Origin of the sequence: Dissulfurirhabdus thermomarina (assembly GCF_012979235.1) — a bacterium.
Lineage (GTDB): Bacteria > Desulfobacterota > Dissulfuribacteria > Dissulfuribacterales > Dissulfurirhabdaceae > Dissulfurirhabdus > Dissulfurirhabdus thermomarina.
Genome location: NZ_JAATWC010000012.1, coordinates 1 through 54,071, shown reverse-complemented (window position 1 = coordinate 54,071; position 54,071 = coordinate 1). Strand labels below are relative to the sequence as shown.

Annotated in this window: 61 protein-coding genes, 1 tRNA gene and 1 pseudogene (1 of these 63 running past the window's edge); 35 read left to right on the top strand and 28 right to left on the bottom strand. The window is 72.5% G+C overall.

Features of this window, described 5'->3' with window-relative positions:
- The 8 genes in view from HCU62_RS11220 to cbiD are tightly spaced (at most 23 nt apart) and all read right to left on the bottom strand, a layout consistent with a single transcriptional unit that may run on beyond the window.
- A protein-coding gene (locus HCU62_RS11220) for a hypothetical protein (protein WP_181448071.1) crosses the window boundary here: on the bottom strand, positions 1 to 88 show its start. The gene continues 458 nt to the left of window position 1, outside the view; the window shows 88 of its 546 coding nt (coding positions 1-88); its start codon is at positions 86 to 88; its stop codon lies off the left edge, out of view.
- Entirely contained in the window at positions 88 to 696 is a 609-nt protein-coding gene (rdgC, locus tag HCU62_RS11215; protein WP_163299395.1) for a recombination-associated protein RdgC, read from the bottom strand. The genes HCU62_RS11220 and rdgC overlap by 1 nt, the downstream gene beginning before the upstream one ends.
- Positions 697 to 701: 5 nt before the next feature.
- Positions 702 to 1,745, bottom strand: a complete 1,044-nt coding sequence (locus HCU62_RS11210; protein WP_163299394.1) for a M42 family metallopeptidase — start codon at positions 1,743 to 1,745, stop codon at positions 702 to 704.
- 23 nt (positions 1,746 to 1,768) lie between these two features.
- On the bottom strand, positions 1,769 to 2,860 hold the full coding sequence (gene lpxK / locus HCU62_RS11205) for a tetraacyldisaccharide 4'-kinase (protein ID WP_169755641.1): 1,092 nt from the start codon (positions 2,858 to 2,860) through the stop codon (positions 1,769 to 1,771).
- Positions 2,861 to 2,863: 3 nt separating this feature from the next.
- Complete coding sequence (locus HCU62_RS11200) at positions 2,864 to 4,195, bottom strand: 3-deoxy-D-manno-octulosonic acid transferase (RefSeq protein WP_163299392.1); 1,332 nt, start codon at positions 4,193 to 4,195, stop codon at positions 2,864 to 2,866.
- Positions 4,192 to 5,454: a precorrin-6y C5,15-methyltransferase (decarboxylating) subunit CbiE gene (gene cbiE / locus HCU62_RS11195; RefSeq protein WP_169755639.1), complete on the bottom strand. Its 1,263-nt coding sequence runs from the start codon at positions 5,452 to 5,454 to the stop codon at positions 4,192 to 4,194. The genes HCU62_RS11200 and cbiE overlap by 4 nt, the downstream gene beginning before the upstream one ends.
- Entirely contained in the window at positions 5,451 to 5,669 is a 219-nt protein-coding gene (locus HCU62_RS11190) for a uracil-DNA glycosylase (RefSeq protein ID WP_343066736.1), read from the bottom strand. Before HCU62_RS11190 ends, cbiE begins: the two co-directional genes overlap by 4 nt.
- 1 nt (position 5,670) lies before the next feature.
- A complete protein-coding gene (gene cbiD / locus HCU62_RS11185; RefSeq protein ID WP_163299813.1) occupies positions 5,671 to 6,753 on the bottom strand; it encodes a cobalt-precorrin-5B (C(1))-methyltransferase CbiD in 1,083 nt (360 codons plus the stop codon).
- A gap of 447 nt (positions 6,754 to 7,200) precedes the next feature.
- Between cbiD and HCU62_RS11180 the strand changes: the two genes are divergently transcribed.
- Entirely contained in the window at positions 7,201 to 7,944 is a 744-nt protein-coding gene (locus HCU62_RS11180; protein WP_163299812.1) for a pseudouridine synthase, read from the top strand.
- On the opposite strand, the gene HCU62_RS11175 is transcribed toward HCU62_RS11180, so the two are convergent.
- From HCU62_RS11175 to HCU62_RS11160, 4 genes are all read right to left on the bottom strand, one after another.
- On the bottom strand, positions 7,941 to 10,283 hold the full coding sequence (locus HCU62_RS11175; RefSeq protein ID WP_169755637.1) for a hybrid sensor histidine kinase/response regulator: 2,343 nt from the start codon (positions 10,281 to 10,283) through the stop codon (positions 7,941 to 7,943). The genes HCU62_RS11180 and HCU62_RS11175 overlap by 4 nt on opposite strands.
- A 195-nt stretch (positions 10,284 to 10,478) precedes the next feature.
- On the bottom strand, positions 10,479 to 11,255 hold the full coding sequence (locus HCU62_RS11170) for a prepilin peptidase (protein ID WP_163298731.1): 777 nt from the start codon (positions 11,253 to 11,255) through the stop codon (positions 10,479 to 10,481).
- A 56-nt stretch (positions 11,256 to 11,311) separates the two neighbouring features.
- Positions 11,312 to 11,515: a hypothetical protein gene (locus tag HCU62_RS11165; protein WP_163298730.1), complete on the bottom strand. Its 204-nt coding sequence runs from the start codon at positions 11,513 to 11,515 to the stop codon at positions 11,312 to 11,314.
- A gap of 62 nt (positions 11,516 to 11,577) precedes the next feature.
- Positions 11,578 to 11,991 carry a PilZ domain-containing protein gene (locus HCU62_RS11160; protein ID WP_163298729.1) on the bottom strand — a complete coding sequence of 138 codons (414 nt, stop codon included), beginning with the start codon at positions 11,989 to 11,991 and terminating at the stop codon, positions 11,578 to 11,580.
- Positions 11,992 to 12,459: 468 nt separating this feature from the next.
- Here HCU62_RS11160 and HCU62_RS11155 point away from each other — a divergent pair, with 468 nt between their 5' ends.
- Positions 12,460 to 15,129: a valine--tRNA ligase gene (locus HCU62_RS11155; RefSeq protein ID WP_163298728.1), complete on the top strand. Its 2,670-nt coding sequence runs from the start codon at positions 12,460 to 12,462 to the stop codon at positions 15,127 to 15,129.
- A 4-nt stretch (positions 15,130 to 15,133) separates the two neighbouring features.
- Positions 15,134 to 16,042: a carboxylating nicotinate-nucleotide diphosphorylase gene (gene nadC, locus HCU62_RS11150; RefSeq protein ID WP_374001941.1), complete on the top strand. Its 909-nt coding sequence runs from the start codon at positions 15,134 to 15,136 to the stop codon at positions 16,040 to 16,042.
- On the opposite strand, the gene HCU62_RS11145 is transcribed toward nadC, so the two are convergent.
- The 8 genes from HCU62_RS11145 to rplS form a co-directional block, all read right to left on the bottom strand.
- A complete protein-coding gene (locus HCU62_RS11145) occupies positions 16,039 to 16,881 on the bottom strand; it encodes a DivIVA domain-containing protein (RefSeq protein ID WP_163298727.1) in 843 nt (280 codons plus the stop codon). The genes nadC and HCU62_RS11145 overlap by 4 nt on opposite strands.
- A gap of 10 nt (positions 16,882 to 16,891) precedes the next feature.
- Positions 16,892 to 17,191 carry a YggT family protein gene (locus tag HCU62_RS11140; RefSeq protein WP_163298726.1) on the bottom strand — a complete coding sequence of 100 codons (300 nt, stop codon included), beginning with the start codon at positions 17,189 to 17,191 and terminating at the stop codon, positions 16,892 to 16,894.
- Positions 17,192 to 17,286: 95 nt separating this feature from the next.
- Positions 17,287 to 18,318 carry a molybdopterin-binding protein gene (locus HCU62_RS11135; RefSeq protein WP_163298725.1) on the bottom strand — a complete coding sequence of 344 codons (1,032 nt, stop codon included), beginning with the start codon at positions 18,316 to 18,318 and terminating at the stop codon, positions 17,287 to 17,289.
- Positions 18,319 to 18,360: 42 nt separating this feature from the next.
- Positions 18,361 to 18,969, bottom strand: a complete 609-nt coding sequence (locus HCU62_RS11130; protein WP_163298724.1) for an FmdE family protein — start codon at positions 18,967 to 18,969, stop codon at positions 18,361 to 18,363.
- A gap of 11 nt (positions 18,970 to 18,980) precedes the next feature.
- The gene (locus tag HCU62_RS11125; RefSeq protein WP_163298723.1) at positions 18,981 to 19,454 is read right to left on the bottom strand and encodes a CBS domain-containing protein; all 474 of its coding nucleotides are present in this window, start codon (positions 19,452 to 19,454) and stop codon (positions 18,981 to 18,983) included.
- A 22-nt stretch (positions 19,455 to 19,476) separates the two neighbouring features.
- Complete coding sequence (locus HCU62_RS11120; RefSeq protein ID WP_309474802.1) at positions 19,477 to 19,860, bottom strand: YraN family protein; 384 nt, start codon at positions 19,858 to 19,860, stop codon at positions 19,477 to 19,479.
- Positions 19,857 to 20,513: a ribonuclease HII gene (locus HCU62_RS12325; protein ID WP_163298721.1), complete on the bottom strand. Its 657-nt coding sequence runs from the start codon at positions 20,511 to 20,513 to the stop codon at positions 19,857 to 19,859. The genes HCU62_RS11120 and HCU62_RS12325 overlap by 4 nt, the downstream gene beginning before the upstream one ends.
- 8 nt (positions 20,514 to 20,521) lie before the next feature.
- Positions 20,522 to 20,875: a 50S ribosomal protein L19 gene (rplS, locus tag HCU62_RS11115; RefSeq protein ID WP_163298720.1), complete on the bottom strand. Its 354-nt coding sequence runs from the start codon at positions 20,873 to 20,875 to the stop codon at positions 20,522 to 20,524.
- Positions 20,876 to 21,062: 187 nt separating this feature from the next.
- Here rplS and HCU62_RS11110 point away from each other — a divergent pair, with 187 nt between their 5' ends.
- Positions 21,063 to 21,518 carry a hypothetical protein gene (locus HCU62_RS11110; RefSeq protein WP_169755635.1) on the top strand — a complete coding sequence of 152 codons (456 nt, stop codon included), beginning with the start codon at positions 21,063 to 21,065 and terminating at the stop codon, positions 21,516 to 21,518.
- Positions 21,519 to 21,604: 86 nt separating this feature from the next.
- Here the strand turns inward: HCU62_RS11110 and HCU62_RS11105 are convergent, their stop codons facing one another.
- On the bottom strand, positions 21,605 to 22,126 hold the full coding sequence (locus tag HCU62_RS11105; protein ID WP_181448082.1) for a hypothetical protein: 522 nt from the start codon (positions 22,124 to 22,126) through the stop codon (positions 21,605 to 21,607).
- A gap of 25 nt (positions 22,127 to 22,151) precedes the next feature.
- A complete protein-coding gene (gene sfsA, locus HCU62_RS11680) occupies positions 22,152 to 22,892 on the bottom strand; it encodes a DNA/RNA nuclease SfsA (RefSeq protein ID WP_163299757.1) in 741 nt (246 codons plus the stop codon).
- Between the two features lie 113 nt (positions 22,893 to 23,005).
- On the opposite strand from sfsA, the gene rfaE2 reads away from it, so the two are divergent.
- The 17 genes from rfaE2 to HCU62_RS11015 all read left to right on the top strand — a co-directional run bounded on the left by rfaE2 (position 23,006) and on the right by HCU62_RS11015 (position 37,281).
- On the top strand, positions 23,006 to 24,313 hold the full coding sequence (gene rfaE2 / locus HCU62_RS11645; protein ID WP_246325476.1) for a D-glycero-beta-D-manno-heptose 1-phosphate adenylyltransferase: 1,308 nt from the start codon (positions 23,006 to 23,008) through the stop codon (positions 24,311 to 24,313).
- 203 nt (positions 24,314 to 24,516) lie between these two features.
- Positions 24,517 to 25,038, top strand: coding sequence for a flagellar basal body-associated FliL family protein (locus HCU62_RS11090; RefSeq protein ID WP_163298849.1), 522 nt, complete (start codon positions 24,517 to 24,519; stop codon positions 25,036 to 25,038).
- Positions 25,039 to 25,055: 17 nt separating this feature from the next.
- Entirely contained in the window at positions 25,056 to 26,036 is a 981-nt protein-coding gene (gene fliM, locus HCU62_RS11085) for a flagellar motor switch protein FliM (RefSeq protein ID WP_163298848.1), read from the top strand.
- Between the two features lie 70 nt (positions 26,037 to 26,106).
- A complete protein-coding gene (gene fliN, locus HCU62_RS11080; protein ID WP_163298847.1) occupies positions 26,107 to 26,700 on the top strand; it encodes a flagellar motor switch protein FliN in 594 nt (197 codons plus the stop codon).
- 5 nt (positions 26,701 to 26,705) lie between these two features.
- A complete protein-coding gene (gene fliO, locus HCU62_RS11075; protein ID WP_163298846.1) occupies positions 26,706 to 27,008 on the top strand; it encodes a flagellar biosynthetic protein FliO in 303 nt (100 codons plus the stop codon).
- A complete protein-coding gene (gene fliP / locus HCU62_RS11070; protein WP_163298845.1) occupies positions 27,005 to 27,769 on the top strand; it encodes a flagellar type III secretion system pore protein FliP in 765 nt (254 codons plus the stop codon). The genes fliO and fliP overlap by 4 nt, the downstream gene beginning before the upstream one ends.
- A 17-nt stretch (positions 27,770 to 27,786) precedes the next feature.
- Positions 27,787 to 28,056, top strand: coding sequence for a flagellar biosynthesis protein FliQ (gene fliQ, locus HCU62_RS11065; protein WP_163298844.1), 270 nt, complete (start codon positions 27,787 to 27,789; stop codon positions 28,054 to 28,056).
- A 5-nt stretch (positions 28,057 to 28,061) separates the two neighbouring features.
- On the top strand, positions 28,062 to 28,850 hold the full coding sequence (fliR, locus tag HCU62_RS11060; RefSeq protein ID WP_163298843.1) for a flagellar biosynthetic protein FliR: 789 nt from the start codon (positions 28,062 to 28,064) through the stop codon (positions 28,848 to 28,850).
- A gap of 34 nt (positions 28,851 to 28,884) precedes the next feature.
- Positions 28,885 to 29,967, top strand: a complete 1,083-nt coding sequence (gene flhB / locus HCU62_RS11055; RefSeq protein ID WP_163298842.1) for a flagellar biosynthesis protein FlhB — start codon at positions 28,885 to 28,887, stop codon at positions 29,965 to 29,967.
- Between the two features lie 33 nt (positions 29,968 to 30,000).
- A complete protein-coding gene (flhA, locus tag HCU62_RS11050; RefSeq protein WP_163298850.1) occupies positions 30,001 to 32,094 on the top strand; it encodes a flagellar biosynthesis protein FlhA in 2,094 nt (697 codons plus the stop codon).
- A 27-nt stretch (positions 32,095 to 32,121) separates the two neighbouring features.
- The gene (flhF, locus tag HCU62_RS11045; RefSeq protein ID WP_163298841.1) at positions 32,122 to 33,339 is read left to right on the top strand and encodes a flagellar biosynthesis GTPase FlhF; all 1,218 of its coding nucleotides are present in this window, start codon (positions 32,122 to 32,124) and stop codon (positions 33,337 to 33,339) included.
- Positions 33,336 to 34,241 carry a MinD/ParA family protein gene (locus HCU62_RS11040; protein WP_163298840.1) on the top strand — a complete coding sequence of 302 codons (906 nt, stop codon included), beginning with the start codon at positions 33,336 to 33,338 and terminating at the stop codon, positions 34,239 to 34,241. Before flhF ends, HCU62_RS11040 begins: the two co-directional genes overlap by 4 nt.
- Before the next feature lie 4 nt (positions 34,242 to 34,245).
- Complete coding sequence (locus HCU62_RS11035; protein WP_163298839.1) at positions 34,246 to 35,049, top strand: FliA/WhiG family RNA polymerase sigma factor; 804 nt, start codon at positions 34,246 to 34,248, stop codon at positions 35,047 to 35,049.
- A gap of 165 nt (positions 35,050 to 35,214) precedes the next feature.
- Positions 35,215 to 35,592 carry a chemotaxis response regulator CheY gene (locus HCU62_RS11030; RefSeq protein ID WP_163298838.1) on the top strand — a complete coding sequence of 126 codons (378 nt, stop codon included), beginning with the start codon at positions 35,215 to 35,217 and terminating at the stop codon, positions 35,590 to 35,592.
- A 40-nt stretch (positions 35,593 to 35,632) separates the two neighbouring features.
- Positions 35,633 to 36,595 (top strand): hypothetical protein, encoded by a 963-nt coding sequence (locus HCU62_RS11025; RefSeq protein WP_169755633.1) that lies wholly within the window; start codon positions 35,633 to 35,635, stop codon positions 36,593 to 36,595.
- 34 nt (positions 36,596 to 36,629) lie between these two features.
- On the top strand, positions 36,630 to 36,869 hold the full coding sequence (locus tag HCU62_RS11020; protein WP_163299219.1) for a hypothetical protein: 240 nt from the start codon (positions 36,630 to 36,632) through the stop codon (positions 36,867 to 36,869).
- 4 nt (positions 36,870 to 36,873) lie between these two features.
- On the top strand, positions 36,874 to 37,281 hold the full coding sequence (locus HCU62_RS11015; protein WP_163299220.1) for a hypothetical protein: 408 nt from the start codon (positions 36,874 to 36,876) through the stop codon (positions 37,279 to 37,281).
- Between the two features lie 20 nt (positions 37,282 to 37,301).
- Here HCU62_RS11015 and HCU62_RS11010 read toward each other — a convergent pair whose 3' ends face one another.
- The gene (locus HCU62_RS11010; RefSeq protein WP_163299221.1) at positions 37,302 to 37,550 is read right to left on the bottom strand and encodes an Lrp/AsnC family transcriptional regulator; all 249 of its coding nucleotides are present in this window, start codon (positions 37,548 to 37,550) and stop codon (positions 37,302 to 37,304) included.
- Between the two features lie 197 nt (positions 37,551 to 37,747).
- On the opposite strand from HCU62_RS11010, the gene HCU62_RS11005 reads away from it, so the two are divergent.
- Together HCU62_RS11005 and HCU62_RS11000 are read left to right on the top strand one after the other, a co-directional pair.
- Positions 37,748 to 38,596, top strand: coding sequence for a purine-nucleoside phosphorylase (locus HCU62_RS11005; RefSeq protein ID WP_163299222.1), 849 nt, complete (start codon positions 37,748 to 37,750; stop codon positions 38,594 to 38,596).
- On the top strand, positions 38,593 to 39,915 hold the full coding sequence (locus tag HCU62_RS11000) for an amidohydrolase (RefSeq protein WP_163299223.1): 1,323 nt from the start codon (positions 38,593 to 38,595) through the stop codon (positions 39,913 to 39,915). The genes HCU62_RS11005 and HCU62_RS11000 overlap by 4 nt, the downstream gene beginning before the upstream one ends.
- Positions 39,916 to 39,948: 33 nt before the next feature.
- Here HCU62_RS11000 and HCU62_RS10995 read toward each other — a convergent pair whose 3' ends face one another.
- From HCU62_RS10995 to HCU62_RS10980, 4 genes are all read right to left on the bottom strand, one after another.
- Entirely contained in the window at positions 39,949 to 40,410 is a 462-nt protein-coding gene (locus tag HCU62_RS10995) for a TIGR00725 family protein (RefSeq protein WP_163299224.1), read from the bottom strand.
- 69 nt (positions 40,411 to 40,479) lie between these two features.
- Positions 40,480 to 41,106, bottom strand: a complete 627-nt coding sequence (locus tag HCU62_RS10990; protein ID WP_163299225.1) for a YqaA family protein — start codon at positions 41,104 to 41,106, stop codon at positions 40,480 to 40,482.
- On the bottom strand, positions 41,094 to 41,765 hold the full coding sequence (locus HCU62_RS10985; protein ID WP_163299226.1) for a protein-L-isoaspartate(D-aspartate) O-methyltransferase: 672 nt from the start codon (positions 41,763 to 41,765) through the stop codon (positions 41,094 to 41,096). The genes HCU62_RS10990 and HCU62_RS10985 overlap by 13 nt, the downstream gene beginning before the upstream one ends.
- Positions 41,749 to 42,087: a hypothetical protein gene (locus tag HCU62_RS10980; protein WP_163299227.1), complete on the bottom strand. Its 339-nt coding sequence runs from the start codon at positions 42,085 to 42,087 to the stop codon at positions 41,749 to 41,751. Before HCU62_RS10980 ends, HCU62_RS10985 begins: the two co-directional genes overlap by 17 nt.
- A 100-nt stretch (positions 42,088 to 42,187) precedes the next feature.
- Here HCU62_RS10980 and HCU62_RS10975 point away from each other — a divergent pair, with 100 nt between their 5' ends.
- The 12 genes from HCU62_RS10975 to HCU62_RS10920 all read left to right on the top strand — a co-directional run bounded on the left by HCU62_RS10975 (position 42,188) and on the right by HCU62_RS10920 (position 53,399).
- Positions 42,188 to 42,601: a hypothetical protein gene (locus HCU62_RS10975; protein ID WP_163299228.1), complete on the top strand. Its 414-nt coding sequence runs from the start codon at positions 42,188 to 42,190 to the stop codon at positions 42,599 to 42,601.
- Positions 42,602 to 42,826: 225 nt separating this feature from the next.
- Positions 42,827 to 42,903: transfer RNA gene (locus HCU62_RS10970), tRNA-Pro, on the top strand.
- Between the two features lie 174 nt (positions 42,904 to 43,077).
- Positions 43,078 to 43,521, top strand: a complete 444-nt coding sequence (gene speD / locus HCU62_RS10965) for an adenosylmethionine decarboxylase (RefSeq protein WP_163299229.1) — start codon at positions 43,078 to 43,080, stop codon at positions 43,519 to 43,521.
- Positions 43,518 to 44,384 carry a polyamine aminopropyltransferase gene (speE, locus tag HCU62_RS10960; protein ID WP_163299230.1) on the top strand — a complete coding sequence of 289 codons (867 nt, stop codon included), beginning with the start codon at positions 43,518 to 43,520 and terminating at the stop codon, positions 44,382 to 44,384. The genes speD and speE overlap by 4 nt, the downstream gene beginning before the upstream one ends.
- Positions 44,385 to 44,387: 3 nt before the next feature.
- The gene (locus HCU62_RS10955; protein ID WP_343066735.1) at positions 44,388 to 45,182 is read left to right on the top strand and encodes an SAM hydrolase/SAM-dependent halogenase family protein; all 795 of its coding nucleotides are present in this window, start codon (positions 44,388 to 44,390) and stop codon (positions 45,180 to 45,182) included.
- A 60-nt stretch (positions 45,183 to 45,242) separates the two neighbouring features.
- Entirely contained in the window at positions 45,243 to 46,778 is a 1,536-nt protein-coding gene (locus HCU62_RS10950; RefSeq protein WP_169755631.1) for an Rne/Rng family ribonuclease, read from the top strand.
- A 26-nt stretch (positions 46,779 to 46,804) separates the two neighbouring features.
- Complete coding sequence (locus HCU62_RS10945) at positions 46,805 to 47,857, top strand: uroporphyrinogen decarboxylase/cobalamine-independent methonine synthase family protein (RefSeq protein WP_163298990.1); 1,053 nt, start codon at positions 46,805 to 46,807, stop codon at positions 47,855 to 47,857.
- Positions 47,858 to 47,859: 2 nt separating this feature from the next.
- Entirely contained in the window at positions 47,860 to 48,342 is a 483-nt protein-coding gene (locus HCU62_RS10940) for a Mut7-C RNAse domain-containing protein (protein ID WP_163298991.1), read from the top strand.
- Positions 48,339 to 49,319 (top strand): glucokinase, encoded by a 981-nt coding sequence (gene glk, locus HCU62_RS10935; RefSeq protein WP_163298992.1) that lies wholly within the window; start codon positions 48,339 to 48,341, stop codon positions 49,317 to 49,319. The genes HCU62_RS10940 and glk overlap by 4 nt, the downstream gene beginning before the upstream one ends.
- 209 nt (positions 49,320 to 49,528) lie before the next feature.
- Complete coding sequence (locus HCU62_RS10930; protein WP_163298993.1) at positions 49,529 to 50,485, top strand: phosphate/phosphite/phosphonate ABC transporter substrate-binding protein; 957 nt, start codon at positions 49,529 to 49,531, stop codon at positions 50,483 to 50,485.
- A gap of 98 nt (positions 50,486 to 50,583) precedes the next feature.
- A complete protein-coding gene (locus tag HCU62_RS12890; RefSeq protein WP_163298994.1) occupies positions 50,584 to 52,017 on the top strand; it encodes an ATP-binding protein in 1,434 nt (477 codons plus the stop codon).
- Positions 52,014 to 53,399 (top strand): sigma-54-dependent transcriptional regulator, encoded by a 1,386-nt coding sequence (locus HCU62_RS10920; protein WP_163298995.1) that lies wholly within the window; start codon positions 52,014 to 52,016, stop codon positions 53,397 to 53,399. Before HCU62_RS12890 ends, HCU62_RS10920 begins: the two co-directional genes overlap by 4 nt.
- 224 nt (positions 53,400 to 53,623) lie before the next feature.
- Here HCU62_RS10920 and HCU62_RS10915 read toward each other — a convergent pair.
- A pseudogene (locus HCU62_RS10915) lies at positions 53,624 to 54,071 on the bottom strand (cytochrome c3 family protein); the annotation flags it as partial.

Below are 54,071 nucleotides of genomic sequence, written 5' to 3'. Positions count from 1 at the left end.
GCTCGCTGGTCACCCAGAGCCAGGTGAGGAAATCCCGGCCCAGGAACCCCTTCTCCCGGAGGAGGTCGAGGACGGGGCTCTCCGCCATCAGACCAGGACCTCCGCCCGGAGTTCCGCCAGGGCGCGGCGCCGATCGACGTCCGGCAAGAGTTCCTGGGCGAGGAGATAGGGCACCACCGGGTGGAGCCGGCGCTCGAAGGTGCGGAGGAAGAGATCCTCGAAGGCCTCCCGCAGGCCGGTCTGGCACGAGAGGAAGAGGACCTGCCCGGTGGAGACGTGCCAGGTGAAGTCGGCGGTCTTGGGAACGGCCAGGGCCCGCGCGAGCAGCGACCGGCGAACCCGTTCCCGGATCTCGGCCCGATGCTGCCGCGGCAGCCGGCGCCGGCCCGTCTCGGCGGCCACCCGGGCCTCTTCCCTGAGGCAGTGCTTCTTGAGCACCGCGGCGGGCAACCGGCGCTCGTCCACGCGGAGCGCCAGGACCAGGTAGTCCCCGAAGGCCATGTCGGCAAGCGTCACGCCTTCTTCCAGGGGGTGGGCCACGGCGGCCCACCCGGAACGGCGCTCGGCGGTATCCGGCTCCCGCTCGCGGAAGGCCCGGGCCGCCACCCGGTCGGCGGCCCAGCTCCAGAAGTCCCCGGGGACCGGGTCCACCACCCGGTACCGGGTGACACCCACGGCCGCTGAAAGGATCCCCATGCGCCTCACTCCCCCCGGCCCCGCCCCGGGCGGAAGGCCGGGGCCTGTTCCATGAGGGCGGCGGTGAGGGCCACCGCCGCCTCGATGTCCGCCTTGCAAGCCACCCCCACCGGGGCGTGGAGGTAGCGCACGGGGAGGGAGAGGACCGCCGCCCGGGCCGCCCCGCCGGCGTTCTGGAAGACCGCGGCATCCGTCCCCCCCACCTTCTTGACCACCACCTGGCGGGGCAGGCCGGCGGCCGCCGCCACCTCGGCGGCGAACCCCGTCCACTCGCGGTCCGCCAGGAAACGGCCGTCGCTCAGGCGGAGCTCCGGCCCGCGTCCCAGGGCGGCGAGCACCTGGTGCGGGGGCACGCCGGGGAGGTCGTTGGCCACCGTCCCCTCCAGGACGAGGACCAGGTCCGGCCGCACCCGGTCGGCCACGGGGACCGCCCCGCGCAGCCCCACCTCCTCCTGGACCGTGGCCGCAAGGTAGAGGTCGCAGGCCGGGCGCCCCGCCCGGCGAAGCGCCTCCAGCATGACGAAGAGCCCCGCCCGGTCGTCCAGGGCCCGGGCCTGGACGCCCCAGTCGTTCTCCGCCCAGAAGGCGGGAAAGGTCACCGGGTCTCCCGGCCGGACCAGGGCGGCCGCCTCGCCGGGGGGCAGCCCGAGGTCCACGAAGAGTTCGTCCACCGGGACCACCCGCTCCCGGTCCCCCCCGCCGGCGAGGTGGGGCGGCGCCGCGCCGATCACGCCGGCGAGATCCCGCTCCCCCCGGACCACCACGGCCTGCCCGTAGAGGACCCGGGGGTCGATGCCGCCCACGGTGACCACCCGGCAGAAACCGCCCTCGTCCACGTGGCGCACCAAGAGGCCCACCTCGTCCATGTGGGCGGCCACCAGGAGGCGCGGCCCCGGGCCGGGGACGCGGGCCACGAGGTTGCCCATCCCATCCGCCTCGACCTCGGCGCCGAGGGCCGCGAGCTCCCGGCGCACCAGCGCCCGGACCGCGTCCTCGGCCCCGGAGACCCCGGGCGCCGCCGACAACTCGCGAAGCAACGAGAATTCCAACTGCCCTCTCTCCCCCGCCCGGCCTAGGCCGGGATGGAACGGGACAACAGCGGCCCCAGCCGGCCGATGAGATAGTGCCAGAAGCCCTCCTCGGGGCGGACCTCCACCTCCAGGACCCAGACGGGCAGGCGGTCCTTACTCCGGACCCCGGCCAGGTCGCGGACCTTGACGGCGTCCTTGGCGGTGGTCACGAGGGCCTTGGCCCCCGCCCCGCGGGCCGCCGCTTCGAGGCCCTCGAGGTCCCGCTCCCGGTAGGCGTGGTGATCGCGGAAGGCCGCCTGCCGCCGGAGGTCGGCCCCGATGTCGCGCAGGAGGTCCCAGAACCCCTCCGGGCGCCCCACGGCGCAGAAGGCCGCCACCGGCGTCCCCTCCAGGTATTCCATGGGAAGGGGGTTCCCCGCAAGGTCCGAGAGCCCCGTGGGGCGCACGGCGCTCAGGAAGACCGGGCAGCCCGGGGCCACGGCCTGGACCTGGCGACGGCTCCGCTCGCATTCCGCGTCCGTCAGCCACTCGGCCCCGGTCAAGAGCACGGCGGAGGCCCGCCGGAGGGCGTCGGGCGGCTCGCGGAGGTCGCCGCCCGGAAAGACCCGCCCCGTCCCGAAGGGGGCCGCCGCGGGCAAGAGCACGAGGTCCACGTCCCGGCCGAGGCGCTGGTGCTGGAAACCGTCGTCCAGGAGCACGAGGTCCGGGTGGAATCGCGCCACGGCGGTACGTCCCGCCGCGTACCGGTCCGGGTGCACCACCACCGGGACGCCGGGCAGCGACTCGGCGATGAGAACCGGCTCGTCCCCGGCCTCCGCCGCCGTGGCATGCAGGAAGTCCCCGTCGGAGACCACCCGCGGCCCGCCCCGGGCCCGCCGGCCGCCGTAGCCACGGCTCACCACCGCCGGGCGGATTCCCCGCCCCCGGAGCCACCGCCCAACGGCCACCACGTGGGGCGTCTTGCCGGAGCCGCCCAGGGAGAGATTCCCCACGGAGATCACCGGGCAGGGGAGTTGGAGGACGTCCAGGATCCCGCGCTCGTAGGCCCGGGCGCGCACCCGCATCAGGGTCTCGTAGAGGGGGGACAGCGGCCGTCCCAGTCGGAACAGCATGGCCAGTCTCCGGTCCGTCACCCGTCAATCCTCCAGGATCTCCGACAGCAGGGCCACGGTTCGGTCCACCGCGCCCCGGTGGCGCTCCACCAGCTCCCGGGCCCGCCGCCCCGCCTCCCTCCTTTTCGGCGGATCGGCCAGATAACTTTCCACCGCGCGGGCCAGCGCCCCGGCGTCGGCCACCTCCACTCCGCCGCCGGACCGGGCCAGCGCCCCGGCCACCTCCCGGCAGCTCTCCGTCTCGGGCCCGAAGAGCACCGGGATCCCGAAGGCCGCGGGCTCGAGGAGGTTGTGCCCGCCCACGGGGACGAGGCTGCCGCCCACGAAGGCGACGTCGGCGATTCCGTAGGACCGGGCCAGCTCCCCCAGGGTATCCAGCACGAAGACGTCCGTCCCGCCCGGGCCCGCCGTCCCGGCGGCCTCGCTCCGCCGCCGGACCCGGAGGCCCGCCGCGGCGGCCATGGCCGCCACATCCGCACCGCGGCCCGGGTCCCGCGGCGCCACGACCAGCCGGAGATCCGGCGCCGCGGCCCGGGCCTCGGCGTAGGCCGCGAGCACCGCCGCCTCCTCGCCGGGGTGGGTGCTCCCGGCCACCCAGACGGGCGCCTCCGGGGGAAACCCCATGAGGGAGCGGAGCGCCGCCCGGTCCGCCTCGGTCATCTCCGGGACGGCGAGGTCGAACTTGAGGTTCCCGGGGGTCAGGAGCCGGCCGGGGTCCACGTCCAGGGCGGCCAGCCGGTCGCGGTCGTCGCCCGACTGCATGGCGAGGCGGCGGAAGGGGCCGTAGAGCAGGCGGACGAGGCCCGGCACCCGGGAGAGCCGCCGGGCCGCCCGGGCCGAGACCGACCCGTTGACCAGGACGGCGGGCACCCCCCGGCGGGCCAGGGTCCAGAGGAGGTTCGGCCAGAGGTCCGTCTCCACCAGGACGAAGGCGTCCGGGTCGAAGCGCCGCACCGCCCGCCGGGCCAGGGGCGCCAGGTCGAAGGGGAGCGCCGCCACCACCCGGGCCAGGCCGCCGAGGCGGCGCCGGGCGGTCTCGAGCCCGGTGGCCGTGGAGGCCGTGACCACGAGCACCGCCCCGGGCCAGCGGGCGGCCAGGGCCCGGACGAGGGGTACGGCGGCGTTCACCTCGCCCACCGACAGGGCGTGGATCCAGATCCGTGGACCGCCGCCGGCCCGCCGGGGAGGCGGTGCCGGGGCCCGGCCGAGGCGCTGGGCGAGATGCGCCCGGTACTTCCGGCGGAGCAGGCCGTAGGCCAGGGCCGCCGGCCCGGCCGCCGGGAGCGCCGCGAGCTGGAGCCCGTTGTAGAGGCCGAGCCACCCGAGGGGCGGCCGGGAGGGAGGGCCGGCCTTCACGCCGCCGGCTCCCGCCGGGCGGCCACCACGAAGACCGGGTTCAGGCCGGAAAGGCCCGTCCCCCCGCCCAGGGCCCGCCCCCTGGCCGCCTGGACCTCGGTGACCTCCGTCCGGAACCCCCGGCCGGAGAAGCCCTCGAGCAGCCGGTGCAGGGTCTCCAGGGTGGCCGCGGTGGCCACCAGGCGCCCCCCGCGCCCGAGCCTCGGGAGCACGGCGTCCAGGAGGCCGGGACGCCCGGCCCCGCCGCCCAAGAAGACCCGGTCCGGGTCGGGCAGCCCCGCCAGCGCCGCCGGTGCCTCTCCGGCCACCGGCACGAGCCCCGGCACGAAGAAGCGGGCCCGGTTGCGCCGGACGTGCTCGATCCGCCGGGGGTCCCGTTCCACGGCGAAGGCCCGGAGCCCCGGGACCAGCCCGCACGCCTCCACGGAGACCGCGCCGCTGCCGGCCCCCACGTCCCAGAGGACCCCGGCCCCGGCCAGCTCGAGGAAGGCCAGGACCACGGCCCGGACCTCCCGCTTGGTGATGAGCCCTCCGTCCGTGGCGTAGGCCGCCTCGGCCCGACCGAAGGCCGGCGGCGGCCCCTGGGCCGGGCCGGTGACGAGGACCACGTTGAGGGGGTGGAAGCGCCGGGCCGCGGCCTCCTCGAGGGCGAAGGACGAAAGGCGCTCTCCCGGGCCGCCCAGGTCCTCGGCCACGTGGAGCCGCAGGTCCCGCGGCGCCAGCTCGGCCAGGGCGGCCGCCACCCGTTCCGGCCCGTGGCCCGCATCCGTCAAGACGGCCGCCTTCACGGGCCGGCCGGGGAGGAGCGCCGGAGCCAGGGCGGGCAGGATGTCGTCCCCCCGCCCGTGGAGGCTCACGAAGGCCATGTCGTCCCAGGGGATGCGGAAGGCGGCGCAGGCCCGCTGGATGCTGGTGACCGCCGGGATCACGGCCACCCGGCCGGGCCCGAAGGCCTCGAGGAGGCGCCGGCCGATCCCGAAAAAGAGCGGGTCGCCCGAGGCGAGGACCACCGCCGGGCCCGGCCCCCGCCAGGCGCCGACCCGTTCCAGCGCCGCCGCCACCGGCGCCACCGGCACCCACCGGCACCCGGGTGGAACGAGGGGGCGGAACCGCTCGGCCGCCGCCACGAGGCCGGCCCGGGCGAGGATCTCCCCGGCCCCCGGGGCCGGGCCGGGGTCCCCCACCCCCACGCCGACCACGAAGATCTCCGCCCCGGTGGCGGCCGCGGCCCCGCCGCGCTCCATGCCCGTCGCCTTCATCTCCCCTCCCGGCCGCCCCGGGGCTCGAAGAGCCGGCACGGCGCGCCGGAACTCTCCCGGACCACCCACTCCGGGGCCTCGCGGCTCTTGAACCCGAACCCCCGGCACCCGTGGGGGTGCCGGGGCTCCCACGTCACGTAGTAATGGATGCACCGGATGCACCGGCCGGCGGGGGAGGCGGCCCCGTCCCGGTCGGGCCCCCCGCCGCGCGCCACTTCAGCACCCCTCCGCCGCCGCCACCCCCCCGGCATACGAGACGAGGAGGCAGCCGAACGCCTGGTCCGGCCGAAACCGGGGCCGGAGCCGCCGGGCGGCCGCCGCCGTCACCGCGGCGAAGATCTCCGGCCCCTCCGGCCGCCCTTCCAGGGCGTGGAAGACCTCTCGCGCCGTGTTGGCCCGGCGGGGGAGGGCCGTCCCCGCCCCGGGCGCGAGCCCCCGGAGGAACTCCAGCGCCGCCCCGGCGGCGAGCGCCCCGTGGCGGACGTGGGTCTGCTCCCATCCCATGGCGCACTTCATCATCTTGGCCCACTGGGCGGCCAGCACCACCCGGCGGAAGGGCCGCCGGGCGGCCTCGGCCACGGCGTAGCCGAGGTAGTCGCCCATCCCCACGTAGGCCTCCTCCGGCCACCCGAGCCGATGCCGGGCCGCCCGCTCGGAGGTCCGGCCGGTGGCCAGCACCACCCCGTCGAGCCCCGCCGCCAGCGCCACGTCCATGGCCACCCGGATGGTGGCGCACCAGGCCTCGGCGGAGATGGGCTTGACGATACCCGTGGTGCCGAGGATGGACAACCCGCCCACGATCCCGAGCCGGCGGTTCAGGGTCCGCCCGGCCAGGCGCTCGCCCCCGGGGATGCTCACCGTGACCGCCGCCCCGGCGTCCCCCGGGAGGACTTCTTCCAGGGCCCGGCGGATCATCCGGCGGGGGACCGGGTTGATGGCCGGCTCGCCCGGCGGGACGGCGAGCCCCGGCTTGGTCACGCGGCCGACCCCGGGCCCGCCGAGGATGGCGACCCGGTCGCCATCGCCGTCCCACGGGCGCAGGACGACCTCCGCCACGATCTCGGCGCCGTGAGTCACGTCCGGGTCGTCGCCGGCGTCCTTCACCACCGAGGCCCGGCCCGAGGCAGGGCCCGTCCGCTCGGCGTGCGCCACCGGCAAGGCGCGGCGGCGGCCGTCCGGGAAGGGGATCTCCACCTCCCCGGCCCCGGCCCGGCGGTCCAGGGCGGCCAGGGCCGCGGCCACGGCCGCGGCGGCGGCCGACGCCCCGGTGGTAAAGCCCTCGCGCAGTTCCTTCTTCACAGCTCGCGTCCCCGGCCGGGTTCCCCTTTCCGCCCGGCGGCACTAAAGTGTCCCTGACTATACCCTAGATCCGCGGCGGCTTTTAGATACATCGGGCCGACTCGCCTGGGATTCGAGACCATGGGCGGGCATGATCCTCCGTGGCGGACTCACCCCGCCGCCCCTCGGGGCCCCCGATGACGGGCCGCCTTCTGGGCGAGGATGGCTCGGTGGGAACCGCCAAGGACAAGGCCGACCATCGCGAGGAACGAGGCGTACTTTATGGTGCGCCGCGCGATGGGACGCGATGTCGTCATTGGCGATTGTCGCGACGTCATCAACTCGTCGATATACTTTATTGCCGCCTTGGATCTGGCCCGTCCTTGAACGCCCACGGATCCAGGCATACAACCTCCGCCCGCCGCGGGGAACGCCGCCGGCGCCCGGCGGCGGGCCCGAGCGCCCTGGATGGAACCGGTTCGACTCCAGAAATACCTCGCCGACGCGGGGGTCGCCTCCCGCCGGGCGGCGGAGGAGCTCATCCGCCAGGGGCGGGTGGCCGTGGACGGCGTGGCGGTCACCACGCTCGGGACCCGGGTGATCCCAGGGGCCCAGTCCGTGACGGTGGACGGGCGGCCCGTGGCCCCCGGGCCCGCCCCGGTCTACATCCTGCTCCACAAGCCGCGGGGGGTGCTGACCACCCTCCGCGACCCCTTCGGCCGCCCCACGGTGCGGGGCCTCCTCCGGGGGGTGAAGGCCCGGGTCTTCCCGGTGGGGCGCCTGGACCTCGACAGCGAGGGGCTGCTGCTGTGCACCAACGACGGCGCCCTGGCCCACCGGCTCCTCCACCCGCGCTTCAAGGTGGACAAGACCTACCTCGTCACGGTCCGGGGGCGCCCCTCCCGGGACGACCTCGGGCGGCTGGCCGCCGGCGTGGAGATCGAGGGCGGCCGGACGCTGCCGTGCCGGGTACGCCGGGTGGGCGGCACGCGCCGGGCGTCGGTCCTGGAGGTGATTCTCAAGGAGGGGCGGAAGCGGCAGATCCGCCTCATGTGCGAGGCGGTGGGCCACCCGGTGACCCGCCTCGTCCGGGTCGCCATGGGGCCCCTCGCCCTGGGCGACCTCCCGCCCGGGGCCTGGCGCCCGCTGGAGCCGGCCGAGGTGGCGGCGCTCAGGGCCGCCGCGGGCCTCGCCGGGGCGGAGACGGGCTAACCCCCGCCCTTGGCCCCGCCCAGGGCCTGCCGGACCTTCACCGCGAGATCGTGGGTGGTGAAGGGCTTCTGGAGGTAATGGACCCCCGCCTCCAGGACGAACTGGTGGTGCACCGCGTTCAGGCTGTAGCCGCTGGTGAAGACCACGGGCAGGCCGGGCTGGAGCCGGGTGATTTCGTCGGCGAGTTCCTTCCCTCCCATGTCGGGCATCACCACGTCGGTCAGCAGGATATCGATCCGGCCCTGCCCGGACCGGAAGACCTGGACGGCCTCCCGGCCGCTGGCGGCGGTGAGGACGGTGTACCCCAGGCCCTCGAGCATCCGGGCCACCACCCGCCGGACGTCCGGGTCGTCCTCCACCAGGAGGACGGTCTCGCGGCCGCCCGGGGCGGCCTCGAAATGCCCCTCCTCCCCGGGCGCCGGGGCCTCGGCCGGTTCCGCCGCCGGCAGGTACACCTTGAAGGTGCTCCCGTGGCCCGGCTCGCTGTAGGCGTTGATGTGCCCGCCGTGCTGGTGCATGATCCCCACCACCGTGGCCAGCCCCAGCCCCGTGCCCTGCCCCGGCCCCTTGGTGGTGAAGAAGGGCTCGAAGATGTGGGAGAGGGTCTCGGCGTCCATCCCCGTCCCGCTGTCGCTCACCATGAGCAGGACGTGGGGGCCCCGGATCCGCTCCCCGCAGGTGCTGCAGACGCTGTCGACCCGGTCGGCGTTTTGGGTCTCGATGAGCAACGTGCCCCCCTCCGGCATGGCGTCCCGGGCGTTCACGGCCAGGTTCACCAGCACCTGCTCGATCTGCCCGGGGTCGGCCGAGACCGCCCGGAGGTCGTCGGCGAGGACGGTCTCGAGCACCACGTCCTCCCGGATGAGCCGCCGGAGCAGGGTCTCGAGGCCGCGGACCACCTCGTTGAGGTCCACGCGGCGTTTCTCGATGACCTGGCGCCGGCAGAAGGCGAGGATGCGGCGGATGAGGTCCGCGGCCCGCTCGGCGGCCCGGAGGACGTCTTCCAGGTTCTTGCGGAGCGGCTCGTCCGCCGGCAACTTCATGAGGGCGATCTGGACGTTGCCCATGATGGGCATGAGGACGTTGTTGAGGTCGTGGGCCACGCCGCCGGCCAGGGTACCGAGTGCCTCCATGCGCTGGGCCGCGGCGAGGCGATTCTCGAGCTCCATCTTCTCGGTGACGTCGGTGTGGGTCTCGATGACCTGGGAGACCAGGCCCGCCTCGTCCCGGAGGGGGATGGCCCGGACCTCCATGTACCGGGTCCGGCCGGCCGCGTCCCGGTGCCGGTGGACCGCGCTGGCGGGACGGCCGTTCTCGAAGGCCTCCCGGACCGGGCAGTCGTGGTCCGGGCCGAGTTGCCAGCACGGCACCTCGCTCCCGTGGCTCACCTCGTAGCAAGACCGGCCCGCCGCCGAACCGGGGGCGAGACCGAGGGCGCGGCAATAGCCGGCGTTGGCCTCGAGGATCCGGTAGCCCCGATCGATCACTACCACCCCCTCGCCGAGCCCGTCGAGGAGGGCCCGTCGGAAGCGGGCGGCCGCCCGCAGGCTGGCCTGCATAGCGAGCTCGTCGGAGATCTCCCGGACCGACCCGGCCCCGGCGACGCCCCCGGCGCCCTCGGCCGGGCCCAGGTTCACCCGGGCGGAAAAGGTGGTCCCGTCGGGGCGCAGCCCCATGATCTCGGCGCACTCGTGGGTCTCCCCGGCGGCCACCTGGGCGAAACCCGCCTCGCACCGCGGCCGGTCGCCCTGGGCGACGAAGTCCGAAAAGCGTCTGCCCATGGCGGCTTCCGGGGCCACGCCGAAGAGCTCGCACCACCGGCGGTTCACCGAGACGAGGCGCCCCGCCGCGTCGAAGGCCATGAGCCCCTCCGTGGCCCGGTCCACCATGGCCCGGTTCGCCGGCACGGCCCCCGCCGGGGTGAAGGTCAGGAGCACCCCGGCCTCCTCCCCGCCGTCCCCCTCCAGGGCCACGGCGACGACCTCCACCAGGCAATCCCCGCCGGGACCCCGGTGGATGTGGAGGCACCTGTGGGCAGCGCCGCCCGCCGCCGCCGACAGTTCCCGGAGGGGGCAGCGGACCTCGGAGGGGTCGCAGGGATCCGGCCGCCCGTGGAAGACCTCGTGGCAGCGCCTGCCTACCAGGGCGGCGCCTTCGCCGGCCGACCGGGCCGCCGCCCGGTCGGCCATGCGGATGCGGTGGTCGTAGCCCACCACCACCGAGCCGACACCGAGCGCCCCGGCGGCCGCCGGGCGGGCTGCGGCCATCCCGGTCAGGACCCCCACGGCGAAGAGGCAGCAGGCCCGGTCGTTGTCTCGCGCTGGATGGAGCTGGCGCATCTCGTTAATATCACCCCTAAATATTATACCAGAAACCACTTGTTGCCCGAAAAGCCGCCGAGTGGATGGCTCGGTGAGAATCACCAAGGACAAGGCGTGACCATCGCGAGAAACCCGGCGTGGTTGGCGCCGCCGCAGTGATGAGAGCATCCGGAGCACCGCGGCAGGCCGCGACCTTTTTGTGACGCCAGGCCTTCACCCCCCCAAGAGCCCCAGGTACCAGGCCATGAGCTCGGGCCCCCGGAAGAGCGCCACCACGGCGGCGGCGGCCAGGAAGGGCCCATAGGGGATGGCCATGTACCGGTCGCCGCCCCGGGCCGCCATGGCGGCGAGCCCCGCCACGGCCCCCGCGGCCGCGCTCAAAAAGATCACCACGGGGAGCGCCTGCCACCCGAGGAAGGCCCCGATCATGGCGAGCAGCTTGATGTCGCCGCCGCCCATGCCGAGGCGGCCTGTGGCGAGGTAATAGCCCCAGGCCACGAGGTAGAGGATCCCCCCGCCGGCCAGCGCCCCCAGCACGGCGTCGATCCAGGAGAGCCCCGGCAGCCACGGCGAGGCGAGGAGCCCCGCCGCGATGCCCGGCAGGGAGACCACGTCCGGGATGATCCGGTGCTCGAGGTCGATGAAGGCCACCACCACGAGCCCCAGGCAGAAGAGGCCGTAGGCGGCCAGGGCCGGGGTGGGGCCGAAGCGCAGCCACAGGGCCGCGCCGAGGACCCCACACAGGATCTCCACCGCGGGGTAGCGCCACGAGATGCGGCCCCCGCACCCCCGGCACCGCCCCCGGAGGAACACGAAGCTCAACAGCGGCACGTTCTCCCACCAGGCGATGGCGTGGCCGCAGGCGGGGCACGCGGAGGGGGGGCGCACGATGGAGGCCCCGGCGGGCAGCCGGTGGATGCAGACGTTGGCGAAGCTGCCGAGGCAGGCCCCGAAGGCGAAGGCGAAAAGGACCGGTGCGGCTCGTTCCACTCAGGGCTCCAGGATGCGGAGAGGGCGCTCTCCCGGGCCCGGGGTGGGGCCGGGTCTCAGAGACGGCCGCACATGGCCCGGAAGTTGGCGCACTCGTCGCGGCTTTCGAAGGGGCAGGGCTCGGTCCGGAACCAACGCCGGGCCGGGCACCAGAAGCGCCCCTTGAAGGGTTCGTTGCAGCCGTCGCGGGTGAGCGCGCGCCGCCGCCGGTTGCCCATCCGGACCTGGTCGGACTGCACGGCGAAACGCCAGACGGCCATGACAGGTGCCCTCCTTGCCATACTTATCGGCCGAAGGGCACGGCGGCTTCAGCCGGGGCGGCTCAGCCGCCGGCGGCCCCCTCCCCGCCCGGCGGGAGGCACCGGCGCAGGCGCCCCGTCTCCACCAGGCGGTCGTAGTACTCCCGTATCTTTTCGAGATGCGGCACGCACTTCAGGAAGTTGGCGAAGATGGTGTAGAACTCGCCCTGTTCCTCGGCGAAGCGGACCTGGACGAACTGCATCCCGAAACCGCCCTCGCCGGGATTGTGGTGCTGGACGTAGCCCTGGAGGCACACCGTGCCCACCACGGGCAGCTCGATCATGAAGTCGGTGACGTGGCCCTCGCTGACCGGGGCGTCGATGTGGATGTGGCACCCCTCGATGCTCACGTCGGAGGTCCGGCCCCACCGGTCGAATTCCGGCATGTAGACCCTGAGCTGGAGGGGGTAGCGGGGCATCTTGCGGCGTTCGGGCATGGGGCGGTCCTCCTTGCGGACATGGGCGCTCGGGCGGCGCAGCCGAGGCGGATGGATTTTTTCATTAAAAATAATATGTTCTTTTATGTCAACGCCCTTCCCTACCCGCGCGAAGCTTGTCAATCCGCCCCCCCGGGGCTATTTTGCAGGGCCTGAACCGTGCCGGGGACCTCCCCGGAGGAATGCGGGGTCGAAAGGCGCCCCAGGCGGAAAGACCGCACCACGACGAGCGGAGCGCGCCTGGAACCGCCGCCGTGCGGGCGGTTCGGACGGCGCCGCCCCCCGGCAATCTCGATGGCCTCGCAAAAAGGCCTCTGAGTGGATGGCTCAGCAAGAACCGCCAAATGCAAGGCGCGAGGATGTCGAGGAATGAGGCGTACTCTACGGTACGCCGCAATGACGAGAGCATCTGAAGCCCGCGCGTTTTTGCGGCGCCATCGATCGCGATCGAGAAAGGAGTAGCCCCAGATGCCCCCCGAGGCCGCCCCATCCCCCCTGCCCAAGGCCTACGAGTTCCACGACGTCGAGCCGCGCTGGTCCGCGGCCTGGCAGGAGGCCCGGATCTTCGAGGCCCGCATGGAACCGGGCCGGCCCGCCTTCTCCATGGTGATCCCCCCGCCCAACGTCACGGGGGTCCTTCACATCGGCCACGCCCTGAACAACACCCTCCAGGACATCCTGGTCCGCTACAAGCGGATGGACGGCTACAACACGGTGTGGATCCCGGGCACGGACCACGCGGGCATCGCCACCCAGAACGTGGTGGAGCGGCAACTGGCCGAGGAGGGGCTGACGCGCCACGACCTCGGCCGCGAGCGCTTCATCGAGCGGGTCTGGCAGTGGAAGGCCCGCTCCGGCGGCACCATCATCGAGCAGCTCAAGCGCCTCGGCTGTTCCTGCGACTGGTCGCGGGAGCGCTTCACCATGGACGAGGGCCTCTCGCGGGCCGTCCGTGAGGTCTTCGTGCGGCTCTACGAGGAGGGCCTCGTCTACAAGGGCGACTACATCATCAACTGGTGCCCGAGGTGCCACACGGCCCTGGCCGACATCGAGGTGGAACACGAGCCCGCCGAGGGACGCCTCTGGCACATCCGCTACCCCCTGGCCGACGGGGAGGGCCACGTGGTGGTGGCCACCACCCGGCCCGAGACCCTGCTCGGCGACACCGCGGTGGCGGTCCACCCCGACGACGCCCGCTACCGGCACATCGTCGGCCGCCGGGTGCGGCTGCCCCTCCTGGACCGGCTCATACCGGTCATCGCCGACCCGGCCGTGGACCCGGCCTTCGGCACGGGGGCCGTGAAGGTCACCCCCGCCCACGACTTCAACGACTTCGAGATGGGCCGACGCCACGACCTCCCCTCGGTGACCGTCCTCGACGAGGACGCCCGGACCACCGAGGCCGCCGGGCCGTACCGGGGCCTCGACCGCTACGAGGCCAGGCGGCGGGTCCTCGAGGACCTCGCCGCCGCCGGGCTCCTCGAGAAGGAGGAGCCCCATGCCCACGCGGTGGGCGGCTGCTACCGGTGCAAGACCGTGGTGGAACCGTACCTGTCGAAGCAGTGGTTCGTCCGGGTGGGGCCGCTGGCCGAACGGGCGCTCCGTGCCGTGCGCGAGGGGCGGACGCGGATCGTCCCCCCCTCCTGGGAGCGCACCTACGAGGAATGGATGACGAACATCCGGGACTGGTGCATCTCCCGCCAGATCTGGTGGGGGCACCGCATCCCCGCCTGGACCTGCCAAGGCTGCGGGAAGGTGGTGGTGGCCCGCGAGACGCCGGAGCGCTGCCCGAGCTGCGGCGGGGAGCTTGCGCAGGAGACCGACGTCCTCGACACCTGGTTCAGCTCGGCCCTCTGGCCCTTCTCCACCCTCGGGTGGCCCGACCGGACGCCGGAACTCGAGGTCTTCTACCCGACCTCGGTCCTGGTCACCAGCTTCGACATCCTCTTCTTCTGGGTGGCCCGGATGATGATGATGGGCCTCCACTTCATGGGGGAGGTCCCCTTCCGCACCGTCTACCTCCATGCCCTGGTGCGCGACGCCGAGGGGCAGAAGATGAGCAAGTCCAAGGGGAACGTCATCGATCCCCTGACCATCATGGAGCGCTACGGTACCGACGCAGTCCGGTTCACCCTGGCCGCCTTCGCCGCCCAGGGCCGCGACATCAAGCTGGCCGAGGACCGGATCGAGGGCTACCGGCACTTCGTGAACAAGGTCTGGAACGCGGCGCGCCTGGTGCTCGCCAACCTGGACGGAACGCACCCGGGGGAGCCGGGAGCGGCCGAGGATCTGCCGGGCCTCCCGGAACGCTGGATCCTCTCGCGCCTGGACGCGGTGACCCGAGAGGTCCGCTCGGCCCTCGACGCCTTCGACTTCGACGTGGCGGCCCGTACCCTGTACCAGTTCTTCTGGCACGAGTTCTGCGACTGGTACCTGGAGCTCGCCAAGCCCGCCTTCTCGGGGGCGGAACCGGAACGGACCGCCTCGGCCCGGGCCGCGGCCCTGGCCGTCCTGGACCGGTCGCTGCGCCTCCTCCACCCCTTCATGCCCTTCGTGACGGAGGAGCTCTGGCACCATCTCCCCGGCGACCGGGGTTTCGCCGCCGAGGCCCCCTACCCCGAGGCCCGGCCCGAGTGGCACGACCCGGAGGCCGAGGCCCGCATCGAGCGCCTCCAGGCCGTGGTGACCGGGATCCGCAACGCCCGGGCGGAACTCGGCATCCACCCGGGGGCGCGGATCCAGGTGCTCGCCGCGCCCCACTCCGAGACCATGGAGGCCCTCCTCGCCGACCAGGCCGGGGCCGTCCGGGCCCTGGCCCGGGTGGAACGGCTGGAGCGGCTGGCCGGCGGGGCCGAGCGCCCCACGGGGGCCGCCACGGTGATCCTCGAGGACGTCGAGCTCTTCATCCCGCTGGAGGGGCTCGTGGACGTGGGAGAGGAACTCCGAAAGCTCGACAAGGAGACGGCCAAGCTGGAGCGGGAACTCGAAAAGACCCGGGCCAAGCTCGCCAACGAGAACTTCCTCTCCCGGGCGCCGGCGGAGGTGGTGGCCAAGGAGCGGGAAAAGGTCACCCGCTTCGAGGCCCGGCTCGCCAAGATCGCCGTCCACCGGGAACGGTTGGCGGCGCTTTCGGGGTGAACCGGTGAGCCGGACCGCCGCCGAAGGCCCCCGCGCGGATCGGCTCCGCCCCCCGGAGCCGGAAGGGGTCCGGGCCGTGGTGGCGGCGGCCCTGGCCGAGGACCTCGGCCCCGGCGACCTCACCACCGGCCTCACCGTGGACCCGGCGGCCGCGGGCACCGCCGAGATCGTGGCCAAGGAGCCCGTGGTGGCGGCCGGTCTCTTCGCGGCCGAGGCGGCCTTCCGCCTCCGGGACCCCGCGGCGGTGGTGGACCGCCGCGTCGCGGAGGGGGCCGAGGCCGCGGCGGGAACGGTCCTTCTCCGGGTCCGGGGGCGCCTGGCCGCCATCCTGGAGGCGGAACGGACCGCCCTGAACTTCCTCCAGCGCCTCTGCGGCATCGCCACCCTCACCCGGGCCTATGTCGCGGCGGTGGCGGGGCTCCCGGCCCGCATCCTCGACACCCGGAAGACCACCCCGGGCCTCCGGCTGCTGGAGAAGTACGCCGTCCGGGCCGGCGGCGGCCACAACCACCGTTTCGGCCTCTTCGACGGCATCCTCGTCAAGGACAACCACATCGCGGCCTGCGGCGGCTCCGTGGCCGAGGCCGTGGCCCGGGCCCGGGCCGGGGCCCCGCACACCCTGAAGGTGGAGGTGGAAGCGGCGGACCTGGACCAGCTCCGGGCGGCCCTCGACGCCGGGGCGGACGCGGTGCTCCTGGACAACATGGAGGTGGGGATGCTGGCCGAGGCGGTGCGGGTGGCCCGGGCCCGGCGGCCGGGGGTACTCCTCGAGGCCTCGGGGGGCGTCACCCTCGAGACGGTCCGCCGGATCGCGGAGACCGGGGTGGACTGCGTCTCGGTGGGGGCCCTCACCCACTCGGCCCGGGCGCGGGACCTGAGCCTCCGGGTGGTTTCGGCGGGCCGGTCCGACTAGGACGAGGCGGCGGCCCGGGCCGCGGCCGCGGGGTCTGCCACGTCCTCCGGCTCCGTCCCCGCCATGGCCTCCGGGGTGTCGCCCCCCCGGGGTTCTCCTGCGTCCTTCTCCGCCTTCCCGGCGTCGGCGGCCGGCTCCCCGGTGCCCGCGGCGGCCTCCGCCGGGGACGTCTCGAGGAATACCGCCTCCCCGGCGGCCTCCGCCGGGGCCTCCGGCGCCTCGGGCTCGAGGCCGAAGTCGAGCGCCTCGGTCCTGTCCGTTCCGACGTCCTCCGCCCCGGCCGATCCCGTCCCGAGGCTCGCCCCCAGGTCGAAGAACTCCGGCGGCGGGGCGTCCGGGGCCACGTCCGGCACCCGGGCCTCGTCCGCCTCGGGCGTCTCGGCCGGCCCTTCCAGGGTCTCCCCCTGCTCGAGGAGCGCGAGGTAGTGTTCCAGTTCGCCCCGGATCCGGAGCAGCGCCTCGCGGCGGAGGCGGCGGAGGCCCCGGATCTCCTCCTCGATCTGGAAGAGCTCCCGGCGGCGTTCCTCCACCACCCGGTCGGCGTCCAGCCGGGCCCGCTCCAGGGTGAGCTCGGCATCGCGCTCGGCCTGGGCCTTCATGTCTTCCGCCAGGCGGTGGGCGGAGGTGAGGGCCCCCCTGAGCTCCCGTTCCTGCTTCCGCAGCGCCACGAGCTGGGCCTTGTAGGCCGCGACCCGGTCCTTGAGGGCGTTCTGCTCGCGGACCGCGTCGGTGAGGGCCCGGGCCACCTCCTCCAGGAAGGCGTCGACCTCCGCCGGGTCGTAGCCGCGGAACCGCTTGGGGAACCGCCGTTGCAGGATGTCGCTGGGTGTCAGGCTCATGGGGCACCTCTCATCGAAGTTGGAGTGCCAGCTGCTGCAGGGTGGGCACCAGGAAGCTCCGGAGGAAGATGATGGCGAGGATCACGACCATGGGGGAGAGATCCACCCCGCCGAACTGGAGCCGGAGGGCCCGGCGCACCCGGGCGAGCAGGGGCTCGGTGGCGCCGTAGAGGAAACGGACCACGGGGTTGTACGGGTCCGGGTTCACCCAGGAGACCAGGGCCGCGACGATGAGCACCCACATGTAGAGGGTGAGCGCCACGTCCACCACCGAGGCCAGCGCCGCGAGAAAGTTGCTGAGGACGAACATCTCGATCCTCCTCGGCCCTCGCCGGGCCGCACCGGGCGGCCGTCACCGCCGCCCGGCGGTCATCCGCTCATGCAAGATTCGGGCACAAGTGCCGCTCATCCCTTCCCGAAGGGGCAGACCGGATACCGGCACGGCTTGCACCCGAGGCAGAAGCCGCCGTGGCCGAGGGCCGCGATGTCGGCCCGGGTGAGCCGGTCGCCGGCGAGCACCCGGGGGAGCACCAGGTCGAGCACCGTGGTCCGGAAATACATGCCGCAGGCCGGGATCCCCAGGACCGGGACCTCGCCGATGCGGGCCGCGAGGAACATGGCCCCGGGGAGCACCGGCGAGCCGTAGACCACGTCGGTGGCCCCCGCCTCCCGGATGGCCGTCCGGGTGACGTCGTCCGGGTCCACGGACATGCCCCCGGTGCAGAAGACCAAGCCGGCGCCGGCGGCCAGGGCCCGCTCGATCTCGGCCCGGATGGCGCCGACGTCGTCCGGGGCGAGCCGCACCGATCGGACCTCCACCCCGAACCGCCGGAGCTTGTCCGTGAGCACCGGGCCGAAGGCGTCGCGGATGCGGCCCTCGAAGACCTCCTGCCCCGTCACCACCACGGCGGCGGATCGGATCACCCAGGGCCGGACGCGGAGGAGCCCCCCGCGCTCCCGGGCCACGGCCACCGCCCGGTCCACCACGGACCGGGGCACCACCAGGGGGATGGCCCGGCCGGCGCCCAGGGGCTCCCCGGGCCGGACCACGGTGTGGGTGTGCCGGGTGGCGAGCATCACGTCGCCGAGGAGGTTCAAGGCCAGGAGCCCCTCCCGGTCCACCTCCAGGAGGCCCTCCCGGGTGGCCCGGAAGCCCACCTTCCCCTCCGATGGCCGGCGGTCGTACTCCACCCCCTCCCCGGCCACGGCCTCGGCCATGAGGAGGGCGGCCTCGTCCTCGTGCAGCTCTTCGGGGCCGAGCTCGAGGACGTAGACGTGGTTCTTCCCGATGCGCTTCAGGTGGGGGATGTCGGCCTCGGTGACCACGTGGCCCTTTCGGAAGGCGGGCCCCTTCACCCCGCCGGGCCGGATCTCCGTGAGGTCGTGCGGGAGCACCATGCCCACCGCCTCCTCCACCCGCACCTTCTTCATGGCCATGGTTCTTCGTGCCTCCTTGGACCCCGCCCGCCGGCCGGCGCCCTAGCCCGCCTTGACCCGGTAGTAGCCGCCGTGGGCGCAGGCCCGGCAGAGCACCCGCCCGTCCACGGCGACGTCGCGGCAGTCCTGGACGTAGTCGCCGCAGCCCGCGCATTGGACACGGCGCAGGGGACGACCGGGGAGGTCGCACTCCGGAAGCGTCACCTCCACCTCCTGGACGCGGAAGAGCTCCGCGTCGGGCATCCGTTTGTAGGCCTCGAGCTGGCGGCAGTACTTGTCGTCGATCTCGGGGCAGTAACGCGCGGCCAGGTCTCGGGCCTCCTCGCGCGCCACCACGCGCCACGCCGCCCCCGTGTCGGTCCGGACGAAGGTGGCGGCCATGACCCCGTAGTCCATCCACCGGAGGGATCGCTTGCCCAGGGAACAGCCGGTGACGGACTGGATGGCGTCGGTGGCGCAGCGGTCGATCTCCACCACCACCACGAAGGACTTCCGGTCGGCCCCCTTCGGATCCGCGACGCCGATGAGCCGGAGGCCCAGCATGGCCAGCCGGACCCCGAGCACCTGCCCCGGGCAGAGGTGGCCGTGGATCCGGACGGACTCCTCCAGCAGCGCCGGAAAGGCCGGATCCTGGAAGGTCTCCGTGGCCACGCCCCGCCCCGTCAATCGCCCGCCCCGGCGGCCCCCCGGACCAGGGAGCGCACCACGTCGCTCCGGCCGATGACGCCCACCAGCTCTCCGTCCTTCAGGACCGGCAGGGTATAGACCTTGCGCTCGGACATGAGGCTGGCCACCTCCTCCAGCGCGGCGTCCTCGTCCACGGTCACGGGGTCCCGGGTACAGATCTCCCCCACCGTGGCGGCGGCCATCTTCCTGAGGTCCCGCTCGAACTGCCGGGGGCTCTCGAGGTAGATCACGGCGTCGAGCAGGGTGAGCATGGTGGGGATGTGGAGGCGCTTGCACTGGTCCACGAGGTCGCCCTCGGTGGCCACCCCCACCAGCCGGCCGGCGGCGTCCACCACCGGCATCCCGTTGATCCGGTGCTCCAGGAGACGGCGCGCGAACTCCGTCACCGGGGTCTCCTCCCGCACCGTGAGGGGCGGAGCGGTCATGATGTCCCTGGCCCTCGTCTGCATCTGCTGCCTCCCTTCGGGCGCCCTATCCCCGGCAGTCCGCGTCGAAGGCCCAGGGGATGTGCTCCACCCGGGCCGCTTCCCCGTCCAGGCTGACCGCGAGGACGTCGAAGCGCACCTCCCGGTGGAGCCAGCCCCGTTCCTGGAGGAAACACTCCGCCGTTCGCACCACCTGGCGCTGCTTGCGCGGGGTCACGGCCTCCCGGGGGTCGCCGCAGGCCGCCGTCCGCCGGGCCTTGACCTCCACGAAGACCACGCAGTCGCCGTCCTCGGCCACGAGGTCCACCTCGCCGCAGGCCGCGCGGTAGTTCCGCTCGAGGATCCGGTAGCCGTGCCGGCGAAGGAAGTCCGCCGCCAGCGCCTCCGAGGCCCGGCCCAGGCGGTGGCGCGGGTCGCGGGGGACCGTCACCCGGCCACTCCCCGGAAGGACCGGCGGTGGATGGGGCAGGGGCCGTGGCGCCGGAGGGCCGCCCGGTGCTCCCGGGTGGCGTACCCCTTGTGCCCGGCGAAATTGTAACACGGAAACCGCCGGTCCCATTCCTCCATGAGGCGGTCCCGGTGGACCTTGGCCACGATGGAGGCGGCGGCGATGGACAACGACCGCCCGTCGCCCCCCACCAGGGTCTTCTGGGGCAGCGCGCACGGGACGCCCTGGTTGCCGTCCACCAGGAGGGCCCGCGGCCGCGGCCGGAGCGCCTCCACGGCGCGGGCCATGGCCAAGAGCGAGGCCCGGAGGATGTTCATGCGGTCGATCTCTTCGGGGCCGGCCTGGCCCAGGGCCACCCCCAGGGCCGCGGACCGGATCTCGGCGTCGAGCCGGCGCCGGGCACCCGGCGGGAGGGTCTTGGAATCCCGGACGCCGGGCAGCTCGATGCCGGGCGGCAGGATGACCGCCGCGGCCACCACGGGCCCGGCGAGACACCCGCGGCCCACCTCGTCCACCCCGGCCACCGGGTCGAGGCCCTGCTCGCGGAAGCGGGCCTCCCACGCCAGGGTGGGAACGCCGGCCCGGGGCGCCTCCGGGAAGAGGCCCGGCGGGCCGGCGGCCGCCCCGCGCCCCATGGCCGGCCTCAGGGACGGCGCTCCCGGATCTTCTGGCGGGCGGCCTTGCCGCGCAGGCCCCGGAGGTAGTAGAGCTTGGCCCGGCGGGCCCGGCCCTTGGCCGCCACCTCGATCTTCTCGATGCGCGGCGAGTGGAGGGGGAAGATCCGCTCCACGCCGACCCCGTAGGAGATCTTCCGGACGGTGAAGGTCTCGTTGAGGCCCCCGCCCTGGCGGCCGATCACCACCCCCTCGAAGACCTGGATGCGTTCCTTTTCTTCCGTTTCCTGGATCTTGACGTGGACGCGCACGGTGTCACCGGGGCGGAACTCCGGGATGTCCATGCGCATCTCTTCGTATTCGAGCCGGCGCAGCCTGTCCATGTGGTCGTCCTCCCGCGCGTGGTCTTCAAAGGAATCAGGATAATACGAGTTGCAGGTGGCGCCGTCAACCCGCCCCGCGATGCCGTTGCGGTCGACTTTCCCCCTTCCATCCTGCGCGGCCCCCGTGCTAAAAAAGTACCATCCAGTCGAATTGCACGATATCCACCGCATAGCGGGAGAAAACCTCATGAAAAGGGTCCTCACCGCCGTCACCTGGGCCTTGTTCCTCCTGGCCGCCGCCTGGGCACGCCCTCCCGCCGCCCCCGGGCACCCCAAAAACCCCCATGAGCCGCCGGAGGTGTGCGAGGCCTGCCACTCGAAGGTCCCCGGCCCGGGAGAGGACGGGGACGCGCCCCTCAGGGGCCGGAGCATCGACGCCACCTGCATGGGCTGCCACGAGCTCGGCCAATGCGTCCCGGGCCACGGCCACTGCACCACCCATCCGAGCGGGCGGCGATGGAACCCCGCCCGCGTCCACCGGCCGACGACCCTCCCCCTCTTCGGCGGGCGCATCACCTGCGCCACCTGCCACCGTCACCGCCTCGAGGATGGAGACGCCCCCTTCCTGCTCCGCCGCGTCCGCTTCGACGGGGCCGGCTTCGACTACAGCGAGCTCTGCCGGGAATGCCACGTGGGTTACTGACCCGCCCGCCCGCCTCCGGCGCCGAACCGCAAAGAGAGGGGGGCCGAGACCCCCCTCCGGTTCTTCCCGGGATCACCCGGCTGGAATCAGTAGTCCGGTGCGGGGCAGACGTGCGGGTAGGGCACGTTGTCCACGTACTCGCTGGCGCATGGGTCGCACGGGCTGCAGAGGCCCCGCTCCGGCCGGGCCACGTCGTGACAGAAGTAGCACCCGATCCCGGTGCTCCCCTTGGTGATGTGGTTGTGGATCCGGTCCCAGGTCCGCGGCAGGTTCTTGGACCCGTCGTGGCACTGGTTGCAGACCTCTTCCTTGGGCCCCTTGAGGCGGTAGCCCATGGCGTCCAGCATGGAGTCGGTGGAGAGGTCCAGGACGCCGCTCCCGTGGCACTGGGAGCAGTCGGCGGCGTCCGAGGCCGGGTTCACCCCGTGGTTGATCATCTGGAAGGTGTCGGTGGTCACCCACTCCCAGGCGGTGGAGGTGGGATAGCCCATGTCGGCCAGCCCCTGTTCCACGGCGGCGACGACGTTACCCGTTCCCTTGAGGTACTCGAAGGTATCCAGGGCGATGAGCCGGTCGTCGCCCACGGTCTTCGGCTGGACGGCTTCCAGAAGCGGTCGGCCGGCGGCAAGCGGCTCAGGCGCCCGGCGGGGGCGTGACCGGCAGGGGCCCGAGGCAGAAGATCTCGCGCCCGGTGTAGCGGAAATGGAGGGGATGGACCTGGACGCCGGCCGCCCGGGCCCGGTCGAAGGCGGCGGCGAAGCGGGGATCGAGGGCCGCGTTGGGGGCGAAGGCCCGGGCCTCGGGGCGGAAGACGAAGACCAGGAGGGCCGCGGCCTCTCCCGCCGCCCGGAGCCCGGAGAGGGCCTCCAGGTGGCGGGCGCCCCTGGCCGTGGGGGCGTCCGGGAAGAGGGCCACGCCGTCGCGGGCCAGGGTGCACCCCTTCACCTCCACCCAGACCGGCCCGCCCGACGGGCGATCCAGCCGGAAGTCCAGGCGTCCCCGGCCCAGGGGGACCTCGGCCCGGACCGACGAGACCGGCCCGAGGGGGCAGAGTTCCGGCCGGGCGAAGAGGGCCTCGGCCAGGGGCCGGTGCCACCCCGCATGCACCAGGATCCACTCCCCGCCGGAGGCCGCGGCCACCACGTCCCACCGGGTCCGCCGCCCGGGCCGGCGCCCGCGCCTCAAGAGCACCCGCCGGCCGGGCACGAGGAGGTCCTCGAGGCGCCCGGGGTCGTGGACGTGGACCCGCTCCCCGGCGGCGGGCTCGGGCGCCACGACGTCCACCACCGCGGCGAAGCGGTTCTCCCGAGAGCGGAAGATCCCCTCCCCGTCGGGGACCAGGGCGAGGAGCGGCTGGAGAGGAGGCCGGGACACCCCCACAGGGAACCCGGTGACGCCTCCGCCCGCAACCCCTTCCGGGCGCTTGCGGCGGGCGGGCGTTCGTGGCATTGTCGCTGGAGATCCCCGGGCCCGGGGAGCCGACCTCCATGACACCCGTCCCCGAAACCGCCGCCACCCTCCGCATCGGCCTCTGCCAGATCCAGCCGGATCCCGGGGCCCCCGGCGGCAACCTCCGCCGCGTCGAGGCGGCCCTCCGGCGCCTGGCCGCCGAGGGGGCCCGGCTCGTCCTCCTGCCCGAGTTCTGGGCCACGGGCCCGGTGACCGGCCCGGACCCCGGCCTGGCGGCCGCGGCGGCCGCGGCCCGGGAGCGGATCACCGCCCTCGCCGGGGAACTCGGCCTCTTCGTGGCCGGCACCCTCCCGGCCCCGGGGCCGGGGGGATGGACCAACACCGCGGAGGTGATCGGGCCGGAGGGCCCCCTGGCGGCCTACCGCAAGATCCACCTCTTCGCCCCCATGGGGGAAGACCGGGTCTTCGTCCCCGGCGACACCCCGGGGTTCTGTACCCTCCCGGTCGCCCCCGGCGGGGTCGCCGCCGGGCTCCTCGTCTGCTTCGACCTCAGGTTCCCGGAGCTGGCCCGGGAGCTGGCCTGGCGGGGGGCGGCCCTGCTCCTGGTGCCGGCCCTCTGGCCCAGGGCCCGCCGGCGCCACTTCCGCCTGCTCCTCGCCGCCCGGGCCGTGGAGAACCAGTGCTTCGTGGCCGCCGCCAACGCCTGCGGCCAGTCGCACGGCACCGCGTGGGCGGGGGGATCCTGCGTCATCGATCCCACGGGGCGCCCCCTGGCCTCGGCGGGGGCCGACGAGGCGGTCCTGGCGGTGGACCTGCCCCTCGAGGCCGTCCCGGCGGCGCGCTCGGCCTTCGCCACGGCGCTCCCGCCCACGGGCTGGCCCTTTCACGCCGAACGCAAGGTCCTCGATCTCGAGGCCCTGGCCGCCGAGGTCCGACGCCGCCAGGCGGCGGGCCAGCGGGTGGTCTTCACCAACGGGTGCTTCGACCTCCTCCACGCCGGCCATGCCCGGTACCTCGAGGCGGCCCGTCGCGAGGGCCACGCCCTGGTGGTGGCGCTCAACAGCGACGCCTCCGTCCGGGGGCTCAAGGGGCCGACCCGGCCCATCACGCCCCAGGACCAGCGCGCCCGAGTGGTGGCCGGCCTCGAGGCGGTGGACTACGTGGTCCTCTTCGACGACCCCACCCCGCTCCGGGTGATCGAGGCCCTTCGCCCCGACGTCCTGGTCAAGGGGGCCGACTGGGCCGAGGATGCCATCGTCGGCGCCGACCTCGTCCGGGCCCGCGGCGGCCGGGTGGTCCGGGTGCCCCTGGTGCCGGAACTCTCCACCACCGCCGTGGTGGATCGGATCCTCCAACGCGGGGGGCCGGCCTCGTCAAAAGATTGACGAGAATCGGCGCATCCCGCCGTCCCCCGCCCCCCTTCCGCCGCGCTCCCGCGCCCCGGCACGCCCCGAAACGGCCCGGTCGCCGCCCGCCGCCGTCCCGCCCGGCCGGCGCCACGGCCACCCTCCCCGCCTTGGCATAAGGGTTGCTCTTCCCAGCCGTGGACCGGGCCCGCCCGGATCCCACCACCCTGCGGAGGGCTGCCATGACTGCCAAGGAAAGAGAAGAAACCACGGAAGGAGCCGGCCAGGAGCAGGCGCAGAAGAAGTCGCCCATCTTCCTCATCCTGCTGGTGGTCCTGGCACTGGCCGGGGCCGGGGCCGGGGCGTATTTCTTCTTCTTCTCGGCCCCCAGCGACGAGGAGCTGGCCAAGGAGATCGCCCAGGAGAAGGGCGCCCTCACGCAGCCGCGCAACACCCCCAAGGTGGGGGTCCTCATGCCCCTCGAGCCCTTCGTGGTGAACCTCGCGGACCCCCGGGCCCGCCACTTTCTCAAGGCCTCCATCACCCTGGAGCTCGTGGACGACAGCGCCAAGGACGACGCCGACCGGCTGCTGCCGCGGATCCGAAACGACATCATCATGCTGCTGACCAGCCAGACCATGGAAGACGTCATCACCCTGGAGGGCAAGATCCGCCTGCGGGACCAGCTCATCGCCAGGGTGAACCGCATCCTCGGCCAGGGGCGGGTCAAGAACGTCTACTTCGCCCAGTTCGTCGTCCAGTAGGTGGGGGAAACGCGCGCATGAGCCAGGTCCTCAGCCAGGAAGAGATCGACGCCCTGCTCGGCGGGCTGGAGGAGGTCACCGCCGAGGAGGCCGGCGGGCCGGCAGAGCCCGAGGGGGACGTCGTCCCCTACGACTTCGTCAACTTCACCCGGATGACGAAGATCAAGCTGCCGGCCTTCGACGTCATCAACGACCAGTTCAACCGCGGCCTGAGAAACACCCTCTCGGGCATCCTCCGGCTCATGGTGGAGAGCGCCGTGGTCCCCCCGGAGGTGATCACCTTCAAGGAGTTCCTGCGCCGGCTCCCCGTGCCGAGCAACCTCCACATCCTGAAGATGGAGCCCTTCCGGGGCCACGTCCTCCTGAGCGTGGACTCCCCCCTGGTCTTCACCGTGGTGGAGATCTTCCTCGGCTCCACCTCCTTCGGCCAGGCGCGGATCGAGGGGCGGGAATTCACCTCCATCGAGCAGCGCATGATCCGCCGGGTGGTCAACGCCCTCATGGCCGACATGGAGCGGGCCTGGGCGCCGGTCCACCCGGTGAAGTTCCTCTACGAGCGGAGCGAGATCAACCCCCAGTTCGCCAAGATCGCCGCCGACGACGACGCCGTCATCATCTCCCGGTTCCAGCTGGACATGGAGGAGGTCAGCGGCGCCATCTCCATCTGCATCCCCATGCTGACCCTCCAGCCCATCAAGGCCAAGCTCCAGTCGGCCTACCAGCACGAGGAAGCCGAGGACCCGGTCTGGCGCCACCGGCTGCTCCACAACCTCCGGCAGGCGGAGGTGGACGTGGTGGTCCCCCTCGGCGCCGCGCGGCTGACCGGCAGCGAGCTCCTGGACCTCTCCGTGGGCGACATCATCCAGCTCGACACCCCGGTGGACGGCACCCTGGTGGCCCTGGTGGAGGACCGGCCGAAGCTGCTGGGCCACCCGGGGATCTACCGGGGACAGCGGGCCTTCAAGGTCGCCGAGTTCATGCGGGAGGAGGAACCCTGAGGGGCCGCGGCCGGTTCGGCCGCCAAACCCGAGCCGGCCGCCGGGCCGGCTCCAGGAACGGAGTCACGCCATGCTGAGCCAAGACGACATCAACAAGCTCCTCGAGGAAGAAGGCGACACCGGCACGGCCGGGGCCGAGGGGGCCGGGCAGCCGGCCGCCGACCAGCCGAAGGCCGAGCCCGCGGCGGCGGCCCCGGCCGAGGAGAAGGGAACCGAAGGAGCACCCGAGGGCGGCGAGGCCGGGGCCGACTGGGCGGACGCCTTCGCCGAGGCGGCCGCCGGCGGCGACGCGGCCGCGGCGGAGGCCCTGGCCGAGGGCCGCACGGCGGAGGAACCTGCGGCGGCGCCCCCCCGGTTCGACGACTTCGGCCGCGGCGGCCCGGCCGCCGCCGACACCGGCGACGGCCCCGACCTCCAGTTCATCCTGGACCTCCCCCTGGAGATCTCCGTGGAACTCGGCCGGTCCCGGATGCCCATCCGGGACCTCCTCCAGCTCTCCCGGGGCTCCGTGGTGGAACTCGACAAGATGGCCGGGGAACCCGCCGAGATCTACGTCAACCGAAAGCTCCTCGCCAAGGGCGAGGTGGTGGTGGTGAACGAGAAGTTCGGGATCCGCCTCACCGAGATCATCTCCCCCGCCGACCGGGTGCGCTCGCTGGGATAGGCGCCATGGAAACCACGGGCATGGTGCTCCGCATGATCGGGGCCCTGGGAGTCATCCTCGGGCTCCTGGGCGCGGCGGCCTGGGGGCTCCGGCGCTGGGGCGGCCTCCTCCAGGGCGGCCGCCAGGACCTCGTGGAGGTCCTGGCCACCCGGATGGTGCTCCCGAAGAAGTTCGTCTGCGTGGTCCGGGTGGCGGAGAAGGTCCTGGTGCTCGGCGCCTCGGAACAGGGCCTCCGCCTCCTCGACACCCTGGAGGGCCCGGTCCCGGCCGCCGGAGAGGCCGACCGGCACGGGGAGGAACGGCCATGACCGCGGCCCGCCGCCTGGCGGTGTGGCTCCCGGCGGCGCTCGCCGCCGCGGCCCTCCTCGGCGCCGCGGCGCCGGCCTGGGCCGTGAACGTCCCCACCGTGCAGCTCGGGGTGGAAGGCACCGACGACCCGGGGCGCGTGGCCACGGCCCTCGAGATCGTCTTCCTCCTCACCGTGCTCTCGGTGGCCCCGGCCATCCTGCTCATGACCACCAGTTTTACGCGCCTTGCGGTGGTCTTCGGCTTCCTGCGCCAGGCCATCGGGACCCAGCAGATGCCCCCGAACCAGGTCCTCATCGGACTCGCCCTCTTCCTCACCTTCTTCATCATGCAACCGACCTGGTCGGAGGTGAACCGCCAGGCCGTCCAGCCCTACCTCAACGAGGAGATCGGCTTCACCACGGCCCTGGAGCGGGCCCAGGGGCCGCTGCGGGCCTTCATGTTCCGCCAGACCCGGCAGAAGGACATCGCCCTCTTCGTGGAGACGGCCAAGGTGGCGCCGCCCCGGACCCCGGACGACGTCCCCACCATGGTGCTCATCCCGGCCTTCATGGTGAGCGAGCTCAAGACCGCCTTCCAGATCGGGTTCCTGCTCTACATCCCGTTCCTGATCATCGACATGGTGGTGGCCAGCGTCCTCCTGTCCATGGGGATGATGATGCTGCCGCCCATCCTGATATCGCTGCCCTTCAAGCTGCTCCTCTTCGTGCTGGTGGACGGGTGGAACCTCATCGTGGGCTCCCTCGTCCGGAGCTTCTTCTAGGTGCCGGAGGCCCCCCCGTGACCCAGGACATGGCCGTCAGCCTCGCCCGCCAGGCCATCGAGCTCACCCTGCTCCTCAGCCTCCCCATGCTGGGGCTGGGCCTCGTGGTGGGGCTCGCCGTGAGCATCCTCCAGGCGGTGACCCAGATCCAGGAGATGACCCTCACCTTCGTCCCGAAGATCATCGCCGTGCTCGTCGGCCTCCTGGTGGCCTTCCCCTGGATCATGAACAAGATCGTGGACTTCACCCGGGGACTCGTCCTCCAGATCCCCGACCTCATCCGGTGACGGCGATGGACCCGTACCTCCTCCACTGGACCACGGACCACGTGAAGATCTTCGCCCTCCTGGTGGTGCGGATCGGGGCCCTCGTCTACCTCATGCCCATCTTCTCGAGCCGCACCCTGCCCGTCCAGGTGAAGGCCGCGGGGACCCTGGCCCTCGCCCTGCTCTTTACGCCCCTCGAACCCGTACCCGCGGAGGCCTTCCCCGAAAAACCACTGGCCTTCGGCCTCCTCATGGTGGCGGAGCTCTTCGCCGGGGCGACCCTGGCCCTCGTCATGCGGCTGCTCTTCGCCGGCGTCCAGATCGCCGGCCAGATGGTGGGGTTCCAGATGGGCTTCAGCGTGGCCAACGTGGTGGACCCGCAGACGGGGGCCCAGAGCATCCTCATGGCCCAGCTGGCCTACCTGGTGGCGCTCATGCTCTTCGTCGCGGTGGACGGCCACCACTTCTTCATCCGGACGCTGGCGGAGAGCTTCACCCTGCTGCCCCCCGGCCGGCTCCACCTCGACGCCACCCTCCTCGACCTCGTGGTGGACATGGGGAGGGAGATGTTCGTCCTCTCCGTGAAGCTCATGGCCCCGGTCATGGCCATCCTGCTCTTCTCCCAGGCGGCCCTCGGGATCCTGGCCAAGACCGTGCCCCAGATCAACCTGCTCATCATGAGCTTTTCGCTCAACATCGCCCTCGGCCTCTTCTTCATGGGGCTGACGCTCCAGGCCTTCTGGCCCGTGCTCGCGCGGGCCCTGGACCGGGGCGTGCGGCTGCTCCCGGCGGCCCTCCGGCTGATGGCCGGCTGACCGGGAGCGAAACGGGACGGAACGGTAGGCGCCAATGGCGGAAAAACCCGCGGAAGAACGCACCGAACAGGCAACCGCCAAACGGCGGCGGGACGCGCGCCGGGAGGGTGACGTCCCCAGGAGCCGGGAGGTGAGCTCCGTGGCGCTCCTCCTCTCCGGGCTCATGACGCTTTCCTGGGGCGGCGCCTTCTTCTACCAGCAGCTGACGCAGATCCTGCGCCACTACCTGGGCCATGCCGCCGGCATCCGGGTGAACGCGGACAACCTCCGCCACATCGCCCTCATGGCCCTGGAGCAGTTCGCCCTGGTCATGGCGCCCCTCTTCCTCGTCCTGGCGGCGGTGGCGGTGCTGGCCAACTTCCTCCAGGTGGGGCCGGTCTGGTCCGGCAAGGCCCTCCAGCCCAACTTCGGAAAGATCAACCCCGCAGAGGGGATCAAGCGGCTCTTCTCCCCCCAGTCCCTGGCGGAGCTCGCCAAGTCGCTCCTCAAGATCACCATCGTGGGCGCCATCGCCTACTTCACCGTGGCCGGCGAACTGGACCGGCTGCTCCCGCTCCTGGACCAGACCCCCTACCAGATCCTCGCCTTCCTCGGCGACGTCTGCGGGCGGCTCTTCTGGCGGGTGTGCCTGGTGCTGGCCGCCCTGGCCGTCCTCGACTTCCTCTTCCAGAAGTGGCAGTGGGAGCGGGACCACCGCATGACCAAGCAGGAGGTCAAGGAGGAGTACAAGCAGACGGAGGGAGACCCCAAGGTCAAGGCCCGGATCCGGAGCATCCAGCGCGACATGGCCAGGAAGCGCATGATGGCCGCCGTCCCCGAGGCCGACGTCGTCATCACCAACCCCACCCACCTGGCCGTGGCCCTCCAGTACGAGTCCGGGAAGATGGAGGCGCCGGTGGTCACGGCCAAGGGGGCGGGCCTCATCGCCGAGCGGATCCGGGAGATCGCCCGGGAACACGACGTCCCCATCGTGGAGGACCGGCCCCTGGCCCGGAACCTCTACAAGTCGGTGGAGGTGGGCCGCCCCATCCCCGAGGCCCTCTACCAGGCGGTGGCCGAGGTCCTGGCCTACGTCTACCGCCTGCGGCGGATGAAGGCGGCCGGGGGCGGGCGCTAGCCCCCGGACCGGGAGGAAGGAACCAGACCCATGATGGCCACCGAGACCCTGCGGAACCTCTGGTCGGGGATGAACCTCGAGCGGGAGAACATCCTCGCCGCGGTGGGGGTGCTCGCCATCCTCGTGATCATGGTGATGCCCCTGCCTTCTGCGGGGCTGGATCTCCTCCTGGCCTTCAACCTCACCGTCTCGCTCCTGGTGCTGCTCCTGTCGCTCTACATCCTCAAGCCGCTGGACTTCCCCATCTTCCCGTCCCTGCTCCTGCTCACCACCCTCTTCCGCCTCTCGCTGAACATCGCCTCCACCCGGCTCATCCTGCTCCACGGCCACGAGGGCACCAACGCCGCCGGCCGCATCATCATGAGCTTCGGCGAGTTCGTGGTGGCGGGCAACTACGTGGTGGGCGGCGTCATCTTCTTCATCCTGGTGATCATCAACTTCGTGGTGATCACCCGGGGGTCGGGCCGGATCGCGGAGGTGGCGGCCCGCTTCACCCTGGACGCCATGCCCGGCAAGCAGATGGCCATCGACGCCGACCTGAACGCCGGGCTCATCGACGAGGCCGAGGCCCGCCGCCGCCGGCTCGAGATCAGCCGCGAGGCCGAGTTCTACGGGGCCATGGACGGCGCGAGCAAGTTCGTACGGGGCGAGGCCATCGCCGGCCTCGTCATCATGGCCATCAACATCATCGGGGGATTCGTGATCGGGGTCTTTCAGCAGAAGATGCCCGTGGGGGAGGCGGCCCAGAGCTACACCCTGCTCACCATCGGCGACGGGCTCGTCTCCCAGATCCCGGCCATCGTGATCTCCACGGCGGCGGGCATCCTGGTGAGCCGGGCGGCCTCGGAGGCCAGCATGGGCCGCGAGTTCTCCCGCCAGTTCGCGGCCCAGCCCGAGGCCCTCATGATCACCGCCGCGGTCATCTTCAGCTTCGGCATGGTGCCGGGGCTGCCGGCCTTCCCCTTCACGGTGCTCGCCGCGGGCACCGGGACCCTCGCCTGGCTCGTCTACCGCGAGAAGGCCCGGGCCGAGGCCCTGGCACCCCCGCCCGAGGAGGTGGAACCCGAGCCCGAGGCGCCCCCCGCCGGGTCCCCCGAGGAGGTGGAACGCCTCCTCGCCCTGGACATCCTGGAACTCGAGGTGGGCTACGGCCTCATCCCCCTGGTGGACGAGCAGCAGGGCGGCGATCTCCTCGACCGGATCCGCTCCATCCGGCGCCAGTTCGCCCAGGAGATGGGCGTCATCGTGCCGCCGCTCCACGTGCGCGACAACCTCCAGCTCGGCCCCGGCGAATACGTCATCCTCATCAAGGGGATCGAGATCGCCCGGGGGGAACTCATGCTGGGTCACCTCCTCGCCATGGACCCCGGCGACGCCAAGCAGCGGATCGACGGGATCCCCGCCCGGGAGCCCGCCTTCGGCCTCCCCGCCATCTGGATCGCGGAGGGGCGCCGGGAGGAGGCGCAGCTGGCGGGCTACACCGTGGTGGACCCGTCCACGGTGGTGGCCACGCACCTGGCCGAGGTCATCCGGCAGAACGCCGAGGAACTCCTGGGCCGCCAGGAGGTGCAGCGGCTCCTGGACGCCCTGGCCCGGAGCCACCCGAAGGCCGTGGAGGAGGCCACCGGCACCCTGTCGCTGGGGGTGATCCAGAAGGTCCTCCAGAACCTCGTCCGGGAGCGGATCTCCATCCGGGACCTCCTCACCATCGTGGAGACCCTGGCGGACTACGGCCCCATGACACGGGACCCGGACATCCTGACCGAGTACGTCCGCCAGAAGCTCGGCCGTGCCATCGTCAAGCCCCTGCTCGGTCCCGACGGCACCCTCACCGTGCTCACCCTGGACCCGGCCCTGGAGGAACAGATCCGCCAGGGCGTGCAGCAGACCGAGCAGGGCAGCTTCATGGCCCTCGACCCGGCGGTGGCCCGGCGCATCATACAGGCCGTGGAGCAAGGGGCCGAGCGGGCGGTGCATCAGGGCCACCCGGCGGTGGTACTCTGCAGCCCCTCCGTCCGCCGTCACCTGCGGCGGCTCGTGGAGCGCTTCGTGCCCAACGTGACGGTGCTCTCCCACTCCGAGGTCCCGGCCAACGTCCGGCTCGAGTCCCTATTGACCCTCAGGTAGCGCCGCAAAGGGGAGGAAGACCCGGGGATGAAGATCAAGCGGTTCCAGGCAGAGACGGCCCAGGGCGCCCTGGAGGAAGTCCGCCGGGCCTTCGGTCCGGAGGCCGTGATCCTGGACACCCGGCGGCGTCAGAAGACCGACGCCGTCACCGGCCGCGTCCGGCGCTTCGTGGAGGTGGTGGCGGCGGTGGACTTCGACGTGGAGCCGCGCCCCGAGCGCCCCCGGCCGGAACGGAACCGGCAGGCCGCCTGGGAGGCGCCGGCCGCCCCCGATGGCGGATCCAGCGGGGCCCCGTGGGCCGCCATCGCGGCGGAACTCCACGAGCTACGGGCTCTGGTGAAGGAACTGGCAGGGGCGCGGCCCGCCGAGGCGGCCGCCGATCCCAGGGCGGCGAAGGCCCTGGCCCACCTGGAGCGTTCCGCGCCGCTGCTCGCCATCCACCAGGTCCTCACGGACCTCGGGGTGCCCGCCGGGCTCCACCGCCGGTTGGCCGCCGAGGTCCTGAACGGCCTGGCCCCCGGCCGCCCCGTCACCCGGGAGGCCGTCCTCGACCGGCTCCACGACTACATCGGGCGCGTCGCCAGCGTGGCCCCCCGGGCCGAGCGGGCCGCCGGGCCCTGTCGGTGGGTCTTCGTCGGCCCCACGGGTGTCGGAAAGACCACCACCCTCGCCAAGATCGCCGCGCGCCTCGCGCTCCAGGCCCACCGGCGGGGGGTGCTCGTCTCCCTGGACACCTACCGCCTGGGCGGGGTGGAACAGCTCCGGCGCTACGCCGCCCTCATGGAGATCCCCATGGAGGTGGCCCACGGCGCCGGGGACCTCCGGAGCGTCATGGATCGCCACGCCGACAAGGACTTCGTGCTGGTGGACACCACGGGCCGCTCCCCCCGCGACCCCCGCCACCGCGGGGAAATGGCCGAGATCTTCGGCTCGGTACCAAGTTTGCAGGCGCAAGTGGTGCTGAGCGCCACCACCAAGGAGGAGGACCTTCGATCGGTGATCGACATCTACCGGCCGTATCCCGTCTCCGGATGGATCCTCAGCAAGCTGGACGAGACCCGCTCGTACGGAAGCCTGTGCACCCCGGTCCTCGAGTACCGCCTGCCCATCTCGTACCTCGCCACGGGCCAGCGGGTGCCGGAAGACCTGCGAAGCGCCTCGCGGCGGAACCTGGCCCGCCTGCTTCTCAGGTGGCGCGGGGGCTCGGACCCGCAGCGCCGGGCGGGCGTCAAGGAGATTGCATGAACCAGGCAGCCACCGTGAACGACAAGAAACCCAACGGCGGGCCCCGCCAGGCCGGGAAAACGGACCGCCTCCGCCCCGTGGAGGGGGCCGGGAAGGCGACACCTTGCGTCCTCGCCTTCACCAGCGGCAAGGGCGGCGTGGGCAAGACCAACCTGGTGACCAACACCGCCCTGGCCCTGGCCCGGATGGGGCAACGGGTCCTGGTCCTCGACGCGGACCTCGGCCTGGCCAACGTGGACGTCCTCCTCGGGCTCATGCCCCGCTACAGCATCAAGGACGTCTTCTCCGGCCAGCGCAGCCTCCCGGAGATCATCCTGGACGGCCCCGGCGGCATCCGGATCCTGCCGGCCAGCTCCGGGGTCCCGGAGCTGCTGGACCTGTCCGAATCGGAGAAGCTCTTCCTCCTCACCGAGATGGAGGCTCTCGACGAGGCGGTGGACGTACTCCTCATCGACACCGCCGCCGGCATCTCCGACAACGTTCTCTATTTCAACCTCGCCGCCCAGAAGCGGATCGTGGTGGTGACCCCGGAGCCCACCTCCATCACCGACGCCTACGCCCTGATGAAGGTGCTCATGCGGCGCCACCAGGTCCGCGACTTCTCCATCCTGGTCAACTGGGCCAAGAACGGCCAGGAGGCCCAGAAGGTCTACCGGCAGCTGTCGGCCGTGGCCGACCGCTTCCTGGGCCTCCTCTCCCTGGACTACCTTGGCTTCATCCCCCAGGACGAGGCCATCCCGAAGGCGGTCCGGAAGCAGAAGGCCGTGCTGGAGCTCTTCCCCGACGCCGCCTCGAGCCGCGTCTTCCGGGATCTGGCCAAAACCCTTACCCAGTCGAGGTGCGATGGTCATGCTGACGGCAACATCAAGTTCTTCTGGAGAAAGCTCCTGCAAAACCCCTAGGCCCATGGAAAAGAAAGCCACCACCAGACTGAAGGACTACACGGCCACCTTCTTCGGCGACGGCAAGGAGCTGACCCCGGCCCAGCGGGAAGAACTCATCCTCAAGTACACGCCGCTCATCAAGTACATCGCCGGCCGCCTCGCCATGCGCCTGCCGCCCCACATCTCGGTGGACGACCTCATCAGCTCGGGCATCATCGGCCTCATCGACGCCATCAAGAAGTTCGATCCCGGGAAAAAGATCCAGTTCAAGACCTACGCCGAGTTCCGGATCCGGGGGGCCATGCTGGACGAACTCCGGTCCATGGACTGGATCCCCCGCTCCGTCCGGAAGAAGGCCACGGAGCTCGAGCGTGCCTACCAGAAGCTCGAGAAGGAGCTCGGCCGCCCGGCCGAGGACGAGGAGGTGGCCCGGGAGCTGGGCATCACCATCCAGGAATTCCACGATCTTCTCGAAAAGACCCGCCACATCACCTTCCTCGACATCGAGGTGATCCGCCGCCGGATGCCCGACAGCAACGAGGAAGACCTCTTCGACCTCATCGAGGACAAGAACGATCTCGACCCCTTCACGCGGCTCAACATGCTGGAGGTGAGAGAGGTCCTCATGGAGGCCATCAAGGGCCTGCCGGAAAAGGAGCGCCTGGTGGTCTCCCTCTATTACTACGAGGACCTCACCATGCGGGAGATCGGCGAAATCATGGGCTACACCGAGTCCCGCATCTCCCAGATGCACACCAAGGCCATGCTGCGGCTCCGCGCCCGGCTCCGCCCCGTCACCCGGGAGTTGAACGGTATCCTCCTGTAGGTTAAGAAACCCATAGGTGGGGATGTCTCTGGTGACCCACAGGCCCCAGGGACGGGTCGGGCTTAACCACCTACGGCCGCCTGCCGATACGTTGCTAGGGGCCGAGCGCCCGGCGGCCGCTGTGCCCGGGCCCGCTGCTCGACCACCGGAACCGGAGGAGACGGGATGGCCATCGACTACAACATGACCGTGCTCATCGTGGACGATTTCGCCACCATGCGACGGATCGTGAAGAACATCATGACCCAGATCGGGTTCAAGAATTTCCTCGAGGCCGACGACGGCACCACGGCCTGGGAGATCCTCATGAAGGAGCCCGTGGACTTCGTGGTCTCCGACTGGAACATGCCCAAGATGACGGGGATCGAGCTTCTCAAGAAGATCCGGGCCGAGGACCGCCTGAAGGACCTCCCGTTCCTCATGGTCACCGCAGAGGCCCAGAAGGAGAACATCGTCGAGGCCGTCAAGGCCGGCGTGAGCAACTACATCGTGAAACCGTTCACCCCGGAGACCCTGAGCGAAAAGATCGCCAAGATCTTCTGACCCGCCGGCCGGGTCGCCCCGGCCCACCCGAAGGACAGCCGTGTCCCCCGACCCCGCCAAGCAGCCGGATGCCCCCGACGAGGGGCGGGACGAAGCCGCTGCCCCCGCCGGGGCCGACGCCGGGGCCGACGCCGCGCCCGAGCCCGAGGGCACGGACGACGCCCTCCTGAACGAGCTCCTCGAGGAGGCCGACGAGGACGACACCACCCCCGCCGAAGAGGGCGGCGACAGCTTCTCCATCTCCGACGACGAACTCTGGGACGAGGACGGCCTCGACGACATCCTCCTCTTCGAGGAGGAAGAAGGCTCCGATCAGGAGGACGGGGCCCCGGACGAGGCCGGGGACGAAGCCGAGGCCACCCCCCCGGAAGCCCCCCCGGAGGCGCCCGCCGAGGAGGAACCCGCCTCCCCGCCCATCCCGGAGGGCGCCGACGAATTCCTCGAACGCATCCCGGAGCCGCCCCCCGCCCCGGAAGCGGAACGGCCGTGGGCCCTGTGGATCGTCCTCGCCCTCTCCTCCGTGCTCCTCGCGGTGGGCGCCGTGGTGCTGTGGAAGATGCTCCAGGGAGCGGCGCCGGCCCCGCCCGCCCCCGCCGCGCCGCACCGGGCCGTCGCCCGGCCCGCGGCCCCGGCCGGGGCCGGCATCGAGGAGGTCCCGCTGGCCGCGCCGGTGCCCCGCCATGCCACGGCCAAGCCGGAGGGACGCGCCATCCTGACCCTCGATCCCTTTCTCATCCCCGCCCACCGATCGGGCGAGATGGTCTTCTTCAAGCTCCAGGCCGAGCTGGTGGTCCCGGACATCAGCACCCGGCAGGCCCTGCGGCGCAAGGAGGCTTGGGTGCGGGACGCCATCTACCAGGAACTCAAGGACATCGACGTCTCGGAGGGGCTCCAGGGGAACCTTCTCTACCGTTACCGCCGCCCCATCCTGGACCGGCTGAACCGGGAGTTCGCCCCGCTGGAGGTCGAGGACGTCCGCCTCATGGGCTTTTTGATGAAATAAGGAATCCGCGGCGAAGGCGGAAAAGGCCTAGGCCATGGACGACAAGACGGTCCACGAGATAACGCCGCTGCCGGCCTCCACCACCATCCGGCCCAACCCCCGGCACAAGGAACCCCGGCGCCAGCGGCGCGAACCGAAGGACGAGAAGAAGCGCCGCCCGCCGGAGGGCGACCGTGTGACCATCCAGGGAACCCCGGAGCCGCCCGGGGAACCGGAGGGGGAAAAACCCGCCCCCCCGGCGCACCGCAAGGGCAAGATCGACATCCGGATCTGAGACGATGGTGCCTTCCGGCCCCCTGATCCTGCTCGCGGGCGTCCAGCTCCTCCTGGACATCCTGCTCATCGGGCTGATCCTCGCCCTCTACCGGCGCATCGGCCGCAGGGAGGCCGCCCCGGCCCGCGAGTTCCAGCGCGGGCTCGACCGCCTCGAGGAACTCCGGCGCGCCCTCGAGGCCAACCTCGCCGAGAAGGCCGCCCTGGCCCAACGCCTCGAACGGCTGCTGGGACGCACCCCGGAGGCGGGCGGCCCGGTCTCGGCCGAACGGCGCCGGGAGGTGATCGCCGCCTGGAAGGAGGGACGGCCGGTGGCCGAGATCGCCGCGGCCACCGGGCTCACCGACGGGGAGGTGGAACTCGTCATCGCCCTGGCCCGGGCGGCGGAGGCAGGCACCCCCGGCCGGGCCTGAGCGCCGCGCAGCCGGCCGGTTCAGGCCCCCTCTTCCATCTTGACCACCGGGCACGTCATGGTGTGCCGGATGGCCTCGATGTTCTGCATGCGCGTCAGCACCACCTGGGAAAGGGTCTCGTGGCTGTCGGTCTCGATCTCGGCGATGAGATCGTAGGGCCCCATGATGATGTCGAGGTGCTGGACCTCGGGCATCTGGGAGAGGGCCTTGGCCACCTCCGTGGTCTTGCCGATGTTGGTGTTGATGAGGACGTAGGCCTTGAGCGACATGTCTCCCTCCTCTTCTCCGGCCGGCCGCCGGGTGGTCTCACGCCGCCGGGCGGCGCCCGACGCGCCTCCGCTCCCCCGCGAGATCCACGGCGAACCTCGCCCCGAGCAGGATGCCCACGGCGAAGGCCCACGCCAGCAAGGGGGCGCGCCGGCGTCGCGTTGACTTTCGACCCTTCATTCTTTATGGATACCTGTCCATGGACCAATACTCAAGGGCCGTCACGGCCTCGGTGGACTTTTTCCGGAAGGCCCTCCCGGAACGCCCGGACGTCTGCCTGATGCTCGGCACCGGACTCGACGGGGCCGCCGCCTCGGCGGAGGTCCTCTGGGAGGCCCGCTACGACGAGATCCCCGCCTTCCCGGCCCCCACGGCCCCGGAACACCCGGGCCGGGTCCGGCTCTGCCGCCTGGGGGGCACCGTGGCGGCCATCTTCCAGGGCCGCTACCACTACTACGAGGGCCATGCCGCCCGGGAAGCCGCCCTCCCCGTCCGGGTCATGGGCCTCGTCGGCGCCCGGACCTTCATCGGGTGCAACGCCGCCGGCGGGCTCGACACCGCCTTCCGGCCCGGCGACCTCATGGTCCTCCGGGACCACATCAACCTCATCCCGGACAACCCGCTGCGGGGCCCCAACCGCGACGACTGGGGGCCCCGCTTCCCGGACATGTCCCGGGCCTACGACGCCGCCCTCCGGGCGCGGACCCTGGCCGCCGCCTCGGAGCTGGGCATCCCCGCCCGGGAAGGCGTCTTCGTGGCGGTGCCGGGGCCGAGCCTCGAGACCCCGGCCGAGACCCGCTTCCTGCGTCTTGCCGGGGCCGACGCCGTGGCCATGTCCCTGGTCCCCGAGGTCATCGTGGCGGTCCACGCGGGGATGCGGGTCCTCGGGATCTCCGTCATCGCCAACGTGAACGACCCGGACGACTTTACGCCCATCCGCCTCGAGGACGTGGTGGAAGGCGCCCGGTCGGCCCAGGACCGCCTGGGCCGGCTGCTTTCCGCCGTGCTCCCGGCGGCGGCCGCGCCCGGCCGGGAGGCGGCGCCGTGAGCCGCGTCCGCGCCGACCTCCTCGTCCGGGCGGAGCTGGTCCTCCCCGAGCCGGCGGCGGCCCCGATCCGCGACGGCGCCGTGGCGGTCCGCGGCGGCACGATCGCCGCCGTGGGTCCCTGGGCCGAAGTCTCGGCCCGCCACGAGGGTGCCCGCCTCCTCGACCGCAAAAGCGGGGGGCTCGTCTTCCCCGGCCTCGTCAATGCCCACACCCACGCCCCCATGACCCTGTTCCGGGGGCTTGCGGACGACCTCCCCCTGAAGGCCTGGCTCGAGGACCACATCTTCCCCGCCGAGGCCCGGCTCACCCGGGAACTCGTGGCCCTCGGCACGGAGCTCGCCTGCGCCGAGATGATCCGGTGCGGCACCACCGGCTTCGTGGACATGTACCTCTTCGAGGAGGAGGTGGCCCGCGTGGTGGACCGCGTGGGGATGCGCGCCTGGCTGGGCGAGGGGGTCTTCGACTTCCCCACCCCGGCCTTTCCCTCCGGCCGGGCGGCGCTGGCCGAGACCGAGCGCCTGGCCGCGGCCTGGGGCGGCCACCCCCGCATCACCATCACCGTGGATCCCCACACCCCCTACACCTGCGCCCCCGAGCTCATGGAGGCCGCCCGGGATCTCGCCGGCCGGCTGGATCTCGCCATGGTGACCCACCTCGCCGAGACCCGCTGGGAGGTGGAGGAGATCACCCGGCGCCACGGGAAGACCCCCGCCGCCTACCTCGACGCCCTGGGCCTCCTGGGGGAACGCCTCCTGGCGGCCCACTGCGTGGCCCTCACCCCGGAGGACATCCGCCTCCTGGCCGAGCGGGACGTCCGCGTGGCCCACTGCCCGGAGAGCAACCTGAAGCTCGCCTCCGGCATCGCCCCGGTCCCGGAGCTCCTGGCGGCGGGAGTGATCGTGACGCTCGGCACCGACGGGGCCGCCAGCAACAACGACCTCGATCTCCTCAGCGAGATGGACACGGCGGCGAAGCTCCCCAAGGGCCTCCACCGGGACCCCACCCTCGTCTCGGCCACCGAGGCCCTGGCCATGGCCACCACCCAGGCGGCCCGGGCCCTCCACCGGCCCGATCTCGGCCGCCTCGCCCCCGGTGCCGCCGCCGACCTGGTGGTGGTGGACCTGGACCAGGCCCATCTCCGCCCCTGCTACCACCCGGCCTCCCAGCTCGTCTACGCGGCCCGGAGCGGCGACGTCCGCGACGTCGTGGTGGCCGGGCGCCTCCTCATGGAAGACCGGCACCTCGTCACCATCGACGAGACGGACATCCTGGCCCGGGTGGACCGGGCCGCCCGGGAACTCGGCCTCGGCCCGGCCTGAAACGCGCGCCGGGGGTGCCCCCCGGCACCGCCGTCAGGGAATCAGCTCGAAGGCCTTGGCCACCGCCGCCTCCGGGGAGGTGACGTAGTGGACGTCGGGGAGGTTCTCCCAGGTGTGGAGTCCCACCACGGGCTTCCACATCTTCAGGGCGAGGGCGATCTCGGAGAGGGTCCCGTGGGAACCGCCGATGGAGATGACCGCCTGGCAGGAGCGGACGAGGACGACGTTTCGGGCGTGCCCCATGCCCGTCACCACCGGGATCTGGATGTAGGGATTGGCGTCGCTGGCCTTGGCCCCCGGCAGGATCCCCACGGTGACCCCCCCGGCGGACGCCGCCCCCTTGGCCGCTGCCTCCATGACGCCGCCGAGCCCCCCGCAGTAGAGGATGGCCCCCCTCCGGGCCACCAGGGCGCCCACGGCCTCCGCCATGGCCGCCGTCTCCGCGGAGCAGAGCCCCGCGCCGATCACCGCGATCCGCGTCTTCACGTCATCCATCGACAAACCCCGCCGCATGCACCGGGAGGCAACGGCCGGGGAGGGAACCCGTCCCGGCCGGCGCCATCGTCACAGCATCCATTTGAGCACCAGGAACCCCCCGACCAGGAGTACCGCGAAGATCAAGGTGCAGAGGTTGAAGTACCTTTCCAGGAAGGCCCGGATGGGCGGCCCGAAGACGTACACCAGGCCGGCCACCAGGAAGAACCGCGCTCCCCTGGAGAGCAGGGAGGCCGCGAGAAAGGTGGGGAGCGAGATCCCGAAGGCCCCGGCGGCGATGGTGAAGAGCTTGTAGGGGATGGGCGTGAACCCCGCCGCCGCCACGGCCCAGGCGTCGTAGCGGTGGAAGAGCACCCGGACCGTCTCGTAGGCCTCCGTGAGGTGGTAGAAGGCGAGGATCCGCCCCCCCACGGCGGCCATGAACTGCCAGCCGATGAAGTAGCCCAGGGCGCCGCCGGCCACGGACCCCGCGGTGGCCAGCCCCGCCCACCGGAAGGCGCCCTCCCTGCGGGCGAGGGCCAGCGCGATGAGCAGGACGTCGGGGGGAATGGGGAAGAAGCTCGCCTCGGCGAAGGCCAGGAGGGCGAGCGCCGTCCCGGCCCGGGGGTGGTCGGCCCAGGAGAGCACCCAGTCGTAGAGCCGCCGGAGCTGCCCCGGGAGGAAGAGCGCGGCGCGGCGGAGGATCAGGCCTTCCATCCGTGGTCCCCGATCAGCTTGACGAAGCGGACCCCCCCGAGGGTCTCCCGCCGGATCTCGCCGCCCCGCTTCTCCAACCGGACCAAGGTCTGCGAAAATTCGTCGCCCACCGGGATCACCAGCCGGCCCGGGTCGGCGAGCTGCTCGAGCAAAGTGGCCGGAACGTCGGGGGCCCCGGCCGTCACGATGATGGCGTCGAAGGGGGCCTCGTCCTTCCAGCCCCAGGTGCCGTCGTCCAGCTTGAAGGAGATGTTCTGGTAGCCGAGGGCCTCCAGGGTGCGCCGGGCCCGCGTGAGGAGCCCCGGGATCCGCTCCACCGTGCAGACCCGATCGGCGAGCTCGGCGAGGACCGCGGTCTGGTAGCCGGAGCCCGTCCCGATCTCCAGGACCTTCTCGCCGCCCCGAAGCCCGAGGGCCTCGGTCATCACGGCCACGATGTAGGGCTGGGAGATGGTCTGATTGTAGCCGATGGGCAGCGGGTGGTCGCCGTAGGCCTGACCCTGCATGGCCTCGTCCACGAAGAGGTGCCGAGGCACCCGGCGCATGGCATCGAGGACCCGGGGGTCGGCGACCCCCCGGGCGGCGATCTGCCCGGCCACCATGCGTTCCCGGGCGATCCGGAAGGCGTCGCCGCCGGGGCCCTCAGGAGCGGGGCACATAGTAGACCACCTTGACCACCCTCCCCCCCCGTGTGACAATTTGGAGGGCGTCGATCTCCTTCCCCCCGAGCAGGTTGAGGAGCGGAACGTAGTGCCAGAACCGGAGGTGGGTCTCGTAGTAGTACCACTCCCTCTCGCCGGTGGGGCGGGCCCGGCTGGCATCCGGGGGGCCCAGGCGCCGCGTCACCGTCTCGAACGGCATGCCGGGCCGGACCAGGGAGGCCTCCGCCACCAGGAACCGGCGGGGCGGCCCCGAACAGGACGAAAGAAAAACGCCGAGGCAGCCGATAAGGAGAAACAAGACGCCGATGTGGATGCGCATGCGAGGACCTTGCCGTGGGATGGACCGAACATAACGGACTTCGCGCCGGCTTTCAACGAAACCGGGGGCACTCCCCGCCCCGCCCGACCAGGAGCACGCCATGAGATGTACCAAGTGCGGGACCATCAGCTTCGATCACCTGGAGTTCTGCGGCCAGTGCAACCACGACCTCCGGGAGCTCCATGCCCGGCTGGGCGCCCCGCCGCCGCCCAACCCCGAACTCACCTGGTTCGCGGATCTCGGCGACGTGCAGGGGATGGAGGCCCCGCCGCTGACGCAGGTACCCGAAGAGGAACCCTCGGGGGAGATCCCCCTGAACCTCGGCGAGATCGACATCTCGGACCTCACCCCCGAGGCGGCCGCCCCCGGCCCCTCCACCGAGCCGTCCCCGGAGGCGTCCGCCGCCTCGCCCTCAAAGGCCGAAGGCGGCGGACTCGGCAGCTTCGCCGACGACGAGGACTTCCAGAAGGCCCTCGAGGAGGCCCTCTCCCTGCCCGACGAGGACGCCTCCTGACCCGGCGGGCGCGCCCCCGTCGCCATGCCCCCGGGCGCCGAGAGGGGGAGGGCCTCGAAAGAATCGCAGGCTGCGGCTGTCACGGCACGGGTCGTCCCATATCGCGGCGCCCTTTCGATACGACACGACAAGGAGCGGTTTGCGCCACGGCCGCGATCCATCTTCCTTGACGAAGCCCGGGAAAAATGGTATCCGGTCGTCGCGTCCGGATGGACGCGGTTTGAACGGGACGTGGCGCAGTCTGGAAGCGCACCTGAATGGGGTTCAGGGGGTCGGAGGTTCAAATCCTCTCGTCCCGACCACAACGAACACGGCCCGCCCGCCGGCTGCGGGCGGTGACACGCCGGGGGCACCCGGCGGACGGTTCCCGGAGAGCTCTTCGGCCGAGGCGGTGCGGCGGCCGGGGGGCTCTCTGTATCTGCCCGCGCCTTGTCAGGCCCGGGCGCCACCACATCCAGGAAAGGAAGGAACCGGCCATGGCCCTCACCACACCCACCACCTGTCCCACCCCCGCGGCCACCCGCCGGGAACCCGGCCCCGCGGTGGCCCGGACCCTGTGCATGGGAACGCACCTCCTGGTGGAGATGTGGCGTTCCCCCTTCTCCATCCTGGCCGACGCCCGCATGGTGGAACGGGCCCTGGGCGACACCGGGGCCGGCAACGGGGGGGCGGCCGCCGCCCCGGACATCCGGGTGCACCAGTTCAGCCCCTACGGCGTCTCCGGGACGGCCAGCGTCCCCGGGGCCCACGTGGTGATCCACACCTGGCCCGAGAACAAGTACGCCGCCGTGGACATCTTCGCGGGCGACAGAGAGAACGCCTACGAAGTCCTGGCGCGGCTCCGCACCGGGCTCCGGCCCGAAGAGGTGCACGTCTTCGAGGTCCGGCGGGGGGAACTGATCGCCATGGAGGACACTTGACTCGCCATCTCTGGTCCGAACGGGTCGGACGCGGTTTTCTCCATAGCTACGACGTCGAGATCCTCCACGAGGAGCGCACGCCCTACCAGCACCTCCAGGTGTTTCATACGCCGCTCTGGGGCCGCATGCTGGTCCTGGACGGTATCGTTCAACTGACCGAGGGCGACGAGGCCGTCTACCACGAGATGATGGTCCACGTGCCCCTTTCGGGTCTCGCCCGGCCGCCCGAGAAGGTCCTGGTCATCGGCGGGGGAGACGGCGGGGCCATGCGCGAGGTCCTGCGCCACGACTCGGTGCGCCGCGCCGTCCAGGTGGAACTGGACGAGGCGGTGATCCGGGCCTGCCGGAAATACCTCCCGGAGATCACGTGCGACTGGAACGATCCCCGGGTGACCCTCGTCATCGGGGACGGGGCCCGCTACATGGCCGAGGCGGCGGAGCGGGGCGAGACCTTCGACGTGATCCTCATCGACTCCACGGACCCGGTGGGGCCCTCGATGGTCCTGTTCGAGCGGCCCTTCCACGAGGCACTCCGCCGGTGCCTGGCCGAGGACGGCGCCGCGGTCCGGCAGGCCTCCCTCCCCTTCAGCATGCCGGACGTCATGCCCTTCGTCATGGCCCGCTTCCGGGAGGTCTTCCCCTGGGCCGCCCCCTACCGGGCCCCGGTGCCGACCTACGGCGACGAGATGGCCTTCGTCGCCGGCACCCGGGACGGCGCCTCCCTGTCCGAACCCCGCGAAAACCGCCTCGGCCGCTACTACAACCCCGATTGTCACCGGGCGGCCTTCGCCTTGCCCACGTGGTGGCACGATCGGATCGCGGACTACCGAGACGACGGGCGGGTGCCCGTGGTCATCGCCTAGGCCGTGCCCCCGCGCCCCCTGCCGCTGGTGGGCTTCCTGAGCGACTTCGGCCTGGCGGACACCTACGTCGGATCGGTCAAGGGGGTCCTCCTCGGCCTGAACCCGGCCCTCCGGGTGGTGGACCTCACCCACGCCGTCCCGCCGCAGGACGTGGCCGCCGGGGCCTTCGCCCTGGCCTCGGCCTGCGGCGACTTTCCCCCGGGCACCGTTTTTCTCGCCGTGGTGGACCCCGGGGTCGGGACCGACCGGGCCGGGATCGTGGCGGCCACCGACCGCCACTTCTTCGTGGGCCCCGACAACGGCCTCCTCGCCCTGGCGCTGCGCCGGGGAGGCGCCCGGGCGATCCACCGCCTGGCCCGGGAGGATCTCTACCGCCGCCCCGTCAGCCCCACCTTCCACGGGCGGGACGTCTTCGCCCCGGCGGCGGCCCACCTCACCCTGGGCACCCCCCCGGAGGCCTTCGGCCCCCCGCATCTCCACCCCGCCCCGCCGCCCTGGCCCGAGCCGGAACCGGCCCCGGGGGGCCTCCGGGGCCGGGTGGTCCACGTGGACCGCTTCGGCAACCTCGTCACCAATATCGATCTCTCGGAAGGCCCCCTCCCGGCGGCGGCCGAGGTCGGCGGCCGCCTCGCCCCCTTCCGCCGCACCTACGCCGACGCCGCCCCCGGGGAGCTGCTCGCCCTTGCCGGCAGCCACGGCTTCCTCGAGGTCGCCGCCCGGGAGGCCAGCGCCGCCGCCGCCACCGGCGCGGCCCGGGGGAGCGAGGTCCGGGCCCGGTTCGCCCCGACGCCGGCCTGAGGCCCCGTCGGCGCCAGCGCTCCTTGAACTCCCGGGCCCGGCCGCCTATCCTGGACCATCATGCCCGCCGAACTCGTCGTCAACGCCGCCCCCTACGAGACCCGGGTGGCCCTTGTCGAAAACGGCACCGTGGTGGAGCTCCACGTGGAGCGGCCGGCCCAGCGGGGCGTCGTCGGCAACATCTACAAGGGGATCGTGGTGCGGGTGCTGCCGGGCATGCAGGCCGCCTTCGTGGACATCGGCCTCGACCGGACCGCCTTCCTCTACGTCACCGACGTCTACGACCACGCCCGCGAGTTCGAGGAGATGCTCGGCCGCGCCGACGAGGACGACGACCTGGAGCCCCCCCTCCCCGGCGACGAGATCCCCCCCGTCCCGCTCGACGCGCCCCCCGCCTTCCGCATCGAGGAACTCCTCCACGAGGGGCAGGAGATCCTGGTCCAGGTGGCCAAGGGGCCCATCGGCACCAAGGGGGCCCGGGTCACCTCCCACATCTCCCTCCCGGGCCGGCACCTCGTCCTCATGCCCACCATGACCCACGTCGGGGTCTCGCGCCGCATCGAGGACGAGGCGGAACGGCACCGGCTCAAGGCGCTCATCAAGGACCTCCGGCCCGAGAAGGTGGGCTTCATCGCCCGGACCGCCAGCGAGCACGCCTCGGCCGAGGACCTCCGGCCCGAGATGGACTTCCTGGTGAACCTCTGGGCCGACATCCAGCGCCGGAGCGCGGGGCTCCCGCCCCGGCGCCTGGTCCACGAGGACCTCGACGTGACCCTCCGGGCGGTGCGGGACCTTTTCTCCGGCGAGGTCCGGCGCCTGGTGGTGGACTCGGACGACGCCCACCGGCGGATCCAGGCCTTCGTCGAGACCTTCGCCCCCCACCTCGCCGACCGCGTGGAACGCTACCGCGGCGACCTCCCCGTTTTCGAGGCCTTCGGCATCGAGATGGAGATCTCCCGCGCCCTCGAGAAGAAGGTCTGGCTCAAGTCCGGCGGCTACATCGTGATCGAGACCACCGAGGCCCTCACCGCCATCGACGTGAACACGGGGCGCTACGTGGGGAAACGCCGCCTGGCCGACACCATCCTGAAGACCAACGTGGAGGCCGCCCGGGAGATCGCCTACCAGCTCCGCCTCCGGAACATCGGCGGCCTCATCATCATCGACTTCATAGACATGGAGAGCGCCGCCCACCGGGAGGAGGTCTTCCGGACCCTCAAAGAGGCCCTGGAGCGCGACAAGTGCCGCACCAACATCCTCCGCATGTCGGAACTGGGCCTTATCCAAATGACCCGAAAGCGCCACCGGGACAGCCTGGAGCGGGTCCTCTGCGCCCCGTGCTTCTATTGCGAGGGCACCGGGGAGCTTAAGTCGCCCCGGACCCTGTGCTACGATATCTTCCGGAAGATCCGGCGGGAGGCCGGCCGCCGGGACGGGGCCCGGATCGAGCTCCGCGTCCATCCCCGGGTCGGCGAGATGCTGCTCAACGAGGAGAACGCCCACGTCGAGGCCCTGGAGCGGGAACTCGGCCGCGAGATCGCCGTGGTCCCCCGGGCCGACCTCCACCTGGAACAGTACGAGATCCGCTACGCCTGAAGGCCGCCCACCACGAGGAGCCGTCCATGACCTTCCAGCCCGACGCCCGAGCGACCCTCATCGGGAGCCTCCCCCTCGCCGACCACGGGGAGGCCACCCGCCTCGTCCTCCGCTACGTCCCGGAGATCCCCCTCTGGGTGCAGCTCCCCCGCTACCCGGACGAACGCCTCCTCACCCAGTTCGCCGAGGGCCTGCCCGGCCTCGAGGAGACGGACGGCGAGGTCCGTTTCAACACCGCGGCCCCGGACTTCGAGGAACGGTTCCTCGCCTTCATGGAGAACTACCTGGCCGTGGCGGAGGAAGGCGTACCGGTACAAAGCTCCATCTTCGCCTTCTCGGAACGCATCTACCGGGGCTTTCGGACCTTCCTCGACGCGGTGGCGGATCTCTCCCCGCCGCCCGTGGCCCTCAAGGGGCAGGTGACGGGGCCCGTCACCTTCCTCACCGGGGTGAAGGACCAGGACGGGCGCATGGCCTGGTCCGACCTCCGGCTCCGGGAGGCCTCCACCAAGGGGCTGGGTCTCCGCGCCCGTTACCAGGTGGAGGAGATGCGAAAGCGCTGCCCTACCGCCCTCCTCTTCTTCGACGAGCCGGCCCTGGCCGGTTTCGGCTCCACCGCCATGCTCGGGGTGAGCCGGGAAGACGTGACGGCGGTGCTCGCCGACGTGATCGAGACGGTCCACCAGGCGGGGGGCCTGGCGGGGGTCCACGTCTGCGCCAACACCGACTGGTCCGTCCTGTTCGAGACCCCCGTGGACATCCTGAGCTTCGACGCCTACGGGTTCTTCGACCGGCTGTTGCTCTACCGCGGGCAGCTGGCCGCCTTCCTGGAACGGGGCGGCATCGTGGCCTGGGGCCTGGTGCCCACGCAGCGGCCGGAGGACCTCCACCGGGAATCCGTGGCCTCGCTCCTCGAGCGGTGGCGGGCCCAGGCGGCCGCCCTGGATCTCCCGGCGGACCTCGTCCGGCGCCAGGCCCTGGTGACCCCGAGCTGCGGCACGGGGCTCCTTTCCCCCGAAGACGCCGAGCGGGTCATGGCCCTGACCCGCGACCTCTCCGCCGCCGTTCGGGAGGCTTGACCATGCGGGCCGAAGCACCTCGCTTCCTCGCCGACGCCATGCTCGGGCGCCTGGCCCGCTGGCTCCGCCTGCTCGGCGTGGACTGCGCCTACCTCCCCCACCTCCCCGACGCGGCCCTCCTCGCCCTCGCCCGGTGCGAAGGCCGCATCCTGGTGACCCGCGACCGGGAGCTGGCCCGGCGGGCGGGGGCGCACGGCTGCCTCCTCGCCGAGACGGAGATCGGCGCGGAGCTCCGCCGGGTGGTCACCCGGTTCGGCCTCCCCGCGGCCCCGGCCTTCACCCGATGCCTCCGGTGCAACCGCCCCGTCCGCCCCGTCCATCCCGCGGCGGCCCGCCCCTTCCTGCCGCCCGCCGTGGGCGCCGGTGCGAGCCCCTTCACCCGCTGTCCCGCCTGCCGCCGCCTCTACTGGCGCGGCGGCCATGCCCGGCGGGCCGCGGCCCGCCTCGAGGCGATGCTGGGCGGTACCGAGCGGGGGAAGGCGTGAAGGTCCTGGCCGGGGACATCGGGGGCACCAACGCCCGGCTCGCCGTGGTGTCGGAAGGGCGGATCCTCTTCGAGCGATGGTACCCCGCCCGGGACTTCCCGGACTTCGAGACGGTCATGGGCCGTTTCGCCTCGGAATGGGGCCGCCCCCTGCCCGACCTCGGATGCCTCGCCGTGGCGGGCGCGGTGCAGGACAACCGCGTCCGGGCCACCAACCTCCCCTGGACCATCGACGGCGACGAGCTGGCGTCCCGGTTCGGCCTCTCGGCCCTCCGGCTCGCCAACGACTTCGAGGCGGCCGCCGCCGGGGTCCTGGCCCTGGCGCCGGAGGACCTGGTCCAGCTGGGCGGCGGCCCGCCGGAACCGGACCGGCCCAAGGCCGTCCTCGGTCCCGGGACCGGCCTCGGCCAGGCCATCCTCGTCCCCTGCCGCGGGCGGTACGAGGTGGTTCCCACCGAGGGCGGCCACGCCGACTTCGCCCCCCCGGACGCCGAGGCGGCGGGCCTCCTGGCGGCCCTGGCGGACCGGTACGGCCACGTGAGCGTGGAACGGGTCCTGTCCGGGCCCGGGCTGGTGGAGACCTACCGCTACTTCTTCCGGGCGGCGGAAGAAGCCGGCGTCCCGCCCCTCCGGGACCCGGCCGAGATCAGCCGCGCCGGGATGGAAGGCTCGGACCCGACCGCCCGGCGGGCGCTCGACCTCTTCCGCCGGGTGCTGGCGGCCGAGGCCGGCAACCTGGCCCTCCGCTGCCTGGCCGGGGGCGGCGTCTACCTGGCCGGCGGCATCGCCCCGAAGATCCTCCCCGTCCTCCGGGAACCGGCCTTCCGCCGCGCCTTCGAGGCCAAGGGCCGGATGGCCGGGTTGCTGGCCCGCATCCCGGTCTTCGTGGTGGTCCACCCGGCCGTCGGCCTGGTGGGGGCAGCGCGGCTCGCCGCGGCCGGACCGGAACAGGCCCCCGCACGGGCGGAAACGGCCTGACGGCGCCTCCGCGGCAATTTTCCGCGCCTTTTCGCCCGGCGTCCGGTCACCGAACGGCCCGGGCGCTTGCATTTGTCCCGATTCGGCAATAAACTTCCTCGCCTGGGTAGCAGTCTTCACCATCCCTCCCCGTCCTCTCCCCCACAGGCCGCACTCCGCGCGGGCACCGCTTCGGCGACGCCGCCGCATGGGCATCGGAGGTGAACCGGATGGACGAAGAAAAAGACGACCCTCGAAGGCGGATCCGCGGCCGGGCGACCCTCGCCGCCCTGCTGGCCCCGGTGCTCCTGGCGGCGGCCGCCTGCGACCGGGACGCCCCGGCGCCGAAGCCCGCCCGGCGGGCCGCCGGGGGGCCGCCCCTCCGCCTCGGCCTGCTGCCGGAGCAAAACGTCTTCCGGCAGCTCGAACGCTACGAACCCATCGGGGTCTACCTGGCCCGGCACATCGGGCGTCCCGTCCGGTTCCGCATCCTCGGCCGGTACGGGAACCTCATCCACAACTTCCGCGCCCTCCGGCTCGACGGGGCCTTCTTCGGGAGCTTCACCTACGCCCTGGCCCGGAAGAAGCTCGGCGTGGAGATCCTGGCCCGGCCGGAGGGCCTAGACGGCCGGTCCACCTACTTCGGGTTGCTCTTCGCGCGCCGGGACGGCGGCATCCGCTCCGCCCGCGACATGCGGGGCAAGCGGTTCGTCTTCGTGGACCGCGCCACCACCGCCGGGTATCTCCTCCCCCTGGCCTACTTCCGGCAGCACGGCATCACCGACCCCGCCGCCTACTTCGCCGAGACCTACTTCTCCGGCACCCACGAGGACGCCATCATGGACGTCCTGGAGGGCCGGGCCGACGTGGGCGCGGCGAAGAACACCGTGTTCGCCCGGATGGCCCGGGAGAACCCGGCCGTGGAGCGGGAACTGCGGATCCTGGCCACCTCCCCGGAGGTCCCGGAAAACGGCCTCGCCGTGCGGTCGGACCTCGACCCGGCGCTCAAGCGGAAGCTGAAGGACGTCCTGCTCGGCATGGCCGCCGACCCCGAGGGGCGGCGCCTGCTCCGGGCCTTCGGGGCCCGCCGGTTCATCGAGACCAGGGACGCCGACTACCGGCCGGTCTACGACTACGCCGCGCTGGCCGGCCTCGACCTCGAGCACTACGACTACCTGAACGACTGACGGGGCCCCCGGATCGCCACCATGAGACGACACCCGCAGACCCCGCCGGCGGACGCCCGCCGATCCGCCGCGGCCCGCCGGGAGCGGAGGCCGGCGCCGTGAGGCGACGGACGGCGATCGTCCTCGCGGCCTTCCTCCTGCTCTCCCTCGCGGGGGGCTGGTCCGTCCTGGCGGCCCTCGACGCCTCCGCCCGGGCGGTCCGCCGCCTCCTCGCCTTGCACCGCAGCGAGCTCCTCCGCGAGACCCTCCTCGTCCAGGCGAAGCGCGTGCAGAACGACCTCGCCCTCCACGACACCCCCTCCGAGCCGCCCCTGGCCGACATCGTGGACCATGCCCGGGACCTGGAGGGTATCATCGCCTCGTGCGGCGGCTGCCACCACGCCCCGCCGGTGCGACGGCGGCTCCGGCGCCTCAAGTCCGCGGCCGACGCCTACAAGTGGAGCCTGAGCCGGGTCTTCACCCTCCGGGCCAACCAGGCCCGGATCGCGGCGGCCACCGACCAGGCCCGCCGGCTCGGCGAGGGCCTCGTCGCCGAGGCCCGGCGGATGCGGCAGGCCGGCGCCGCCCGGATCGACCGGGAGACCCCGGAGGTCCTCGCCGCCATGCGCCGCTCCCGCCGGGTCATCCTCGCCCTGGCCCTGGCCGGCCCCCTGGTCTGCCTGTGCCTCGCGGCACTCTTCTTCCGGTTCACGGCGGGCCAGCTCCGGCGGCTGCTGCACGCGGCCCGCCGGATCCGGGAGGGCGACCTCGACCACCGGGTCCCGCCCCTCCGGGACGAGTTCGGGGAGCTGGCCGGCGCCTTCAACGACATGGCCGCCGCCCTCGAGGAGCAGATCCAGAAGGCGCGCCGGGCGCAACAGCTCGCCGTCTGCGGCGAAATGGCCACGCGCCTCGCCCACGAGATCAAGAACCCCCTGGCGGGGATCCGGGCCTCCATGGAGGTCCTGGCCGAGGATCCCGACATCCCGCCGGCGGACCGGCCGATCCTGGAACGCGTCCTCGCCGAGGTGGAACGGGTCCACCGGCTGACCCGTAACCTCCTCGACTTCGCCCGGCCGCCGGCCCCGAGCCCGGCCCCGTTCCAGCTCCCCGAGATCGTGGAGCAGGCATTGACCTTCGCCTGCCGGGAGCCGGGGGGCGGCGAGGTCCGCGTGGAACGCCGCTACGACGAGGACCTCCCGGAGGTCACGGCCGACCCCGCCCAGGTGCAGCAGGTCTTCCTGAACCTCTTCCTGAACGCGGTGGAGGCCATGCCCGCCGGGGGGACCCTCCAGGTCCGCCTTCGGGCGGTGGACGGCGGCGCCCGGGTCGCCGCCGAGGTCTCCGACACCGGCGGCGGTGTTCCCCCGGGAGAACTCCACCGGATCTTCGAACCCTTCTTCACCACCAAGCACAAGGGCACCGGGCTCGGGCTCACCATCACCCACAACCTGGTCACCGCCAACGGCGGCGACATCCAGGCCCGGGCGAACCCGGGGGGCGGGATGACCTTCGCAGTGATCCTGCCCGCCCGCCGAAAGGATCCCCCATGAAACGCAAGGGCAAGGTCTTCATCCTCGACGACGACGACCTCATCACCTCCATGGTGGCCCGCGCCCTCGAGAAGGAGGGCCACCGGGTCAAGGCGGCCGTAACGCCGGAGGGCCTCCTGGAGACGCTCGAGGCATGGTCCCCCGACGTCCTCCTCATGGACATCCACCTGCCGGGGATCGACGGGCTCTCCCTCCTCAAGGAGATCTCCCGCCGCGGCCTCTCCGTCCGGGTCGTCATGCTCACCGCGGACGACCGCGCCGGCACCGCCGTCCAGGCCATGAAGCTCGGGGCCGCCGACTACATCACCAAGCCCTTCCACATGGACGAGGTCCGGATCGTCGTCCGGAACATCCTGGAACGGGAACGCATGCGGGCGGAGCTCGGCTACTTCCGCCGGATGTGCGCGGGGGAGGCGTCGGTGGAGATCCTCGGGGAGTCGGCGGCCCTCCGGGCCCTCACCGCCGAACTCGAACAGCTCGCCGCCGCCCGGGTGAACACCGTGCTCATCACCGGGGAGAGCGGCACGGGGAAGGAGGTCTTCGCCAAGAACTTCCACCGCCTCCTGGACCGGGAGGGCTCCATGCCCTTCATCCGGGTCAACTGCGCGGCGCTGCCGGAGAACCTCCTCGAGTCGGAGCTCTTCGGCCACGAGCGCGGGGCCTTCACCGACGCCAAGACCGAGAAGAAGGGCCTCTTCGAGCTGGCCGACGGGGGCTGCCTCCTCCTCGACGAGATCGGCGAGATGCATCCCGCCCTCCAGGGGAAACTCCTCCGGGTCTTGGAGGAACGGGAGATGCGCCGGGTCGGGGGCGAGGAGGACATCCCCGTGGACGTCCGCGTCATCGCCACCACCAACCGGGACCTCCAGCCCGCCGTGGAGGAAGGGACCTTCCGGCTCGACCTCTTCTACCGGCTCAACGCCTTCCACCTCCGGATCCCGCCGCTCCGCGAGCGGCCCGAGGACGTCCCGCCCCTGGCCCGGCACTTCCTCGCCCGCTTCTCGGCCCGGTACAACAAGCCGCGGATCCGGGATTTCGCCCCGGAGGCCCTCCGCCTGCTCCAGGCCTATGCCTGGCCCGGCAACATCCGGGAACTCAAGAACGTGGTGGAACGCCTCGTGGTGCTCAAGGACACCGAGTCCATCCAGCCGGAGCACCTGCCCCGGGAGATCCTCGGGGAGGCCGCCCCGGGCGCCGCGTCCCCTCCCGGCGCCTTCGTCCTGCCGCCGGACGGCATCCGGCTCGAGGACCTGGAGCGGGACCTCCTCGAGCAGGCGCTCCGGCGGACCGGGGGCAACCGGGCCCAGGCGGCCCGGCTCCTCGGCATCGGCTACGACTCCCTGCGCTACCGCCTCAAGAAGTTCGGGATCACGCCCGGCTGACACCGCCCCCCTGCCGGGAACGCACGCCGGCGGGGCGGCGGCACCCCCGAAAGGTGCCCGCCGGATGCGCCACGATGACGGAGGCATCCGGGGGAAAACGCAACAGCCCGCGCATTTTTGCGGCGCCATCATCAAAAAAGCCCCCGCCTAAAAAGGCGGGGGCGGAGGGACGAACCAGCCGAAGGGCCACCCCGGCCGGATTCATCGCGCTGACGGGGACCGCCTCAGTGCGGCGGCTTCTTCCAGTCCGTGCCCCGGTCGGTGTGGCAGACGTTGCACACGCCGATGGCGCGGGGGTCACCCTGGAGCGCCACGTTCTGGGCGTTGTCGGCCGCCAGGGTGGAGGGATAGAGGGCATGCGGCTCGCCGTGGCAGGAAGAGCAGAGGATCTTGTGATCCTTGTGCCCGCGGCCATTGAGGTACTGCCCGAAGATCCCCATGTTGAGGTAGCTCTTGCCGTCCACCTTCCCCGTGTCGCCGTGGCACTTCTCGCAGGTGGGGAGGGTCTTGTCGGACCAGGGCTGGAGGAGCTGGCCCTCGGCCACCCGCTTGTTGAGGTCCCCGTGGCAGTCGGTGCACCAGAGGCCCTTCCCGGTGTGGTGGCCGCGGTAGCAGTTCACGTTGTTGCCCGGGTGGCACCGGTAGCAGTCGCTGGCGATGTCCGGGTCGTAG

Excerpts from the sequence above, each read along its gene's own strand:
- HCU62_RS11180 (WP_163299812.1), top strand. The coding sequence starts at position 7,201 with ATGGAACCGGTTCGACTCCAGAAATACCTCGCCGACGCGGGGGTCGCC.
- rplS (WP_163298720.1), bottom strand. The coding sequence starts at position 20,875 with ATGGACAGGCTGCGCCGGCTCGAATACGAAGAGATGCGCATGGACATC.
- fliR (WP_163298843.1), top strand. The coding sequence starts at position 28,062 with ATGGACCCGTACCTCCTCCACTGGACCACGGACCACGTGAAGATCTTC.
- HCU62_RS10945 (WP_163298990.1), top strand. The coding sequence starts at position 46,805 with ATGACCTTCCAGCCCGACGCCCGAGCGACCCTCATCGGGAGCCTCCCC.
- rfaE2 (WP_246325476.1), top strand. The coding sequence starts at position 23,006 with ATGACACCCGTCCCCGAAACCGCCGCCACCCTCCGCATCGGCCTCTGC.
- HCU62_RS11155 (WP_163298728.1), top strand. The coding sequence starts at position 12,460 with ATGCCCCCCGAGGCCGCCCCATCCCCCCTGCCCAAGGCCTACGAGTTC.
- HCU62_RS11110 (WP_169755635.1), top strand. The coding sequence starts at position 21,063 with ATGAAAAGGGTCCTCACCGCCGTCACCTGGGCCTTGTTCCTCCTGGCC.
- cbiE (WP_169755639.1), bottom strand. The coding sequence starts at position 5,454 with ATGAAGGCGACGGGCATGGAGCGCGGCGGGGCCGCGGCCGCCACCGGG.
- HCU62_RS11125 (WP_163298723.1), bottom strand. The coding sequence starts at position 19,454 with ATGCAGACGAGGGCCAGGGACATCATGACCGCTCCGCCCCTCACGGTG.
- HCU62_RS11005 (WP_163299222.1), top strand. The coding sequence starts at position 37,748 with ATGGACCAATACTCAAGGGCCGTCACGGCCTCGGTGGACTTTTTCCGG.
- HCU62_RS11020 (WP_163299219.1), top strand. The coding sequence starts at position 36,630 with ATGGACGACAAGACGGTCCACGAGATAACGCCGCTGCCGGCCTCCACC.
- HCU62_RS10985 (WP_163299226.1), bottom strand. The coding sequence starts at position 41,765 with ATGTGCCCCGCTCCTGAGGGCCCCGGCGGCGACGCCTTCCGGATCGCC.
- fliP (WP_163298845.1), top strand. The coding sequence starts at position 27,005 with ATGACCGCGGCCCGCCGCCTGGCGGTGTGGCTCCCGGCGGCGCTCGCC.
- HCU62_RS11140 (WP_163298726.1), bottom strand. The coding sequence starts at position 17,191 with ATGTTCGTCCTCAGCAACTTTCTCGCGGCGCTGGCCTCGGTGGTGGAC.
- HCU62_RS11145 (WP_163298727.1), bottom strand. The coding sequence starts at position 16,881 with ATGAGCCTGACACCCAGCGACATCCTGCAACGGCGGTTCCCCAAGCGG.
- flhA (WP_163298850.1), top strand. The coding sequence starts at position 30,001 with ATGGCCACCGAGACCCTGCGGAACCTCTGGTCGGGGATGAACCTCGAG.
- HCU62_RS11160 (WP_163298729.1), bottom strand. The coding sequence starts at position 11,991 with ATGCCCGAACGCCGCAAGATGCCCCGCTACCCCCTCCAGCTCAGGGTC.
- flhB (WP_163298842.1), top strand. The coding sequence starts at position 28,885 with ATGGCGGAAAAACCCGCGGAAGAACGCACCGAACAGGCAACCGCCAAA.
- HCU62_RS11175 (WP_169755637.1), bottom strand. The coding sequence starts at position 10,283 with ATGCGCCAGCTCCATCCAGCGCGAGACAACGACCGGGCCTGCTGCCTC.
- HCU62_RS12325 (WP_163298721.1), bottom strand. The coding sequence starts at position 20,513 with ATGGGGCGCGGGGCGGCCGCCGGCCCGCCGGGCCTCTTCCCGGAGGCG.
- HCU62_RS11040 (WP_163298840.1), top strand. The coding sequence starts at position 33,336 with ATGAACCAGGCAGCCACCGTGAACGACAAGAAACCCAACGGCGGGCCC.
- HCU62_RS10940 (WP_163298991.1), top strand. The coding sequence starts at position 47,860 with ATGCGGGCCGAAGCACCTCGCTTCCTCGCCGACGCCATGCTCGGGCGC.
- HCU62_RS11015 (WP_163299220.1), top strand. The coding sequence starts at position 36,874 with ATGGTGCCTTCCGGCCCCCTGATCCTGCTCGCGGGCGTCCAGCTCCTC.
- HCU62_RS11135 (WP_163298725.1), bottom strand. The coding sequence starts at position 18,318 with ATGGCCATGAAGAAGGTGCGGGTGGAGGAGGCGGTGGGCATGGTGCTC.
- fliN (WP_163298847.1), top strand. The coding sequence starts at position 26,107 with ATGCTGAGCCAAGACGACATCAACAAGCTCCTCGAGGAAGAAGGCGAC.
- fliO (WP_163298846.1), top strand. The coding sequence starts at position 26,706 with ATGGAAACCACGGGCATGGTGCTCCGCATGATCGGGGCCCTGGGAGTC.
- HCU62_RS10990 (WP_163299225.1), bottom strand. The coding sequence starts at position 41,106 with ATGGAAGGCCTGATCCTCCGCCGCGCCGCGCTCTTCCTCCCGGGGCAG.
- rdgC (WP_163299395.1), bottom strand. The coding sequence starts at position 696 with ATGGGGATCCTTTCAGCGGCCGTGGGTGTCACCCGGTACCGGGTGGTG.
- HCU62_RS11030 (WP_163298838.1), top strand. The coding sequence starts at position 35,215 with ATGGCCATCGACTACAACATGACCGTGCTCATCGTGGACGATTTCGCC.
- HCU62_RS11010 (WP_163299221.1), bottom strand. The coding sequence starts at position 37,550 with ATGTCGCTCAAGGCCTACGTCCTCATCAACACCAACATCGGCAAGACC.
- flhF (WP_163298841.1), top strand. The coding sequence starts at position 32,122 with ATGAAGATCAAGCGGTTCCAGGCAGAGACGGCCCAGGGCGCCCTGGAG.
- speD (WP_163299229.1), top strand. The coding sequence starts at position 43,078 with ATGGCCCTCACCACACCCACCACCTGTCCCACCCCCGCGGCCACCCGC.
- HCU62_RS10930 (WP_163298993.1), top strand. The coding sequence starts at position 49,529 with ATGGACGAAGAAAAAGACGACCCTCGAAGGCGGATCCGCGGCCGGGCG.
- HCU62_RS10975 (WP_163299228.1), top strand. The coding sequence starts at position 42,188 with ATGAGATGTACCAAGTGCGGGACCATCAGCTTCGATCACCTGGAGTTC.
- HCU62_RS11035 (WP_163298839.1), top strand. The coding sequence starts at position 34,246 with ATGGAAAAGAAAGCCACCACCAGACTGAAGGACTACACGGCCACCTTC.
- fliM (WP_163298848.1), top strand. The coding sequence starts at position 25,056 with ATGAGCCAGGTCCTCAGCCAGGAAGAGATCGACGCCCTGCTCGGCGGG.
- HCU62_RS11090 (WP_163298849.1), top strand. The coding sequence starts at position 24,517 with ATGACTGCCAAGGAAAGAGAAGAAACCACGGAAGGAGCCGGCCAGGAG.
- HCU62_RS10950 (WP_169755631.1), top strand. The coding sequence starts at position 45,243 with ATGCCCGCCGAACTCGTCGTCAACGCCGCCCCCTACGAGACCCGGGTG.
- HCU62_RS11165 (WP_163298730.1), bottom strand. The coding sequence starts at position 11,515 with ATGGCCGTCTGGCGTTTCGCCGTGCAGTCCGACCAGGTCCGGATGGGC.
- HCU62_RS10995 (WP_163299224.1), bottom strand. The coding sequence starts at position 40,410 with ATGGATGACGTGAAGACGCGGATCGCGGTGATCGGCGCGGGGCTCTGC.
- HCU62_RS10920 (WP_163298995.1), top strand. The coding sequence starts at position 52,014 with ATGAAACGCAAGGGCAAGGTCTTCATCCTCGACGACGACGACCTCATC.
- HCU62_RS10980 (WP_163299227.1), bottom strand. The coding sequence starts at position 42,087 with ATGCGCATCCACATCGGCGTCTTGTTTCTCCTTATCGGCTGCCTCGGC.